The organism is Kitasatospora sp. MAA4 (genome assembly GCF_029893355.1).
Classification (GTDB): domain Bacteria; phylum Actinomycetota; class Actinomycetes; order Streptomycetales; family Streptomycetaceae; genus Kitasatospora.
Map to the genome: position 1 here is coordinate 168,486 of NZ_JARZAI010000012.1, position 57,487 is coordinate 225,972.

Here is a 57,487-nt window from a genome sequence, read left to right on the forward strand (position 1 = left end):
CCACACCCAGCCGCGGCAACCCGGACCGCCCACCGGTGAAGGCTCACGTTGACGGCGACAGGCGGTAGGTCTGGCCCGCGGCGGGCGAGCCCAGCGTCGCGAGTTCTATTGGCTTGGCGCTGAACGTTCATCCGGTATGCCGTTTGGTCATCGCGTTGAGTCGGGCCACGCGGGCGCTCAGGGACTCCAGGGCAGCTGTTGGGCGGACCTGCGACAGAGCCCGCGTCCACTCGGGGCCCCCGGCGGGCCGGCGCAGGTACAGGACCCCGGCGCGGTAGTCCATCACCTCGGCCACGCGATCCGATCGGAGGTCGACGACGTACGTCCCGATGGCGGGGACGGTGGGCTTGGCGCTCATGTCAGTTCCCCTCGGATGACGATCACTCCGTCGCCGGGCAGTGCCGGGGTCACGTCCATGTGTGCCATCAGTTCGCGCAGCAGGGAGGACGATTCGCCGCCGATCAGTTTCCCCGTGCACCGGGCGTACACCGTGAGCGCGTTGGCGATTTCGAGCGCCACCCGGGCCGAGCATCCACCCAGGTACACATGCGGGCCCTGTTCGATCCCCGTTGCGTGGAACGCCGGCCGCAGGCCGGGCAGTTGGGTCAGTTCGGCGACCTGGAACGCCGTTGCCAGTGTCTCTGCCGCGTCCTCCGCTTCCTGCTGGTGTCGTCTCAGAGTCTCGTTTGCGCGTTCCAGCTCTGCCATCGTTGCTCCCTGTAGTGGTTCCACTACCGAGGATCGGCATCAGGGCTTACGATTGCCAGGGTTTCCACCTTGACAAACCCGCCGTGTGAAGGGACGTCAGTGACCATGGCCGAACAGGATGTTGACCCTGCATCGTCTCCAATAGCCCGGTTTGGTGCAGAACTTCGCAGGTCACGGCGCGCACGCGGCTGGTCTCAGACGGAGCTGGCCAGGCGCATGGGCTACTCGAACACGCTGATCTCGTACATCGAAAGAGGTCAGCGGTCGCCCACACGAAAATTCGCTGTGAAGACCGACAGCGTGTTCGACACCGGCCAGACGTTCTATGACCTGTGGCGACGCATCGACCGCGCCAGCCTGCTGGAGGGCTTCCCGGAGTACGCAGACGCCGAAGCGCGATGCCGCCGGCTTCGCCTGTTTTCGCTCACGATGATCACTGGACTGTTTCAAACCCCCGGCTACGCGGCGGCGTTGTCGTCAGCGATCGTTCAGCGGGGGATCATCACCCAAGCCGAAGCTACCGAACGGCTGGAGTTCCTGGCCTCACGACAGCGGCGGCTTGATGGGAAGAACCCGCCAGCCGTTCACGCCGTCCTGGACGAGAGTTGCCTCACTCGAACAATCGGCGGGCCACTTGTGATGGGAGAGCAGCTGTACCACCTTGAGGCGCTTGCTGCCCGTCCCAACATCACGATCCAAGTAGCACCGATCAGCGTTGCAGAGCATCTGCCCTTCGCCCTGCCTGTCGTCCTACTGGGTATGCCGGATCGATCCGTTCTGGGATATTCCGAGTCCTACGCTCGGGGGCATCTTGAGCGAGATCAGCGGATCGTCGCGACATGGGACAGCGAGTACGATCAGCTCCAGATGGAGGCGCTGCCCAAGGCGCCATCCCTGGAGTTCATTCGCAAGGCCCGAGAGGAACTTTCATGAGCCCTGACCTGTCTGGCGCCTCTTGGCGCAAGTCGTCGTTCTCCACAAACGGGGGCGAGTGCATCGAGGTGGCCGACGGCTTCCCCGGGGTTATGCCCGTCCGTGACTCGAAGGACCCCCAGGGGCCCGCCCTGGTCTTCCCTGCCGTCTCGTTCGCTTCGTTCGTCGCTGCCGTCAAGTCGGGCGAGTTCGGAGCGGTCTGACCCTCCCTCACCGAGCGCATCATGACGGCGCCGTGACGATGATGACGTCCAACGTGCGGGGGCCGTGGACGCCTTCGACGCGGTTGAGTTCGATGTCGCTGGTGGCGGACGGTCCGGAGATGAAGGTGAGCGGGCGGGCGGGGTCGAGGCGGGCCAGGGCGTCGGGGACGTCGGGGACGATCTGGTCGGCGGTGACGACGCACAGGTGGTAGTCCGGGACGAGGGTCATGGCGCGTCGCCCCTGGCCGGGGCCGGTGTCCAGGACGATCGTGCCGGTGACGGCGATGCCGAGCGCGGCGGTGCTGATCGTGCCGTCCAGCTGGTCCAACTCGGCGACGGAGAGCGGTGGTTCGTCGTGCGCCCAGCTGCCGGACGGGAGCTGATCGGCGGGGAAGCCGGGCGGGACCGCGACGCGCACAGCCCCGCGGGCGGTGAGGGCGCGGCGGATCGTGTCCGGCAGTGCCTGGGGCGTGCTGCGGATGACGGTGGCGCGGTAGTCGGCGACGCGTTCGGCGAACAGCTCCACCACGTCGCCCTCGGCGTGGCTGCGCAGGTAGTCGCGCGGGACCGGGACGGACTCGGGCCTCTCGTCGTCGGGGACGTCGGCGAGGGCGGCGCGGATCCGGGCGAGGATCTGCTGACGTGTGCTCAAGACTGCTCCCTGTTCTTGCGCCACCAGCTGCGGAAGGATTCGGCGGGCGGCGCGGGGCTGTCGCGGGCGTCGGACCAGCCGTGCAGTGGTCCGGGCAGCCGGCCGATCCGGCCGTCGCGGGAGAGCACGCGGCCGCCGAGCGCGGCGGCCTTCTGGGCGGCGGCGAGCCGGCCGGGAGTGGCGAGGACGGCGGCGGCGGCCTTCATGGCGAGGGCTTCGGCGGTGGGCAGGTGGCGGCTGCGGCGCTGGGCGTCGACTACCTCGGCGCGCAGGTGGACCAGCACCTCCGGGATGTTGATCTTCACCGGGCAGGCGTCGTAGCAGGCCCCGCAGAGCGTGGAGGCGAACGGCAGCGAGGCCGCGTGCTGCACGCCCGCCAGCTGCGGGGTGAGGACGGCGCCGATCGGTCCGGGGTAGACCGAGCCGTAGGCGTGGCCGCCGGTGCGCTCGTAGACCGGGCAGACGTTCAGGCAGGCCGAGCAGCGGATGCAGGCCAGCGCCTGGCGGCCGACGGTGTCGGCCAGGGTGGCGGTGCGGCCGTTGTCGAGCAGCACCAGGTGGAAGTCCTGCGGCCCGTCGCCGGGGGTGGTGCCGGTCCACATCGAGGTGTAGGGGTTCATCCGCTCGCCGGTGGAGGAGCGCGGCAGCAACTGGAGGAACACCTCCAGATCGGCGAAGGTGGGCACGACCTTCTCGATACCCATCACGGTGATCAGCGTCTGCGGCAGGGTCAGGCACATCCGGCCGTTGCCCTCCGACTCCACCACCGCGACCGTGCCCGTCTCGGCCACGCCGAAGTTGGCCCCCGAGACGGCGACCTTCGCCCGCAGGAACCGCTCCCGCAGGTGCAGCCGGGCCGCCTCGGCCAGCGCGCGCGGCTCGTCGGTCAGGTCGGGGTCGGGGGCGGGGACCATCCGGTTCAGGAAGATCTCGCGGATCTCGGCGCGGTTGCGGTGGATGGCGGGCACCAGGATGTGCGAGGGCCGGTCCTCGCCGAGCTGGACGATCAGCTCCGCGAGATCGGTCTCGTAGGCCGTGATGCCTTCGAGAGCGAGCGCCTCGTTGAGCCCGATCTCCTGGGTGGCCATCGACTTGACCTTGACGACTTCGCGCTCACCCGTCGCCTGCACGAGAGCGGTGACGATCCGGTTGGCCTCCTCGGCGTCGGCCGCCCAGTGCACGGTGCCACCGGCCGCCGTCACCGAGCGCTCCAACTCCTCCAGGTACCGGTCCAGATGGCGCAGCGTGCGGCGCTTGAGCGCCTCCCCGGCCTCGCGCAGCTGCTCCCAGTCGCCCAACTCCCCGGTCACCGCGAGGCGTTTGTCGCGGATCGTGCCGGTGGCCCGGCGCAGGTTGCCGCGCAGCTGCGGGTCGGCCAGCGCGGTGCGCGCGGCCTTCGGGAAGGCGGGTGTGTCGAGCCAGACCAGGCCGTCCCCGGTGCCGTTCATCGCTGCACCCCCTCGGTGGCGGCCAGGATCTCGGCCAGGTGCATGGTCCGTACCCCGCTGCGCTGTCGGGACAGGCCGCCGCCGATGTGCATCAGGCAGGAGTTGTCGGCCGCGCAGAGCACCTCCGCGCCGCAGGCGTGCACGGCGCTCATCTTGTCCGCGAGCATCGCGGCGGAGGTGTCCGCGTTCTTCACCGCGAAGGTGCCGCCGAACCCGCAGCAGGACTCGCAACCCGGCAGGTCGACCAGCTCGATCCCGTCCACCGCGCGCAGCAGCCGGTAGGGGCGGTCGCCGAGGCGCAGGCCGCGCAGTGAGTGGCAGGTCGGGTGGTAGGCCACCTTGTGCGGGAAGTGCGCGCCGACGTCCTCGACCTTCAGGACGTCGGTCAGGAACTCGGTGAACTCGTGGACCCTGGGGACGAGTTCGGCGACCTCGCGGCGCAGCTGCTCGGAACCGTACTGCTCGGCCAGCACCGGGTGGCCCTCGCGCACCATCCCCGCGCAGGACGCGGACGGGGTCACCACCGCGTCGTAGTGCGCGAAGGTCTCGGCGAAGCGCCGCACCATCGGCATCGCCTCGGGCCGGTAGCCGGTGTTGAAGTGCATCTGGCCGCAGCAGGTCTGCTCCTGCGGGAACTCCACGGTGTGGCCGAGCCGTTCCAGCACGCTGAGCACGGCCCGGCCGGTGTCGGGGTAGAGCGTGTCGTTGAAACAGGTGATGAAGAGGGCGATACGCACCGCTCGACTCCCTTCTCTGGTGGGTGCCACCCTCTCAGATCTGCGGTGGGTCAGCGGGCGCTGCCGAGGTTCCGGTCGGCGTCGGCGCCCTGGAGCAGGAGGGTGGTCTCCTCGATCCGGCGGAACCGGCCGTCGGGGGCGAACTGGGCGAAGAGGTAGACCTCCATGCGCACGGTGGAGCCGTCGGTCTTGGTGACCTCGACGATGTGGCGGTCCGCGTAGCGGTCGCCCTGCACGAGCTCGTCCAGGATCTGGACCGACCCGTCGGCGACGACCGTGCGCAGGTGGGCGATGTGGGTCGTGAACGCGCTGCGGTCGTCCCAGCGGCCGTCGGTGCGCTGGCGGTAGTCGGGGGCGAAGTGCCGGTCGACGGCCTCCGACAGCTCCAGGCCGGGCGTCAGGAGCAGGTCCGTGAGGGCGGCGGTGATGGTGGTGCGGGTGGCGGTCATGGCGGGCTCCCTGAGTACGGTACAGATGCGTGCGTCGAGCACGTATCTGTACCGTACTACGAAATACGTGCGTCGCGCACGCATTGCCTTGAGGGGCAATCCTGTCGGAGTCAAAGGGGGGCAAACCATGAGTTTGGTCACAAGGGGGCGGTGAGCCCGGCCATGGTGGCTATAGTCTGACCGGCCTTTGCGCTTTCGGGCGCGGCGGGGATTGGCTCGGCTGTGTCGGCGGCGCGCCGTGCGTTCCCCAGGGCGGGGCCGCGTCGGCGTGTTGTCGTGCGGTCAGGTCCTGGGCGAAAGGGCTCTGGACATCGGACACTCTGGAAGACGGAAGATGACCCCCACCACCAGCCGCCGCTGCGGCGCCGTCACCGCTGTCGCCGTCGGCGCCGTCCTGCTGAGCGCCTGCGGCTCGGGCGCCCCCAAGGCGGCCTCCCTGCACGACCAGCTGCCCGCGGCGATCCGCAAGGCCGGCGTGATCCGGGTCGGCACGTCGCTCACCGCCGCCCCGGTGATCTTCAAGAACGCGCAGGGGCTGCCGGACGGCCTCGACCCCGACCTCGCCGCGGCGCTGTCGAAGGAGCTGGGCGTGAAGCTCGAGTTCCAGGACCAGGGGCCGTTCGCCAACGTGCTCCCCGGGCTGCTGTCCGCGAAGTACGACATCGCGATGTCCGGCATCACCGACACCCGCGAGCGCGAGAACGGCCTCGACGCGAACGGCAAGCAGGTCAACGACGGTGTCGACTTCGTCGACTACTTCATGGCCGGCATCGGGATAGTCGTCCACAAGGGCAACCCCGACAAGATCTCGGGGCTGGACGACATCTGCGGCAAGACCGTGGTGGTGAAGCAGGGCACCGTCCACGACACGCTGGCCCTCAGTCAGCAGAAGGCGTGCCAGCACCTCAACAGCCCGCTGAAGGTCCTGGAGGTGGACTCCGACTCGACCGCCCAGGACGATCTGCGCGCCGGCCAGGCGGCGGCCTACCTCACGGACTACCCGAAGGCGATGTACAACGCCCAGACCGTCGACGGCGGGCAGGCCTTCGACGTCACCGGCCCGCAGCTGCAGCCCCGCCCGTACGGGATCGCCCTGCGCAAGAGCGACACCGCGCTGCGGGACGTGCTGTCGAAGGCGGTCGAGAAGCTGCTGGTGGACGGCAGCTACGACACCCTGCTCGGCAATCTGAAGCTGACCACGGGTGCCATCCCCAGCGCCGTCGTGAACGGCAGCAGCTGAGGCATCCGTTCGTATGCAGGGTGGGACCTCATGTCGCGGAGGGTGAGGTCCGTACCCGATGGCGTACGGTGTTCGGATGCGATACGGCGTGTACGGCGGCCGCTGGGCGGACGGTCGGCACGGTCTCACGGGGGGCTTGTCGTGGGCGAACGGCCGACCGGTACCAGCTGCGGTGACGCGAAAGCGGAACACCGGAGTGAGATTTGGGGGATCTGATGACAACCCAGCTTCGTGCTGAGCAGACGCGTGCCACGATCATCGAAGCTGCCGCCGACCTGTTCGACCGCCAGGGCTACCGCGCCGCGAGCCTGAGCGGCATCGCGGGGCGGGCCGGGGTGACCAAGGGCGCCCTGTACTTCCACTTCACCTCGAAGGAGGAACTCGCCCTCGCCGTGATCGAGCGGCAGGACGAGCTCTCCAGGAGGGCGAGCGAGGAGCTGCTGGCGCTGAACCTTCCGGGGTTCGAGACGGTGGTTCGGATGACCTTCGAGTTCGCGGGGCGGGCGCTGTCGAACCCGGTGACCCGGGCCGGGGTTCGGCTGACCCTCGAACGGCTGGTGCCGGGAAGTGCTGCCCGTGACAGCTACGGGGGGTGGGTCGAGGTGGCCGGCCGGCAGCTGGAACGGGCCGTGGTCGAACTCGACGTGCGCCCCACCATCGATCCGCCGGCCTGCGCCGGGTTCATCATCCGGACGCTCACGGGAATGCAGTTGGTGAGTCAGGCGTCGCTGCCGGGCCGGACGCTCCCGCAACTGGTGGCCGAGATGTGGGACGTGATCATCCCGGGGCTGCTGCCGCCCCGGCGTACCCCGCACTACCTCGACCTGGTCAGAACGCTTGCGGCGGAAGTGGATGCGGCGGCGCAGCGGGAGGGGTAGCAGGACGGGCGCACCCCAGTCGTAACGTGCTGAGCGGCCTCAATTTTCACGGACGTAACCGGCCGAACAGTATAGTAATCATACGCTGTTCGTTCACCAGAGTTCAGCGCTTCCAGCCTGTCGTTCATCAGAGTTCGGCTCAACGCCGTTCATCTTCCAGGACCGTGCTCAGTCAACTGACTGCCGTTCAAACATGGCGCTGCGCCCCGCTGAACTCACGGCACAGGGCCCTGCCAGGCGGGTTGGCCAGTATCTGGGCGCCGCGTGTGATGTCTGCCACAAAGCGGAACCCCGGCCTGCACATTGGGCGTTGGAGGCCGCTCGTGAACCGGTCAACAGCTTGACCAAAGCAAGTCGGCCGGTATGTTGTTCGTCTGAACACCGTGTTGACTGTCATCGCCGGGGGATCACGTGACGATTGCATCTCAGCTCAAGCCGGTCGCGAGAGAGGACTTCATCGCAGGCAGTGTCCACAGCTCGCCGCTCTACGAGCGCGACAGTCAACTGTGGGCCCTGAAGCAGTTGTTCGGCGAAGTCGTCGGAGGCCGCAGCCGGTTCGCCGTGGTGAGCGGCGCGGTCGGCACCGGCAAGTCCGAACTGCTCTCCACCTTCGCCGACCAGGCCATCGGTGCCGGGGCGGTGTCCCTGTGCGCCACTGCCTCCCGCGCCGAACAGGCAGTGCCCTACGGCGTGTTGGCCCAACTGTTCCGTACCGCAGGGCTGTCGCCGGAGCGCAACAGCGAGGCCTGGCGGTTACTTCACCACGGCGTCACCGACCCGCTCACCAGCACGGCCGGCCGGCAGCGGTCGGCGCAGGTCTTCCACGGGCTCTGCGTGGCGCTGTCGGACGTCATCGACAGGATTCCGGCCCCGGTGCTGATCGGCGTGGATGACGCGCACTACGCGGACACGCCCTCCCTCCAGTGCCTGTCGAACGTCGTACGCCGCCTGCGCACTTCGCCGGTTCTGCTGATCTGCAACGAGTCCGGGCCCGTCGAGTCGGCGGACCTGCTGCTCCGCGCCGAGTTCCCGCTGGAGCCGCAGGGCCGCCGACTCACTCTCGACCTGCTCTCCCCTCGCGGGGTCGAGGCCCTGCTGGCCGGGCATCTCGGCGCCGCGACGGCCCGGCTGCTGGCCGCCGAGTGCTCCGCGGTCAGCGGCGGCAACCCGCTCCTGGTGCGGGGAATCATCGAGGACAACCGGGTGGCGAGAACCGCGGCGAGTTCCGCTCTGGTCGTCGACGCCGGGTTCGACCAGGCGGTGCTGGGCTGCCTCTACCGCTGCGGGAGTTCGGTGCTGCTGGTCGCCCGGCAGCTCGCGCTGCTGGACGAACCGGTCGGCGTCGAGCAGTTGGCCCGTTTCGTCGGCCTGGACACCGAGGTGGTCGCCCGGGCCCTGGGCGCCCTGGAGTCCACCGGACTGCTCGCGGCCGGCCGTTTCCGGCATCCGCGGGCGCGGCTGGCCGTGCTCGGTTCGATGGACGCCGAGGAGCGCATCCAGGCGCACAACCGGACCGCCCGGCTGCTCTACGAGGGCGGCGCACCGGCGCTGGTGGTGGCCCGCCAGTTACAGGCCGCCGGACGGTTCGTCTCGGACTGCTTCGTCCCCGTCCTGCACGAGGCGGCGGAGCAGGCGGTGGCCGAGGGCAAGGTGGACCAGGCGCTGGAGATCCTCCTGCTGGCCTACCGGTTCGCGGGCGACGAGCGGTTGAAGGCCGCCAGTGTGGCCCTGCTCGCGCGCATCGAGTGGCGCACCGACCCGCACACCGCCCACCGCCGCACGCCGTACCTCACCGCCGCCGCCGGAGCCGGCCTGCTGTCCGTGGAGGCCGCGCTGGACTGCGTCAGTCCGCTGCTGTGGTTCGGGCAGGTCGACTCCGCGCAGGGCATTCTGCGCCAGGTCGCCGACTCGGCCGCGGCCCAGAACCCGGAGGCCGCGGCGCGGGCGCACGGCCTCTGGACGTGGCTGGGTTCGCTCTACCCGGCCGTGGCCGAGCTGACCGGTCCACCGCGCCTGCCCGGTGCGCCGGACCCGGTACCGTCCGTGCGGGTCTGCCGGCAGACGGAGGCCGCCGGACTGCTGGCCACCCTGCTGTCGGACGGGCCGACCTCCGACTCGGCGGCCGAGGCCGAGCACATCCTGCTCAGCTACCTGCTGGACGAGCGGTCGCTGCCCGTGCTGACCAGCGCGCTGATCGCGCTGGTCATCGGGGACCAGCTGGCGGCGGCGGAGCGCTGGGTCGACTCCCTGGAGCAGCGGAGCAGGGCGCTCTCGGCGCCGGTCTGGTGCGGGCTGCTCAGCGTGGTCCGGGCGGAGATCGCGCTGCGCCGCGGTTGCCCCGGCGAGGCCGACAGCGCGGCGCGGGCGGCGCTGGCCCTGGTCCCGGGCAAGAGCTGGGGACTGGCGCTCGGCGTGCCGCTGAGCATCCTGATCCGGGCGAACACCGCGATGGGCAGGTACGACGAGGCGGTTCGCCACCTCCAGACGCCGGTGCCGGGCGCGCTCTTCCAGACGCCGCTGGGCATGTACTACCTGCAGGCCCGCGGGCGTTACCACCTGGCCACCGGACGGCCGCAGGCCGCGCTCCAGGACTTTCTCACCGTCGGCGACCGGTTGCGGCGCTGGAGACAGGACAGCCCGGCGCTGATGCCGTGGCGCAGCGATGCGGCGTGGGCACTGCTCCGGGAAGGAAACACGGTCAGAGCACGGGAGTTGGCCGAGGAGCAGCTCACCCTGTGCGGTCCGGACCAGGCCCGGGCCCGGGCCGCCTCGCTGCGGGTGCTGGCGGCCTGCGGTGAGCGCGCTGCCCGGCCCGAGGTGCTGGAGCAGGCGCTGGAGGAGCTGCAGCGCATCGACGCCCGGCTGGAGCAGGCCCACGTACTGAACGACCTGGGCGTCGCGCGCCAGGAGCTCGGCCAGCTCGTCAAGGGCCGGCTGCTGATGCACCGGGCCCAGCAGCTCGCGGAGGAGTGCGGTGCCGCGCTCCCCGCCCCGGCGGCCGCCGCGACGTCCGCCGCCGTGTCGGGCCGGCCGGCCGCGACGCTCAGCGACGCCGAGCTGCGGGTGGCCACGCTCGCCGCCGACGGGCACAGCAACCGCCAGATCGCGAACAAGCTCTTCGTCACCGTGAGCACGGTGGAACAGCATCTCACCAAGGTCTACCGGAAGTTGAACGTCACGCGCCGCACGGACATCGCGCGCGAACTGCACGCCGCATGACGAGTGGGCCGCGCCGGAGTACCGGCGCGGCCCACGGGTGTCAGGGCGGGAAAGCGGTCAGAGGACCGGCGGTTCGGGGGCCTCGCCCTCGACGAACACCTGGGCGGCATCGTCGTAGAAGCTCAGGTACCCGGCGATGTCGGCGGCCGAGTCCAGCGGGCGCGGGTAGGCCCAGACCACGTCGGGCCAGCCCTCGGCGGTGCCGTCCGGGCCCCGGTAGGACCAGTAGGAGGCCTCGCCCTTGAGCGGGCAGCTGGTGTGCGTGCCGGTGGGCTGGAAGAGCGTCAACTCCACGTCGCTCGGCGGCAGGTAGTAGCGGACCGGCAGTCCGGTCTCGAACAGTGCCACCGGGCGGCTCGACCTGGCCACCACCCTGCCGTCGATCTGCACCGTCACGGTCTGCGTGCTCTGCACGGTCACCACGCGGTGCCGCTGGTCGGAGGTTGTCATCAGGATCTCCTCGTAGTCAGGTCAGACGGCGGCGCTGATCGCCTCGTACTCCTCGTCCGACAGGGTGATCAGGGCGCTCGCCGTGTTCTCCTCCAGGTGCTCGACCGAGGTCGTGCCCGGGATCGGCAGCAGCACGGGCGAGTGGCGCAGCAGCCAGGCCAGCGCGAGCTGGGCGGCGGTGGCCGAGTGGGCCACCCGGACGGAGGCCAGCCGGCTGCCGGGCTCGGCCAACTGGCCCATGGCGATCGGGAACCAGGGAATGAAGACCAGGTTGTGCTGCTCGCAGTAGTGCAGCACCTCCTCGTACTTGCGGTCGGCCAGGTTGTAGAGGTTCTGCACCGACACGATCTCGGCGACCTGGCGGGCCCGCTCGATCTCCTCGACCGTCACCTCGGACAGTCCGATGTGGCGGATCTTCCCCTCCTCCTGGAGCAGCTTCAGCTCGCCGACCTGGTCCTCCAGCGGCACGGCCGGGTCGATCCGGTGCAGCTGGAAGAGGTCGATGCGCTCGAGCCCGAGGTGTCGCAGGCTCAACTCGGCCTGCTGGCGCAGGTATTCCGGACGACCGAGCGGGCGCCAGTCGTTCGGCCCGGGACGGCTGAGTCCGGCCTTGGTCGCGATGACCAGGTCGTCGGTGTAGGGGTGCAGGGCCCGGCGGATCGTCTGCTCCGCGGTGAAGGGGCCGTAGGAGTCGGCGGTGTCGATGAGGTTCACGCCGAGCTCCACGGCCCGGCGCAGGACCTTTACGGCCTGCTCGGGGTCGGTGGGCTCGCCCCAGATGCCGGGGCCGGTGAGGCGCATCGAGCCGTAGCCCAGGCGGTTGACGGTCAGATCGCCGCCCAGTTGCACGGTTCCCGCGGCTGCGGCGGGGCGGGCGATCGATTCGGTGGTCATGGTGTTCTGTCCTTCGGCTGGTCCGGCTGACTGTGCAGAGAGCGAGGCGGAGCCGCCAGGGTCGGGGGTGGCCCCTGGCGGCTCCGCCGGTCTTGGTGGACCCTCAGCCGACCGTGACCGGAGTCTCGGTGGCGTCGACCGTACTGACGGCGGCCGGCGAGTCCTTCTTGATGAGCAGGGCGAAGAAGGCGCCGACGACGGTGGCGGCACCGCCGATCACACCCGCCAGGCGCAGGCCGTCCACGATGTGCGCCGCGCTGGCCGTGGCCACCGAGGTGGTGTGCAGGGTGGAGTTGGCGACCGCGACCAGGACCGCCAGGCCCATGGCGCCGCCGGCCTGCTGCGAGGTGCTGGCGAGCGCCGAGGCCACGCCCTGCTGCTCCGGGGCCACGCCGGTACCGGCGGCCACGAACATCGTCACGAAGGTGACACCGCCCGCCAGGCCGAAGAAGGCGATACCCGGCAGGACGGTCCAGAACGAGCCGCCGACCGTCATGCCGGCCACCATCGCGGCCAGGCCGATGCCGGTGCCGATCATGCCGACGAAGAGCGTCATCCGGGCGCCGTACTTGCCGATCATGCGGGGACCGACCTGGCCGAGGGCCAGCACGCTGATCACGGTCAGCGGGAGGAAGGCGAGTCCGGCCTCGATCGCGCTGAAGCCCAGAACCGGCTGCAGGAACGTGGTGAGCAGGTAGTACGCGGCGCCCAGGCAGGCCTGGTAGACCAGGATGACGGCCATCGAGGGGGAGAGGCTGCGGTTGCTGAAGGTGCTCAGCGGGACCAGCGGGTCCTTGGTGGCCTTCTCGACGAGCAGGAAGCCGATCAGCAGGACCAGGCCGAGGACGATCGAGCCGGCGCCCTGCAGTGAGCCCCAGCCCGCCTGCGGTCCGCTGACCAGGCCGAAGACCAGGAGCGAGCAGCCGGCGGTGGCGAGGATCGCCCCGGGGATGTCGAAGCTGCCCGTGCGGCCGGTGCGGGGGGCGTCGGCGGGAAGCACCTTGAGGCCGGCGATCAGCGCGATGATGGCGAGCGGGACGTTGATGAAGAAGACCCAGGTCCAGCCGGTGTACTCGGTGAACACGCCGCCGAGCAGCGCGCCGGCGGACAGGCCGGCACCACCGGCCGAGCCCCAGGCGCCCATCGCCTTGGTGCGCGCGGGGCCCTCCTCGAAGGTGGTCATGATCAGCGAGAGTGTGGCCGGGAAGAGCAGCGCGCCGCCGAAGCCCTGCACGGCGCGGGCCGCGACCAGCATGCCGGCGCCGGTCGCCAGACCGCCGGCCAGCGAGGCGACGGCGTAGACGCCCAGGGCCAGCAGCCAGATCCGGCGCTGGCCGAGGCGGTCGACGGCGCGGCCGCCGAAGAGCAGCAGCCCGCCGAAGCCGACGGCGTAGGCACTGACCACCCACTGCAGCGACTGGGCGTTGAAGTCCAGCGCCTTGCCGATGTCGGGCAGTGCTACGTAAACGATGTTGTAGTCCACCGCGATGATGAACTGCGCGAATGCCAGCAGCCACAGCCGGAGACCGGCTCGCTGCTGTGACGGGGCGGCAGAGGTAACCACGATCTGGCTCTTTCCTTTGCGACGACTTGACGGGCCGTGAGTGAGTTCGGCTCGGAGCGAAGGACACACAGATGACGGGAGCTCAGGTCCCTCGGGACGCACGAGGGGCATCGACGTTGCCGGCTGAACCGAGCGCCGTGTTGTTCTCTGCATAGTGTTCAGAGTTTGCATGGGGTATGTCAACTGACAGTCGTTCAGCGATGGAACGTTGAAGAACAACTCAACGTTGCTAGGCTGTTGGACATGGGACGACCTACTCGGAGCCGGCGGGAACGCCTTCGGGAGGCCACTGCTGCGGAGATCAAGAAGACTGCTCTCCAGCTCATGGCCGCCAACGGAACCGCCTGTGTCTCGCTGCGAGCCGTCGCACGGGACATGGGGATGACCCCTGGGGCCATCTACAGCTACTTCGACGCCCGTGACGACCTGATCAGTGCGCTGATCGCGGACGTCTACACCGACCTGGCCGACACGCTGGAGGCGGCCCGCGCCAGCCGCCCGGCCCACGACCCGGCCGGGCGGGTGATGGCCTACGGCCGGGCCTACCGCCGGTGGGCGATCACCCATCCGGAGGAGTTCAGGCTGGTGTACGGGGACCCGGTACCGGACTACCAGCCGTCGCCGAGCGGCGCCGCGGCCGAGGCCGAGCACCGCGCCTGCGCGCTGCTCACCGGCATCGTCGCCGACGCCTGGCCCAAGGCGCAGCACCTGCACATGGGCGGCACCCACGCCTGGTCCGACTACGCGCCGGACTTCGCCGCCCTGGTCCGCGCCAGCTTCCCCGAACTCCCGGCGGAGGGCGTTGGGTTGTCGCTGCGGGTCTGGGGGCGGATGCACGGCCTGGTGGCCCTGGAGGTCTACGGACACCTGCGCCCGTGGGTGCTGGACCCGGAGCAGCTGTACCTGCGGGAGATCGCCGATCTCACCAGGTCCCTCGGGCTGACCAGGCCGGAGGAGGCCGGGACATGACGAGGGTGCCCCGGTCGGCGCGGGCCGACCGGGGCACCCGTGGGCGGGGCGAGCGCCCGGCTGTCAGACCGGCTTCACGGTGGCCGGCAGCTCGCCGAGCGTGCGCAGCACGATGCCCGGGAAGCGCTCCGGCTCGTCGACCGCCAACTCCACGTCGTACTTCACCAGTTCGGCCAGTGCCGCCTGGGTGGTGAGCTTGGCGATCGGTGCGGCCACGCAGAAGTGGATGCCATGGCCGAAGCCGAGGTTGCGGCCGGTCGGGCGTGAGAGGTCCAGGGTGTCCGCATGCGAGTAGTACTCCGGGTCGTGGTTGGCGGCGCCGAGCACCGCGGCCACGTGCTCACCGGGCTGCATCAGGATTCCGCCCACCTCGACCTCGGCCAGCGCGGTGCGCGGGACCATCTGCAGCGGGGCGTCGTAGCGCAGCAACTCCTCGGTGGCGCTGACGATCTGGTCCGGGTGCTCGCGCAGCCAGCGGAACTGGTCGGGGTGGCGCAGCAGGGCCAGCGAGGCGTTGCCGATCAGCGCGCGGGTCGCGTTGAAGCCGGCCGCCAGCAGGTTCATCAGCGTCATGCCCAGCTCCAGCTCGCTCAACTGGTCGCCGTCCGCCTGGGCGAGGGCCAGCTGGCTGATCAGGTCGGCACCGGGATCGGCGCGGCGCTGGGCCGCCATCTCCAGGCCGGCCTTGACGAAGCCGTCCCGCGCCTCGTCGCGCTGCCGCTTCTCCTCGGACGACAGGATGAAGCCCGGGTCCAGGCCGCGGCCGCTGACGTTGGCCAGCCCCAGGAAGAGCTCGTGGTACTGCTGGGGCACGTCGATCAGCGCGTCCAGGACCAGGGCCGGCAGCTGCCCGGCGAGGCCGGACATCAGGTCGACCGGGCCGTCGGCGCCGCGCGCCGCCACGTCCCGCATCAGCTGCGCGGCGAACTGGGCGGTCCGCTCGCGCAGGCCCTCCACCATCCGGGGCGTGAAGGCCTTGGAGACCAGGGCGCGAATGCGGGTGTGGTCCGGCGGGTCCATGAAGATCAGCGGACGTCCGGGCGGGCCGTCCGGGTTCGGGACGAACTGGTCGGCCACGATCGGGTCGTCGCCGTAGCCGAGCCGGGGGTCGCTCATCACGGTGGCCGCCGCCTCGTGGCTGAGGACGGTGACCAGCCCGCCGGGCGTGCGGAAGACCTGCCCCGACTCCTCGCGGATCCGGCGGTAGACCGAGTACGGGTCGCGGTAGTAGTCGGGGTCGAAGGCGTCGAAGGGGAGTATCAGAGCTGCGAGTTCGTGGTCGACGTCGGGTGCCGTGGTCATGTCTCAGATCCTGTTCTGGTGGACTGGTGTGTGCTGGTCGGCCGACCGGCGGCTGATCGCCGCGTGGTCGGGCTCGGAACCGTTGCTGTGGGCGAGTTGGCGCCAGTGGTCGGCGAGGCGGTGCCGGGCCGCCGTGCAGTAGACGTCCGCCAGCGCCTGCTGGTCGTCGCCGTCGAAGGCCTGGCCGGCCCGCGACAAGGTGGCGGTGGCGGCGAAGAGTTCGGCGGCGATCCGGCCGAGCAGGATCAACCTGCGTTCCTGTGAGAAGAGTTCACTGCGCTGCGGAAAGCGGCGGACCAGGTCCAGGCAGGTCCGCCGGAACTCCCCGACCTGGTCCGCCACGGCGCGCAGGTGGGCCCGGTTGGCGGGGGAGAGGCCGGCGGGTTCCACGCTCGGCTGGACCTGCGGCTGCGGCTGCGGCTGCGCGTGGGCGGCCTGGTAGCAGCGGGCGAGCAGGCCCTGGGCGGCCTGGCTGTCCAGCTGGAAGTCGACGTTGCCGGCGATCCGCAGGCCGCGCGCGTCGCGCATCGCGCGCTCCAGGGGAACCGCGGGAACCCCTCGGCGGAGCTTGCTGGGCACCGTCTCGATGCCCTCGGCGCCGTGCAGCGAAACGGTCCGGTCCACGATCCGCCAGGCGGTCCTGACCAGCAGGTTCTTGGCGGCCAGTCGCTCGAACCAGCGGTCGCCGGGCCGGGAGTCCAGCAGGCTCCACCGGGCGACGCTCTCCATGGCGTACACCTCGGCGAGGGTGGCCGCCACCATCCGCTGGATCTCGTCGTACGCGCCCAGCGGAAGGCCGTTGATGCGGCGCCGGGCCACGAACTCGCCGGTCCAGCGCCGGCACAGCTTGGCGATCGCCATCGCGGGGGCACCGGTGAAGTACAGCTGGCCGGCCATCACCGCGGTGCGCATCAGCTCGGGGAACCTCGGGTCCTCCAGCTCGCCGCGCACCACGTGCTCCACGGGCACCCAGACCTCGTGGAAGCGCAGCGCGCCGTTCGGCAGGCCGCGGCTGCCGGTGAACTCGATCGGGGAGGTGACCTCGAAGCCGGGAGCGCTGGTGTCGACGAAGCAGATGCAGAGCCTGCGGCCGTCCCGGCGGTGCTCGGTGGCGGCCACCGGCAGCAGGTCGGCCACCGGCCCGTGGCCGGTGAAGACCTTCGAACCGCGCAGCACGTAGTGGGCGCCGTCCGCGGAGAGCGTCGCGGTCATCCCCGGCCAGGTGTTGTTCTGGCCGGTGGGTTCGGTCAGCCCGAACCCGGAGATCGCGCCGCCGCCGATCCGCTCGTTGACGAAGTCCAGCAGCGGCCCCGGCTCCAGCGCCGGGATCAGCGCGGGCGCGCCGACCCCCGCCTGGACGGCCAGCATCTGGCCGGCCGGCATGCAGTAGCTCGCGGCCTGCTCGATGACCCGGAAGCAGTCAAACGCAGACAGCTCCAGGCCGCCGATCCTCGCGCTGTTGCGCAGCTTCAGGTAGCCGCTGGCGCGCAGGTCGTCGAGGTACCCGTCCGGCAGCCGACCGGTCAGGTCGACCTCGTCCGGGTCCAGCCGCTCCCGCAGGAAGCGCTCGACGTCGGCCACCGCCGCGTCGCCCGCCTTCCGGTCGGCCGGCGGCTGTTCGGGGAAGTGCCGGAAGAGCTCCCAGTCGAGCCGGCCGGACTCCAGTGCGGACAGGAAGGTCAGAGCCGGCGCTTGCGCTTCGGTCGGACGCGGATGCATGAGTGCCGCCTTATCTTCACAATGCGATCTTCACGGTGCCGGAACGAGTTCCACCGGCACGTCCAGCAGGACGGTGTGCTTGTTGTTGGGCGCCCAGACCTCCGGGCCGGCCGGCCGGATCTCCTCGACCCGGTCCAGCAGGGCCTCCAGGGCGAGCCGGATCTCCAGGCGCCCGAACGCGTCGCCCAGGCAGTAGTGGGTGCCGGCGCCGAAGGACAGGTGCGGATTGGGATCGCGCCGGATGTCGAAGTGCTCCGGGTCGGCGAAGACCGTCTCGTCCCGGTTGGCGGACGGCCACCAGAGGGTGACCTTGTCACCGGCCCGCATCTGCCGGTCGTGCAGTTCGACGTCCCGGGTGAGCGTGCGCCGGTTGTACGGGTTCGCGGGCAGCCAGCGCAGCACCTCCTCGACGGCCGTCGGCAGCAGGCTCCGGTCGGCGCGCAACTCCCGCCACTGGTCCGGGTTCTGGGCGAAGGCCAGCAGCCCCCCGGCGATGGTGTTGCGCGGCTGCTCGAAGCCGCTCACCAGCATCACGCTGGTGTTGGCCTCCCGCTCGACCTCGGTCAGCGGCGGCTGGCCCGAGCCCTCGGGAAGCTCGGCCAGCGCGAGCACCGAACCGAGGTCGTCGGCCGGGTCCAGGCGCTTGGCCGCGAGCAGGCCGGAGAAGTAGCCGCGCAGGTCGGTGTAGGTCTGCCGGGAGTGCTCGGTGGCCCGGCCGGTCCTGCGGTCGGTGAATCCCAGCACCTCGTGCACCCAGCTGGTGAGCTGGGGCCAGTCCGCGGCCGGGATGCCCAGCAGCAGGGCGACCGACTGGAGGGAGAAGGGCTCGGAGTAGTCGTCGACCAGGTCGGCCTTGCCGCCGGCGACGGCTCGGTCGGCGAGCGCCTCGGCCCGCGCCCGCAGCTCGGGCTCCATCGCCGCGATGACGCGTCCGGTGACGGCCGGCGCCAGCAGGTCCTTGAACACGTCGTGCCGGGGACTGTCCATCATGGCCAGGACGGTGCCGGTGAGCCCGCCGCCGACCGGCAGGTCCTCCAGGTGGGAGCCGCCGCCGGCCCGGCCGCCGCCGCCCTGCGAGGAGAACACCGGATCGGCCGAGGCCGCCGCGATGTCCGCGTGCCGGGTCAGCACCCAGAAGCCCTCGCCGTCCGGCATCTGCCCCGCGGGGTGCCGGAGCAGCGGCGCCTCGCGGCGCAGCCGGGCGAACAGCTCGTACGGGATGCCGTCGGCGAATCCCGCATGGTCGGTCAGGTCGAAGCCGCCCAGAACCAACGGGAGAGCGGTCTTCGCAGCGGAATGGTTCTCGGTGGTCAACGGGACCTCAACTCAAGTCTGCGGAAAGGGACATGGGCGATGGGTGGCAGGGCCGGGGTCGGGGTCGACGCTAATCACGGCCGACCCCTACCGCCAACCCCAGATGCCCTGCTGGGACCCCTAGTCGGAGGTCGGTTGGCAGTGCGGACCGGGGCGAGGCGGAAGATCTCCCGGACCAGGTCGAAGCCCGAGGACTCCTCGGTCACCCGGTCCGCGGCCGGCGGGGCCGCCTTCCCCGCCTCGTCCGCCGGGTCCGGGACATGTCGTTGCGCCATGGCGGAACTCCTCTCCAGCCTCAGGCCCTCAGGCCCCCAGGCGGCTCAGGCGGTGATCCGGGCGAGCAGCCGCTGGGCCTGCTCGAACTCGGCCGGGGTGGTGCCGCTGGCCGCCACATAGCCGTCCGGGCGCACCAGGACGAACCCCACACCGGGCTGCTGAATATGGCGATGCGTCAGCAGATCGGAGTGCAGGACACCCAGGTCCCGGCCGCGCTGCACCACGCCGTGGTTCGCGGGGCCCAGCGTCAGCAGCCGGAACTCCGCGGCGGCGAGAGCCTCGGCGAGCCGGCGCGGCGGGCGCGTCCCCGGCGCGGGGAGGCCCTGAGCCGAGCGCCGGGCGACCTGCGGCTCGGACAGCACGTCGGGATAGCGGACCCGCCAGCCGGCCAGCAGCGGCACGAACCACCGGCGCAGGACCCCGGTCGCCTCCAGCGCGCTCCAGGCCGAGTTCCGCAGCCGGGCCGCGGCCGGTCCGAGGGTGAAGACCCGCAGGAACCGGTGGGTGGTGCGGACGATCTGCGCGGCGGCCTGGAGCCGTTCCGGCTCGTAGCTGTCCAGGATCGCCGGGCGCAGCGTCCCGTTGACCACGCCGGCCAGCTTCCAGGACAGGTTGTGGGCGTCCTGAAGGCCCAGGTTCAGGCCCTGGCCGCCGAGCGGCGAGTGCGTGTGCGCGGCGTCCCCGATCAGGAAGCAGCGGCCGCTGCGCAGGGTGGCGGCGATCCGCTCCTGGCTGCTGAACTCGTTGACCGTGTCGAGTTCGAGGATCCGCAGGTGCCCAGGGCCGCGCTCGTCGAGCAGCTGTTGGACGCCCTCTGCGGTCAGCGGGTAGCCGGGCGGGACGGCGCCGGAGATCCGCACCCGGCCCTGCGGCATCGCCGCGAACACGATCGATCCGGTGTGGCCGAGGAAGTAGTGCACCGCCTCGGGTTCGAAGTCGCCGCTGATCCGGCCCTCCGCGAGCAGGAAGTGGGCCGGCACCTGCTCGCCGACGAACTCGATGCCCAGCCGGCTGCGCACGTGGCTGCGCACACCGTCGGCCGCGATCAGCCAGTCGGCCGTGATCAGCTCGGTGCCCTCGGGGCTCTCGACCTTGACGCTCACCCGGCCGTCCGACTCCGAGACGTCGACGACCCGCACCGAGCGCTCCACCCGGCCGCCGAGCCGTTCCAGGGCCTCCTCCAGCAGGCGGCTGGTCTGCTCCTGCGGGAGCATCAACGGCTCGTTCTCCGAACCGAGTTCCACTCGCAGTCGGCGTCCGCTCGCCAGGTGGTAGTTGGTCGCGCGGACTTTCAGCCCCAGCTTCTCGGCCTCGTCGAGCACGCCGAGCTCACGGAAGATCTGAAGGGTCGGCGGATGCAGCTGCACCGCGCGGGAGCCGCGGTTCGGTTCGGCCGCGGCCTCCACGATCCGGGCTGGGACCCCGCGCCGGTGCAGGGCGCAGGCCGCGGCGAGGCCGACCGGCCCGGCGCCCACGATCAGGACGGGGACGACCTGCTGCGCGGGCCGGTCCGGGTCTTCTGCGTGCGTCATGCGTTCTCCCCGATGAGAGCCGAGTCGAGCCAGTCCTGCACGCGGCGCGCGGTCTGCGCGGCGTGTTCCTCGATCATCGAGAAGTGGTCGCCGGGAACGTCGACGACCGTGTGCGGCTGCGGCCAGGTCGACCGCCAGGCCTGCGCCGCGTCCTCGGGCGTGCCGGGCACCGGGTCGACGGGCCGCACGAGCAGGACGGGGGCCTTGATGGGCGTGGGCTCCCAGCCGTCCAGCAGCCCCAGGTAGCGGGCCATCGCGGTGAGTCGGGTGTCGTCCAGCGGGGCGAAGTCGCCCAGCCGCGCACCCATGCCGCCCATCAGCGCGGAACTGATCCGCCGCAGCGCCTCGTCACCCGGCAGGTAGCTGTCCAGCAGGACCACCGCCTCGGGGTAGAGGCCCTCCCGTTCGAGGACCGCGGCCGCCGCGTGCGCCAGCAGCCCGCCCGAGGAGTAGCCGACCAGGGCGATCGGCAGGCCGTCGGCCTGCCGGGCCGCGGCCTCGGCCGCCGCCGCGGCCATCGCGTCCAGGTTCGCGGGCAGCCGCTCGCCCTCCCGGAAGCCCGGCAGGGCGAAGGCCGAGACGTTCCGTCGGCCGGTGAACCCGGTGGCGAACCTGGCGAACTGGTGCGGTCCCGAAGTGGCCAGCACGGTCGGGAAGCAGGTCAGCACGGGCTTGCGGGTGCCCTCGGCGAGCAGGACGACGGCGGGCAGGTCGGCGTCCTGCGGAGTCCCGAAGGCCGGCCGCTGCCCGGCCGCCACGCGCAGCTGCTCGCTGAGGTCCTCCGACCGCCCCTCCCGCAGGGCCCGCAGGTAGCGGGCGGACAACTCGGGCGACTCGTCGATGAGTTCCGACGGCTCGCCGGAGCCCGTGCCGGTCAGCTCCTCGCGCAGGAAGCGGGCCAGCGCCTCGGGAGTGCGCCGCTCCAGGATCACCCGGGGAGGCAGTCGACGGCCGAGCACGGCGTCCAGCCGCACCCGCAGCGTCACGCTGGTGACCGAGTCCATCCCGAGCTCCAGGAAGTCGCGCCGCGGCTCCACCGACCGGCCACTGGCGTGGCCGAGCAGGGCGGCGATCTCGGCGCGCACCAGGTCGAGCAGGACGTCGAGCTGTTCGGCGGGGGAGAGCGAGGGCAGGCGGCCGAGTACCCCCGCGCCGAGCTGCGCGCCGGTGGCCGCGGCGGCCGCCCGGACCTCGGGCAGCTCACGCAGCAGCGGACTGGGCCGGTCGGCCGCGAAGACCCGCAGGTAGCTCTGCCAGTCCAGCTCGGCCAGGACCAGGTTGCCGGCCCGCTCGTCCAGCGCCTGCTGGAAGGCGGCGAGCGCGGCGTCGGGCGCCAGGACGGGCAGGCCGCGCTTGGCCAGCCGCTCCTTGCGCAGCGGGTCGGTGGGCTGTTCGTCCCCGCTCTGCTCGTCCCAGCTCTGATCGTCCCAGACGCCCCAGGCCAGCGCGGAGGCGGGCAGGCCCAGGGTGCGCCGGTGCTCGGCCAGTGCGTCCAGGTACGCCCCGGCGGCCGCGTGGGCACCCAGGCCGACGCCGGCGCCGAGCGAGGCGGTGACCGTGGAGAACAGCACGAAGGCGGTCAACTCCATGGCGAGGGTGGCTTCGTGGAGGTTGCGCGCGGTCAGGGTCCGGGCGTGCAGTACCTCCTCGAGACCCTCGACCGTCAGCGTGCCGAGCGCCTCCTCGGTCAGCACGCCGGCGGTGTGCACCACCGCGGTGAGCGGCAGGTCGGCGGGTATCGCGGCGAGCAGGGCGGCCAGTTCCTCCCGGTCGGCCGGGTCGCCCGACGCGAGCGTCACCCGGCTGCCGATGGCGGTCAGTTCCGCTGACAGCGCGTCGGCCCGCTGCCGGTCCGCCTGCGGCTCGGCGGTCAGCAGCAGGTGCTCCGCCCCGGCCAGCGCCAGGTGGCGCGCGACCTGGGCTCCCACACCCGAGGTGCCGCCGGTGACCAGGACGGTCCCGCGCGGGCGCCACGGCGCGGCGGGCGCGGCGGCGGCGGACCGCGGCGAGCGGACCAGGCGACGGGCGAAGGTCCCGTACGGGCGCAGGGCGAGCTGGTTCTCGCCGCCGTCGGCCAGCAGGCTCACCAGGCGTTCCAGGGTCCGCTCGTCCGCGTCCTGCGGCAGGTCCAGCAGGCCGGCCCACAGGTGCGGGATCTCCAGCTCGGCCACCTGGGCCAGGCCCCAGAGCTGCGCCTGCTCCAGCTGTTCGAGCCGGTCCGGGTCGCTGACCAGGACGGCGCCGCCGGTCAGCGACCAGACGCGTGCGTCCAGGCCCGCGTCGGACACCGCCTGGAGCAGCAGCAGGGTGTCGGACAGCCCGGCGGGGACGGCGGGCCGGTGCCGCTGCCCGTCCTCGCGCAGGGCGAGCAGCGAGAGCACACCGCTGACGCCGGTCTGCGCGGTGGCGGCGCGCAGCTGCTCGGCCAGCGCCGCGCGGTCCGTGTCGGCCGGTACCTCGACGGTCAGCAGGGTGGCGCCGCGGCGCTTCAGGGTGTCGAGCAGCTCGGTCCGCAGCCCGGGCGCGCCGCCGGCCGGCTCGGCCACCAGCCAGGTGCCCGTCAGCTGGGCGGCGGGCGGCTCGGTGACGGGCCGCCAGACCAGCTGGTACCGCCAGGAGTCCAGTGCCCTGCGCTGCCGCACGGCCTGCCGCCTGGCGGACAGCGCGGGCAGCACCTCGCTCAGCGCGATGCTGTCGGCCAGCCCCAGGGTCGCGGCGAGTGCGCCCGGGTCGCCGCGTTCGACGACCTCCCAGAACTCGGCGTCGAGGTTGTCGGAGTGCTCGGCGGCCCGGTCCTGGACCGGCTCCGCCCAGTACCGCTGCCGCTGGAACGGGTAGGTCGGCAGGTCGACCCGACGGGCCGCGGTACCGGCGAACACCGCCGCCCAGTCCACCGCGGCACCGGTCACGTAGGCATCGGCCAGTCCGGTGTAGAACTGCTCGAGGCCACCGCGCCCGCGGCGCAGCGTGCCCACCGCGGCCGCCTCGCCGCCGGCGTCCCCGACGGTCTCCGCCACGCTCGGCATCAGCACCGGGTGGGCGCTGGACTCGACGAACAGGTTGAAGCCGTCGGCCAGCAGGGAGCGCACCGCCGGCTCGAAGCTCACCGGACGGCGGCAGTTCTCGTACCAGTACTCGGTGGTCAGCTCCGAGCCGTCGAGGACCTCGCCGGTCACCGTCGAGTAGATCGGCACCCGGCCGGCCCGCGGCCGGACGAAGGAGAGCAGGTCGAGCAGCCGCTCCCGCAGCGGCTCCACCTGGGCGCAGTGCGAGGCGACCGTCGCCGCGATGACCCGGGCCCGGACGCCGGCGTCCGTCAGCGTGGCCACCAGCTCCTCCAGGGCCTGGGGTTCGCCCGCCACGGTGACCAGGCTCGGGCTGTTGAGGCCGGCGATCGACAGCCGGTCCCCGTAGGGCGCCATCAGCGGCTCCAGCTCCGTGCTGCCGAGCCCGACCGAGGCCACCGCGCCGTGCCCGACCAGCTCCTCGGCGAAGATCCGGGAGCGCAGCACCACCAGCCGGGCGGCGTCCTCCAGGCTCAGCGCGCCCGACACGCAGGCCGCCGCGATCTCGCCCTGCGAGTGTCCGACCACCGCGTCCGGCTCGATCCCGTGGGAGCGCCAGAGTTCGGCCAGCGCGACCATCACCGAGAAGAGCACCGGCTGGACCACCTGGATGTCGTCCAGCGAGGGGGCGCCGTCCAGCTGGCGCAGCACCGCTTCGACGGACCAGTCCACGTGCTCCTCGACGGCCGCCGCGCACTCCCGCAGCCGGCTCGCGAACACCGGTGCGGTGTCGAGCAGTTCGGCGCCCATGCCGGCCCACTGGGCACCCTGGCCGGGGAAGACGAACACGACCCGGTCGCGTTCCCCGGCGGCGCCCTGGACCAGGTTCGCGGCCGCCTCCCCGCCCGCGAGGCCCGCCAGGGCCGCGTCGACGGTGTCCCGGTCGGTGCCCACCAGCACGGCCCGCTGGTCCAGGGCGGTGCGCGAGGTGGCCAGCGACAGCCCCAGGTCGGCGAGCGGGACGTCCGGGTGCTCCGCCAGGTGGCTGCGCAACTGCTGCGCCCGGGCCCGCAGCGCGGAGGCGTTCCGGGCGGAGAGCAGCAGCGGTACGACGGCCGGTACGGGAGCGGTGTCCGCCGAGGACGGCGCCTCGGCGGGGGCCTGCTCCAGGATCAGGTGGGCGTTGGTGCCGCTCATCCCGAACGCCGAGATCCCGGCCCGGCGGGGGCGGTCGTTCTCGGGCCATTCCCGTTCCGTGGTGAGGAGTTGGACGGCGCCGGACTGCCAGTCGACGAACGGCGACGGCTCGTCGACGTGCAGGGTGCGGGGCAGCACGCCGTGCTGCATGGCCATCGCCATCTTGATCACCCCGGCCACACCCGCCGCGGCGAGCGTGTGGCCGATGTTGGACTTGACCGAGCCCAGCCACAGCGGCTGGTCGGCGGGGCGGTGCTGGCCGTAGGTGGCGAGCAGGGCCTGCGCCTCGATGGGGTCGCCGAGGCGCGTGCCCGTGCCGTGGGCCTCGACCACGTCGACGTCCCGGGCGGTGAGCTTGGCGGCGGCCAGCGCCTGCTGGATCACCCGCTGCTGGGAGGGGCCGCTCGGGGCGGTGAGGCCGTTGCTGGCGCCGTCCTGGTTGACGGCGGTGCCGCGGATCAGGGCGAGGACGCGGTGCCCGTTGCGGCGCGCGTCCGAGAGCTTCTCCAGGGCGAGCACGCCGATGCCCTCGGCGAAGCCCGTACCGTCGGCGGCGGCGGCGAAGGATCTGCACCGCCCGTCCGGCGAGAACCCGTTCTGCTGGCTGAAGTTGACGAACTCGACCGGCGTCGCCAGGACGGTCACCCCGCCCGCGAGGGCCAGCGAGCACTCACCGCGCCGCAGCGCCTGGGCCGCCAGGTCCAGCGCCACCAGCGAGGAGGAGCAGGCCGAGTCCACGGTGACGGCCGGCCCCTCCAGCCCGAGGGTGTAGGAGACGCGGCCGGACAGCACGCTGCGCGCCGCACCGGTCATCCGGTAGGGCTGGAGCTCGGCGGCGGCCGCCAGCAGGGTCACCTGGTAGTCGTCGGTGACGCAGCCGGCGTAGACGCCCGTCCGGCTGCCGCGCAGGGACGCCGCGTCGATGCCGGCCCGCTCCAGCGCCTCCCACGCGGTCTCCAGGAAGAGCCGCTGCTGGGGGTCCATGGCCAGTGCCTCGCGCGGTGAGATGCCGAAGAACTCCGCGTCGAACTCGGCCGCGTCGTACAGGAATCCGCCCTGCCGGGTGTAGCTCCGGCCCGGTGTTCCCGGCTCCGGGTGGTAGATCTCCTCGACGTCCCAGCCCCGGTCGCCGGGGAAGCCGGACACGGCGTCGGCGCCGGACTCCACCAGCTGCCACAGATCCTCGGGGGAGCGCACCCCGCCGGGGAAGCGGCAGCTCATGCCGACGATCGCGATCGGCTCGTAGCCGGCCTCCTCGGCCTCCTTGAGGCGGCGGCGGGACTCGGACAGCTCGACGGTCACCCGCTTCAGATAGTCCCGGAGTTTCTTCTCGTCAGATGTCGCGTTCATGGGGTTCCCTTACTGATCAGGTCAGAGAGTGCCGAGCTCGCTGTCGATGAAGGCGAAGATGTCCTCGTCGCTCGCCTCCTCCAGCTGGGCGGCGACGTCGGCCGTCTGGCCGGCACCGTTCAGCTCGCTCAGGAGCGACTGGAGGCGCAGCGTGATCCGCTCGCGGACCGCGTCCTGGGCGGCGGCCGTCAGGAGCGTGGCCGCCAGCCGGTCCAGTTCCTCGTCCAGGGAGACCACCGGCTCCTCGGGGACCATCGCGTCCCGGAGGTGGGCCGCGATGGCGGCCGGCGTCGGGTGGTCGAAGACCAGGGTCGCGGAGAGCTTCAGGCCGCTGGCGGCGCCGAGGCGGTTGCGCAGGGACACGGCGGCCAGCGAGTCGACGCCGAGGTCCTTGAGCGACCTGCGCGCCGGCACCGCCTCGATGCCGGAGTGGCCGAGTACGGCGGCGATCTCGGTGCGGACCAGTTCGAGCAGCCGGCGTTCCTGCTCCGCCGGGGAGAGGCCGGCCAGGCGCTGGACCAGGCCCGCCGCCTCGGGCGAGGCGGGCCGGCCGTCCTCGTCCCGCGCGGCGGCCAGCACCCGTGCCGCCTCCGGCAGTTCGCCGATCAGCGGGCTCGGGCGCACCGCCGTCAGCGCGGGGGTCAACCGCTCCCAGTCCAGGTCCGCCACCATCAGGGTGGCGTCCGAGCCGCGCAGCGCCTGCGACAGCACCCGAGCGCCGACTCCGGCGCCAACTCGCCCAGCCCGCGGCGGTGCAGCTGCTCCCGGCGGGCCGCCTCGGCGGCCGGGTCCAGGGCGTCCGCCGGGGTGGAGGGGCTGTCCGCCCACAGGCCCCAGGCCACCGACAGGGCGCTCCGGCCGCGTCCCCTGCGGTACTCGGCGAGCGCGTCGAGATAGGCGTTGGCCGCGCTGTAGGCGCCCTGGCCGGCACTGCCCCAGACGCCCGCGACCGAGGAGAACAGCACGAAGGCGTCCAGGGACAGGTGGTCCACCAGGTCGTGCAGGTGGGCGGCGCCCAGCGCCTTGACGGCGAGCGTCGCGGCGAACTCCGCGGGGTCGGCGTCGGCGAGCGCGGCGCCCCGCAGTTCGCCCGCCGTGTGGACGACCGCGGTCAGCGGCAGCTCCTCGGGTATGCCGCCCAGCAGAGCGGCCACCGCGTCCCGGTCGGCAAGGTCGCAGCCGGCCGTGGTCACCCGCACACCGAGTTCGCGCAGCTCCGCCAGGAGTTCGTCCGCGCCGGGCGCCTGGACGCCGGGCGAGCCGGTCAGGAGCAGGTGCTCGGCGCCGTTGCGGGCCAGCCAGCGGGAGACGTGAGCGCCCATGCCCCAGGCGCCGTCGGTGACCAGCACGGTGGCCCGGGGGGACCAGGTTCCGCTGTCGGCCCCGAGGCCGGGAGCGCGCACCAGGCGGCGCACCAGGACTCCGGACGGCCGGACGGCCCTCTGGTCCTCCTCGCCCGCCTCGGCGATCACGGCGGTCAGGCGTTCCAGCGCCCGGGCGTCGGGGGTGGCCGGAAGGTCGACCAGGCCGCCCCAGAACCGGGGGTGCTCCTGGGCGGCGGTGCGGCCCAGCGCCCAGACCTGCGCCTGGAGCGGGTGCGCCAGCGGGTCCGAACCCCCGGTCGACACCGCGCCCTGGGTCACCAGCCAGAGTGCGGCGTCGAGGGATTCGGCGGCCATCGCCTGGATCAGCTGGAGGGTGGCGGTGGTGCCGAGCGGGACGGCGGGGTGCTCCGGATGCGGGGTCGCGTCCAGACCGAGCAGCGAGACGACGCCCGCCAGCGGCTCGCCGGCTGTGGCCGCGTCCAGTCGGCCGGCGAACCAGGAGCGATCGGCCGTCGCGGCGTCCACGGGGACGATCAGGGTCTGCGCGCCCCGCTCGGCCAGCCCGGCCGCGACGTCGGCGGCCAGCGCGGACCCGGGCACGTCGGCGGGCACCAGGACCAGCCAGCTGCCGGTGAGCGCGGCGGATTCGGGCTCACCGGTCGGCTGCCAGACGACGCGGTACCGCCAGGCGTCGGAGGCGGAGGACTCCAGTCGCCGGCGCCGCCAGGAGGCCAGCGAGGGCAGCGCGGCACCGAGCGCCTCGGAGCCCTCGACGCCCAGGGTGCCGACCAGCGTCTGAAGGTCCTCGCGCTCGACGGCCTCCCAGAACCTGGCGCTCACCTGGTCCTCGCCCGGCGCGGCGGCGGGCGCGGCGGGCTCCCGCAGCCAGTAGTGCGTGCGCTGGAACGGGTAGGTGGGCAGATCCACCGGCCGCGCGGCGGGCCGGCCGAGGACGGCGGTCCAGTCGGCCCGGACCGCGCCGTTCAGCTCGGCCTCGGCCACGGCCGCGAGCAGCGTCCGACCCTGGGCGCGGCCGCGGCGCTGAAGGGGGATCAGTACCGCCTCACCGGCCGCCTCGTCCTCCAGGCAGTCCTGCACCATGGCGGTGAGGACGGCGTCGGGGCCGAGTTCGAGGTAGTTGGTGACGCCTGCGGCGTGCAGGGCCTGGATGCCGTCGTGGAAGCGGACGGCTTGGCGGACGTGGCGGACCCAGTGGTCGGGGGTGCGGAGTTCGTCGGGGGTGGCTGTCCTGCCGGTGGTGTTGGTGATGATCGGGATGGTGGGCGGGTGGTAGGTCAAACCCTCTGCCAGGGTGTGGAATTCGGCCAGCATGGGGTCCATGTGGGGGGAGTGGAAGGCGTGGCTGACCTGGAGTTGGCGGGTTTTGCGGCCGCGGGCTTTGAGTGTTTCGGCGATGTCGAGGACGGCGGTGAGGTCGCCTGAAATCACCACGGAGGTGGGGCCGTTGACGGCGGCGATGGACACCCTGGTGTGGCCGTCCAGGAGTTCGGCGACCTCCTCCTCGGGGGCGAGGACGGAGACCATCGCGCCGTCCTGGGGGAGCGCCTGCATGAGGCGGCCGCGGGCGGCCACCAGGGTGCAGGCGTCATCGAGGGTGAGGACTCCGGCGATGTGTGCGGCGGCCAGTTCGCCGATGGAGTGGCCCATCAGGTAGTCGGGGCGCAGGCCCCAGGACTCCACCAGCCGGTAGAGGGCGACCTCCAGGGCGAACAGGCCGGTCTGGGTGTAGAGGGTCTGGTCGAGCAGTTCCGACTCGGGGCTGCCTTCGGTGGCGAAGAGCAGCTCGCGCAGTGACCGGCCGAGGTGCTTGTCGAGGAGGGCGCAGGTCTCGTCCAGGGCCTGGGCGAAGACGGGGTGGGCCTGGTAGAGCTCGCGGCCCATGCCGGGGCGCTGGCTGCCCTGGCCGGTGAAGAGGAACGCGGACTTCCCGGTGCCGTCGCCGCTGCCGCGCACCACCGTCGGCGCCGGCCGGCCCTCGGTGAGTGCGGCGAGGCCGGCGAGCAGGTCCTCCCGGTCGGTGGCGAGGACGATGGCGCGGTGCTGGTGGGTGGCGCGTTGGGTGGCCAGTGAGTAGGCGGTGTCGAGGAGTTCGGTGGGGGTGTGGGTGAGGAGGCGGTGTGCCTGCTGGCGCAGGGCGTCCTCGGTCTTGGCGGAGAGGAGGAAGGGGAGGGTGCCGGGGGTGGCGGTGTCGGGGGTCAACTCGGGTTGGGTGGGGGCTTGTTCGAGGATGACGTGGGCGTTGGTGCCGCTGATGCCGAAGGAGGAGACGGCGGCTCGGCGGGGGTGGTCGTTCTTTGGCCATTTCCGTTCTGTGGTGAGGAGTTGGACGGCGCCGGTGTCCCAGTCGACGTAGGGGGTGGGTTCGTCGACGTGGAGGGTGCGGGGGAGGGTGCCGTGGTGCATGGCCATGGCCATCTTGATGATGCCGGCGACGCCGGCGGCGGCCTGGGTGTGGCCGATGTTGGACTTGATCGAGCCCAGCCACAGTGGCTGGTCGGTGGGGCGGTGCTGGCCGTAGGTGGCGAGCAGGGCTTGGGCTTCGATGGGGTCGCCGAGGCGGGTGCCGGTGCCGTGGGCTTCGACGGCGTCGATGTCCTGGGCGGTGAGCTTGGCGGCGGCCAGTGCCTGCTGGATGACCCGCTGTTGGGAGGGGCCGTTGGGGGCGGTGAGGCCGTTGCTGGCGCCGTCCTGGTTGACGGCGGTGCCGCGGATGAGGGCGAGGACGCGGTGTCCGTTGCGTTGGGCGTCGGAGAGGCGTTCCAGGGCGAGCATGCCGGCGCCCTCGGCCCAGCCGGTGCCGTCGGCGGAGGCGGCGAAGGCCTTGCAGCGGCCGTCGGCGGACAGTCCGCGCTGGCGGCTGAACTCCACGAACGTGCCGGGGGTGGACATCACGGTGACTCCGCCGGCCAGGGCGAGTGAGCATTCGCCCTGGCGCAGGCTCTGGACGGCCAGGTGGAGGGCGACCAGCGAGGACGAGCACGCGGTGTCCAGGGTGACGGCCGGGCCCTCCAGGCCGAGGGTGTAGGACACCCGGCCGGAGAGCACGCTCCCCAGTCCGCCGGTCAACCGGTACCCCTCGACCCCCTCGACGGGCTTGTGCAGGTGCGGGCCGTAGTCGTGGTACATCAGGCCGGCGTAGACGCCGGTGCGCGAGCCGCGCAGGGTGGTCGGGTCGATGCCCGCTCGCTCGAAGGCCTCCCAGGAGGTCTCCAGTAGCAGTCGCTGCTGGGGGTCCATGGCCAGTGCCTCGCGCGGTGAGATGCCGAAGAACTCGGCGTCGAACTCACCTGCGTCGTGCAGGAATCCGCCCTCGCGGGTGTAGGAGGTGCCCGGGTGTTCGGGATCGGGGTGGAACAGCTCCGCCAGGTCCCAGTCGCGGTCCACCGGGAAGCCGGACACGGCGTCGGTGCCGGACTGCACCAGCTGCCACAGCTCCTCGGGCGTGCGCACCCCTCCGGGGTAGCGGCAGCTCATTCCGATGATCGCGATCGGCTCGTGCGCGCTCGCCAGCAACTGCTGGTTCTGCTGGCGCAGTCGGGCGCTCTCCTTGAGCGAGTCCCGCAGGGCCTCGACGACCGCTTCGGAGGATGTGTTCGTCATCGTCTTCCTTCTCCAGAACTCGTCAGGACTCGGCGGTGTCGCGTGCCATGCGGATCAGGGCCTCGATGTCCAGGTCGTCGATGGCCTGGACGTCCACTTCGGCGGCGGCCGGCACGGCGAGGGGCGCGCCGGACGGAGCCAGGTCCGATTCCGGCTCGGGCACCAGCTCGGTGTGGAGGTACTGGGCGAGCTGGGCGGGCGTCGGGTAGTCGAAGACCAGCGTGGCGGGCAGCCGCCTGCCAGTGGCCTTGTTCAACCGGTTGCGCAGCTCGACTCCGGTGAGCGAGTCGATGCCCAACTCCTTGAAGCCGCGCCGGACATCCACGGCGTCCGCGGTGTAGTCCAGGACCGCCGCGACCTCGGCGCGGACCAGGTCGAGCAGGGCTTCGTCCCGCTCGGCCGCAGGCAGCCCGGCCAGCCGGTCGGCGATCGACTGCACGGGTGCGGTGTGCTCGGTGCCCGAGGCGGCACGCCGCGGCGGGGTGCGGACGAGCCCGCGCAGCAGATGCGGAAGGTCGGCGCCGCGGGCGCGCAGCGCGGCGGCGTCCAGTGGCAGGGGCACGGTCGCGGCCAGGTCCAGCGCCAGGCTCGCGTCGAACAGCGCCATGCCCTGCTCCGGTGCGATCGGCACCATGCCCGTCCTGGCGAACCGGTTGCGGTCGGCCTCGGTGAGCGCGGCGGCCATCCCGCCCTGGGCCCACGGACCCCAGGCCATCGAGGTGGCCGCCAGCCCCTGGGCCCGGCGGTGCGCGGCCAGTGCGTCCAGGAAGCTGTTCGCCGCCGCGTAGTTGGCCTGCCCGGCCCCGCCGACCAGGCCCTGGATGGAGGAGAACAGCACGAACGCGGTGAGGTCCAGGTCGCGGGTGGCCTCGTGCAGGTTCCACGCGGCGTCGGCCTTCGGCCGCAGCACGGTGTCGATCCGCTCGGGCGTCAGTGCCCCGAGCACGCCGTCGTCCAGCACGCCCGCGGCGTGCACCACCCCGGTCAGCGGCCGGTCGGCCGGGATCGCGTCCAGCAGGACGCGCAGCGCCGCCCGGTCGGCCGCGTCGCACGCCTCGATGCTCACCTCGGCGCCCAGCGCGGTCAGTTCGGCCGCGAGCTCGGCCGCGCCCGGCGCCGCGGCGCCCCGGCGGCTGGTCAGCAGCAGGTGCCGGACGCCGTGCTCGCTCACCAGGTGGCGGGCCAGCAGGCCGCCGAGTGCTCCGGTGGCACCGGTGACCAGCACCGTGCCGTCGGTCCGCCACGGCGCGCGGGCGCCCTCGGCGACGCCGGTGCGCGCCAGACGCGGCGCGAACAGCCCTCCGGAGCGGACGGCGAGCTGCGGCTCGTCGGAGCCGGCCGCCTGCCGGACCGCCCGGGTGACCTCCGCCCAGTCCGCCCAGTCCGCCAGGTCGACCAGCAGCAGTCGATCCGGGTTCTCGGTCTGGGCCGAGCGCAGCAGGCCCAGCGCTGCGGCGTTCGCCAGGTCCCGGACCTCCTCGTCCGGGTTCACCGCGACTGCGCCGGAGGTGACCAGCACCAGTCGGGAGCCGGCGAAGCGCTCGTCCGTGACCCAGGCCTGGGCCAGCGCCAGTGCTCGGTGAATCGCCCCTCTCGCCGCGGCGGGGACCTGCTGGCCGGGATCGCCGGTCAGCGGTGCCACCACGAGTTCGGGCGCCGGGCCGGCTGCCGCCAGCGCGGCGAGATCCGCGAAGCGCTCGGCGTCGGCCGGTGCGGGGCCTTCGCCGGCTCCGCCCCCGAGCACGGCCAGGCGCTGCGAGGTGTCGGCCGTCGCGGGCACCGGCACCCACTCGACCCGCAGGAGTGCGTCATGGCCGCGACCGGTGGCGGCGCCCAACTGCTGGGCAGAGACCGCCCGCACGGCCAGCGCCTGCACCGAGGCGACCGGGCCGCCGGCGGCGTCCGTCACCTCGATGGCCACCGCGTCGGGACCGGCCGGAGCCAGCCGCACGCGGGCCGCGGACGCGCCGGTGCCGTACAGCCGCACTCCGCTCCAGACGACGGCAGTCGCGGCTCACCGGTGCCCGGGAGGACACCCAGCTCGATCGCGTGCAGCGCCGAGTCGAGCAGCGCCGGGTGCAGGCCGAACCGCTCGGCCGTCGCCTGCTGGTCCTGCGGCAGGGCGAGCTCGGCGAAGACCTCGGTGCCGCGCTGCCAGACGGACCGCAGCCCCTGGAAGGCCGGCCCGTAGTCGAAACCCTGGTCGAGGAGCGCCTGGTAGCGCTCCGAGAGGTCGAGCCGCCGGGCGCCCTGGGGCGGCCAGACGGTGCTACCGAAGGCGGCCGGCGTGTCGTCGCCGGTGAGGACACCGCCGGCATGGCGGACCCAGGTCTCCTCGAACTCCCCGCCGACCGGGCGCGAGTGGACGGTGAACGATCGGCCGCCGGTCTCGTCCGGCGCGCCCACGGCTACCTGGAACTGCGTGCTGCCGCGCTCGGTGAGGATCAGCGGCGCTTCCAGGGTGAGCTCCTCCAGGTGTGCCGCGCCCGCCTCGGCGCCGGCCTGCAGAGCGAGCTCCACGAAGGCCGTCCCGGGCAGCAGCACCCGGCCCAGCACCTTGTGGTCGGCCAGCCACGGATGGGTCCGCAGCGACAGCCGGCCGGTCAGGAGGAGTTCCTCGGAATCGGCCTGGCGGACGACGGCTCCCAGCAGTGGGTGGTCGATCCGGTCCAGGCCCGCCGCGCCCACGTCCCCACCGGGCCCGCCCGCGGGCTTCGGCCAGTAGTGCCTGCGCTGGAACGGGTAGGTGGGCAGGTCGGTGGGCCGCGCCCCCGTGCCCTGGAAGACGGTCTCCCAGTCCACGCCGATCCCTCGCACGTGCAGCTGGGCGAGCGCGTTCAGCGCGCTGACCGGCTCGGGTCGATCCTTGCGCAGCAGGGGGATGAACTCCGGTGCGGGTGAGTCCGGTTCCAGTTCCGGGACACAGTCGCGACCCATCGCGGTGAGGACGGCGTCGGGGCCGAGTTCGAGGTAGCTGGTGACGCCTGCGGCGTGCAGGGTTTGGATGCCGTCGTGGAAGCGGACGGCTTGGCGGACGTGGCGGACCCAGTGGTCGGGGGTGCGGAGTTCGTCGGGGGTGGCTGTCCTGCCGGTGGTGTTGGTGATGATCGGGATGGTGGGCGGGTGGAAGGTCAAACCCTCTGCCAGGGCCTGGAATTCGGCCAGCATGGGGTCCATGTGGGGGGAGTGGAAGGCGTGGCTGACCTGGAGTTGGCGGGTTTTGCGGCCGCGGGCTTTGAGTGTTTCGGTGATGTCGAGGACGGCGGTGAGGTCGCCTGAAATCACCACGGAGGTGGGGCCGTTGACGGCGGCGATGGACACCCGGGCGTGGCCGTCCAGGAGTTCGGCGACCTCCTCCTCGGGGGCGAGGACGGAGACCATCGCGCCGTCCTGGGGGAGCGCCTGCATGAGACGGCCGCGGGCGGCCACCAGGGCGCAGGCGTCGTCCAGTGAGAGGACTCCGGCGATGTGGGCGGCGGTCAGTTCGCCGATGGAGTGGCCCATCAGGTAGTCGGGGCGCAGGCCCCAGGACTCCACCAGCCGGTAGAGGGCGACCTCCAGGGCGAACAGGCCGGTCTGGGTGAAGACCGTCTGGTGCAGCAGCTCCGATTCCCAGCTGCCGTCGGCGGCGAAGAGAACCTCGCGCAGTGACCGGCCGAGGTGCTTGTCGAGGAGGGCGCAGGTCTCGTCCAGGGCCTGGGCGAAGACGGGGTGGGCCTGGTAGAGCTCCCGGCCCATGCCGAGGCGCTGGCTGCCCTGGCCGGTGAACAGGAAGGCGGTGAGACCGTGCGCCGACTCGCCCCTGACCACGCGCGTGGCCGGCTGCCCGTCGGCCAGGGCCGTCAGGCTCTGGGCCAACTCGTCCGCATCGGTGGCGAGGACGACGGCGCGGTGCTGATGGGCGGCGCGTCGGGTGGCCAGTGAGTAGGCGGTGTCGAGGAGTTCGGTCGTGCTGTGGGTGAGGAGGCGGTGTGCCTGCTGGCGCAGGGCGTCCTCGGTCTTGGCGGAGAGGAGGAAGGGGAGGGTGCCGGGGGTGGTGATCTCGCGGGTCAACTCGGGTTGGGTGGGGGCTTGTTCGAGGATGACGTGGGCGTTGGTGCCGCTGATGCCGAAGGAGGAGACGGCGGCTCGGCGGGGGCGGTCGTTCTTTGGCCATTCCCGTTCTGTGGTGAGGAGTTGGACGGCGCCGGACTGCCAGTCGACGAACGGCGAGGGCTCGTCGACGTGCAGGGTGCGGGGCAGGGTGCCGTGGCGCATGGCCATGGCCATCTTGATGATGCCGGCGACGCCGGCGGCGGCCTGGGTGTGGCCGATGTTGGACTTGATCGAGCCCAGCCACAGCGGCTGGTCGGCGGGGCGGTGCTGGCCGTAGGTGGCGAGCAGGGCCTGCGCCTCGATGGGGTCGCCGAGGCGCGTGCCCGTGCCGTGGGCTTCGACGGCGTCGATGTCCTGGGCGGTGAGCTTGGCGGCGGCCAGTGCCTGCTGGATGACCCGCTGCTGGGACGGGCCGTTGGGGGCGGTGAGGCCGTTGCTGGCGCCGTCCTGGTTGACGGCGGTGCCGCGGACGAGCGCGAGGACCCGGTGCCCGTGGCGGCGCGCGTCGGAGAGGCGTTCCAGGGCGAGCATGCCGGCGCCTTCGGCCCAGCCGGTGCCGTCGGCGGAGGCGGCGAAGGCCTTGCAGCGGCCGTCGGCGGACAGTCCGCGCTGGCGGCTGAACTCCACGAACGTGTCCGGGGTGGACATCACGGTGACTCCACCGGCCAGGGCGAGTGAGCATTCGCCCTGGCGCAGGCTCTGGACGGCCAGGTGCAGGGCGACCAGCGAGGACGAGCACGCGGTGTCCAGGGTGACGGCCGGGCCCTCCAGGCCCAGGGCGTACGACACCCGGCCGGAGAGCACGCTCGCCGCGCCACCGGTCATCCGCTGTCCCTCCGGCCCGGCCGTCAGCCCGCCGGTGCCGCCGGCGTAGTCGCGGAACAGGAAGGTGCCCGCGTAGACGCCGGTGCGCGAGCCGCGCAGGGTGGTCGGGTCGATGCCCGCTCGCTCGAAGGCCTCCCAGGAGGTCTCCAGCAGCAGTCGCTGCTGGGGGTCCATGGCCAGTGCCTCGCGCGGTGAGATGCCGAAGAACTCGGCGTCGAACTCGGCTGCGTCGTGCAGGAATCCGCCCTCGCGGGTGTAGGAGGTGCCCGGGTGATCGGGATCGGGGTGGAACAGCTCCTCCAGGTCCCAGCCGCGGTCCACCGGGAAGCCCGTGATCGCGTCCCGGCCGGAGGCCACCAGGTCCCAGAGCGCCTCCGGCGAGTGCACCTCGCCCGGCAGGCGGCAGCTCATGCCGATGATCGCGATCGGGTCCTCGTCCTCGGCCGACAGGGCCGGGGCCTGGGCGCCGGGGGCTTCCTGTGGACCGTGGTCCAACTCGGCCCGCAGGTAGGCGATCACCTCGGCCGTCGTCGGGTGGTCGAAGACCAGCGTGGCCGGCACCCGCAGGCCGGTGGCGGTGCCGAGCCGATCGCACAGCTCGACGCCGCTCAGTGAGTCGAACCCGAGGGCCTTGAAGGGCCGTTGCACGTCGACGCGGTCCGCCGAGGGCAGGCCGAGCACAGTGGCCACCTGGGTGCGGACCAGCTCCGAGAGCACCCGGTCGCGCTCGCCCTCGGTCAGCCCGGCCAGCCGTCGCTCCAGGGCGGAGGCCGCCGGCGGCTCGGCCGGCCGGGGCGCGGGCACGGCGGCGGGCCGCGGCGACGGGCCGACGGGGGCGAACAACTGGCCCGAGCGCAGCGCGAGTTCTGGCTCCCCGGAGGCGACCGCCGCCGGTACGGCCTGCAGCGAGGTCTGCTCCACGTCGAGGTCGAGCAGGGCGAACCGGCCGGGGTGCTCGGCCTGGGCCGAGCGCACCAGCCCCCAGGCGGCGGCGTGGACGGGATCCGGCGCCGCGTCGGCGGGCGAAGTGGCGACCGCGCCGCGGGTCACCAGGAGCAGCCGGGAGTCGGCAAAGGCCTCCTCGTCGAGCCACGACCGGAGCAGCGCGAGCGTGGCCTGCGCCAACTCGTCCGACGAGCCGTCCGCCGCCGGTGCGAGCAGTGTGGCCAGCGGGACCAGCACGGTGTCCGGCAGGGCCCGGGCGGTGCGCAGGGCAGCAAGGCTGGGGTAGACCTCGACCCCGGAGGTGCCGGTGGTCAGCGCGAAGGCCAGCCCGGGCTCGCCGTCTCCGGCGACGGCCCACCGGCTGCCCGGCAGTTCGGCGCCGCTGTGCGCAAGGGCGGTCCAGCCCGGCCGGACCAGGTCCCCGCGGCGCTCCGGCACGTCCAGCCAGTAGCTCTCGCGCTGGAAGGCGTAGGTCGGCAGCGGGGTGCGCCGGGCGCCCTCGGTGGGCAGCGCCGTCCGCCACGCCACGGCGGTTCCGCGCACGTGCAGGTGGGCGAGGGCGGTCGTCAGGGCGGCCGGCTCCGGGCGGCCGGCGCGCGCCGTCGCCAGGAAGGCGGTGCCCTCCGCGCCGACGCAGTCCTTGCCCATCGCGGCCAGCACCGCGTCGGGGCCTATCTCCAGGTACGTCGTGACGCCCTGCTCCGCGAGGGCGCGCATCCCGTCCAGGAACCGGACCGACGCGCGCGCGTGCCGCACCCAGTGGTCAGGGGTGCGGATCTCGTCCGGGTCGACCAGGCGGCCCGTCAGGTTGGACACCACGGCGATGCGCGGGGCGTGGTAGGTCAGGCCGGCGGCCACCTCGCGGAAGGCCTCCAGCATGCCGTCCATGAGCGGGGAGTGGAAGGCATGGCTGACCTTCAGCCGCTTTGTCCGCCGCCCGAGCTCGCTCCAGCGCCGGGACACCGCGAGGACGGCCTCCTCCTCGCCGGCCAGCACGGTCGAGCGCGGCCCGTTGGCGGCGGCGACCTCGACCCGCCCCGCCAGCTCCGCCAGTTCCTCCGAGAGTTCGGCCACCGACGCCTCGACGGACACCATGGCGCCGCCCGGCGGCAGCTCCTGCATCAGGCGGGCCCGGGCGGCCACCAGGGCGCAGGCGTCGGCCAGCGAGAGCACACCGGCGACGTGCGCGGCGGCCAGCTCGCCGACCGAGTGGCCCATCACGAGGTCCGGTGCGACCCCGTAGTGCTCCAACAGCCGGTAGAGGGCCACCTCGTAGGCGAACAGCGCGGGTTGGGTGTACCGGGTCCGGTTGAGCAACTGCGCCTGTGCCGAGCCCTCGTCGCAGAACATCAGCGTCCGCAGCGGCTGGTCCAACCACGGGTCGAGCGCCGCGCAGACCTCGTCCAGGGCCTGCGCGAACCGCGGCTGCGCGGCGTACAACTCCCGTCCCATGCCCGGCCGCTGGCTGCCCTGGCCGGTGAAGAGGAAGGCCAGCGGGCCGGACTGCGCCCGCTCGACCACGGTGTTCGCCGCCTGCGCGCCGTCGGCCAGCGCGGCCAGCGCGTCGGTCAGGCCCGCGCGGTCCTCGGCGAGTACCACCGCGCGGTGCTCGAAGTGCGTCCGGGCGGTGGCCAACGCCCCGGCGGTCCGGCTGAGTTCGGTCAACGGATGGCCGGTCAGGTGGTCGAGCAGCGCGCGCGCCTGGGCGCGCAGCGCCTGCGGGGTGCGACCGGAGACCAGCACCGGCACCGGTCCCGCCCACGGCCGCTCGGCCGCCGCCGGCTCGACGGCCTGCGGGGCGTCGGAGAGCACCAGATGGGCGTTGGTGCCGCCCATGCCGAAGGAGCTGACCCCGGCGAAGAGGGTCCCGTCCTCGGGCGGGCCGAGCGGCCGCAGGCTGTCGTTGACCTCGAGGCGCAGCTCCTCCAGCGCGATGGCGGGGTTCGGGCTGCGGAAGTTCAGGCTGGGGGCGAGCCGGCGCTCCCGCAGGCAGAGCGCCGCCTTGATCAGGCCGGCGATACCGGCCGCGCCCTCCAGGTGGCCGATGTTGGTCTTGACCGAACCGACCAGGAGCGGGGAGTCCTCGCTGCGGCCGGCGCCGAGTACCGAGCCGAGCGCGGCGGCCTCGATCGGGTCCCCCACGGGGGTGCCCGTCCCGTGCAGCTCGACGAAGCGGACGGCGGCCGGGTCGACCCCGCTCTGTGCGTAGGCCCGGCGCAGCACGTCCTGCTGGGCCGCGCCGTTGGGCGAGGTCAGGTTGGCGCCGCCGCCGTCGTTGTTGACCGCGCCGCCGCGGATCAGGCAGTGGATGACGTCGTTGTCGGCGAGCGCCTGGCGCAGGGTCTTGAGCACCACGAGGCCGCCGCCCTCGCCGCGGACGTAGCCGTCGGCCCGCGCGTCGAAGGTGTAGGTGCGGCCCTCGGGCGAGAGGGCGCCGAACCTGTTGGCCAGCGCGAAGCCCTCGGGGATCAGGTTCAGGCTCACCCCGCCCGCCAGCGCGGTGGTGGACTCGCCCGCCAGCAGGCTCTGGCAGGCGAGGTGGACGGCGACCAGCGAGGAGGACTGGGCCGAATCCACCACCAGGCTGGGCCCCTTGAGGCCGAGCGCGTAGGAGACCCGGTTGGCGATGATGCTGCGGCTCACCCCGGTGATGGTCTGGTTGGTGAGCGCTTCGCCGCCGTACTCGTGGACGAGTTTGGCGTAGTCGTCCCAGATCGCGCCGACGAACACGCCGACCCGGTCCTCGGCCAGGGTGCCCGGGACGATACCGGCGTTCTCCAGCGCCTCCCAGGCCAGTTCGAGGACCAGCCGCTGCTGCGGGTCCATGGTGACCGCCTCGCGCGGCGCGATGCCGAAGAACTCCGGGTCGAACCCGTCGACCTGGTCGAGGAACCCGCCGGGGCGGATCCCCTCGCCGGTCGGCCGTCCGGGCCTGCCCGGCCGGCCGGCGTCGGTCACCGCCTCCTCGCCGTCGCGCAGCAGGCGCCAGAACGCGTCCGGGCTCGCGGCGCCCGGGAACCGGCAGGAGAGGCCGACGACCGCGATGGCGCCGTCCAGTCCCGCCCGGCTCTCCGGCGGTATCCGCTGACCCTCGGGAAAGTCGGATCCGGGTTCGATGACCATGACTACCTGTACTTCCTCTCGGCGGCCGCGCGCGACGGATCCCTCCGCGCGCGCACGAATGTCCTTGGCGCTCTTACTCGTACGTGTAGAAGCCCTGTCCGCTCTTGCGGCCCAGCAGCCCGCCCTCGACCATCCGCAGTAGCATCGGCGGCGGCGCGTACAGCGGTTCCCTGAACTCCTGGTACATGGCCTCGGCGATCGAGACGGTGGTGTCGAGGCCGATCAGGTCGGCGAGCTTGAGCGGTCCCATCGGGTGGGAGCAGCCCAGCACCATGCCCTGGTCGATGACCTCGGCGGTGGCGACTCCCGCCTCCACCATCCGGATGGCGGAGAGCAGGTAGGGGAACAGCAGGGCGTTGACCAGGAAGCCGGCCCGGTCGGGTGAGACGACCGCCGTCTTTCCGAGCGCGCTGGTGACGAACTCCTGGGCGCGCTCAGTTGTCTGATGGTCCGTCAGGACCGAGGGGATCAGCTCCACCAGGGGGAGTGCGGGCACCGGGTTGAAGAAGTGCACCCCGACGACCTGGTGCGGGCGGGTGGTGGCGCGGGCCAGCCGGACGATCGGGATCGAGGAGGTGTTGGACGCCAGGATCGCGTCGGGGTCCTCGACGATCTTGTCGAGCGCCGCGAACAGCTCCAGCTTCAGCGGCTCGTGCTCCTTCACCGCCTCCACCACGAACTGCCGGTCGGCGAGGTCCGTGAGCTCCCGGGTGAAGGCGACCCGCCCGAACGCGGCGTCGCGCAGTTCCGGGGTGACCTTCCCCTTGCTGACGCCCCGGTCCAGTGAGCGGGCCAGCCGCTTGGGTCCCTCGACCAGGGAGGCGGTCGAGGAGACCGCCACGGTCACGTCGAGTCCGGCCTTCGCGCACAGCTCGGCGATGCCGATCCCCATGATTCCGCTGCCGACCACGCCGACGCGGTGGATCGGGGGTGTGCTCAGGGCGTTCATGTGTTCCTCCAGCGGAGCAGTGCGGAACCGATCGCCATGCCGCCGCCGAAGCCGGCGAGCAGGACCAGGTCACCGTCGGACAGGGCGCCCGTCCGGTTGGCCTCGTCGAGGGCGACGGGTACGGAGGCGCTGCCGACGTTGCCGTAGTCGCGCAGCGTGCGGTGGGTGAGCGCACCGGTCAGTCCGGCCCGCTCGACCACCTCGGTCAGCATCACGCCGTTGGCCTGGTGGGGCACGAAGTGGTCGACCCGGTCGAGCGGGACGCCGACCCGCTCGGAGAAGCGCACCAGGGCCGGGGGCACCTGGTCCGCCACGAAGTCGCGGACCCCGCGCCCGTCCATCCGGAAGAAGTGCCCGCCCTCCGCCAGCGTCTGCGCGGAGGTCGGCAGCCGGCTGCCGCCGGCCTCGACCCGGATCAGCCCGTGGGCGTCCCCGCGGCTGACGAGGTCGATGCCGAGGACCCCGTAGGGCTCGGGCACCGCCGCGACCACGGCCGCTCCGGCGCCGTCCGCGAACAGCACGGCGGTGCGGTGGTCGGTGAAGTCGAGGATCCGCGAGTACAGGTCCGCGCCGATCACCAGGGCCCGCGCGTCCGGGTTGACCGTGACCAGGCTGTGGGCCAGCGCCAGCGCGTAGACGAAGCCGCTGCACACGACGTTGACGTCGAAGCAGGCGGCCCGGCGCGCGCCCAGCAGGTCCTGCACGAGGTAGGAGGTCGGCGGCTGGGGCGAGTCGCCGGTCGAGGTGGACACGATGAGGTAGTCGATCTGGTCCGCGCTCAGACCGGCCTGGGCGAGTGCCTCGGTGGCGGCGTGCGCGGCGAGGTCGGAGGTCGCCTCGTCGGGGGCGGCGTAGCGGCGGGAGCGGATCTGTGTCTTGCGCTCGATCCACTCGGCGGTGACGCCGACCCTGGCCGCCACCTCCTCGTTGCCGACCTCCTCCTTGGGCAGGTAGGAGCCGGTGGAGAGAATGCCGATGTGCCTCATCCGCTGACCGCGCTCAGCTCGCGGAGCGGGTTCAGCCGCTCTTCGCCGATCCGGGCCCGCAGCTCGGGATCGGTGACGCCCAGTCCGGGCTCGGGCGCGAGGCAGAGCACGCCGACCTTTCCGGTGTGGCGGTTCTCCTGCACCAGCCGCGCGGCCTCGGCGACGTCCTCCAGGCGGTGGACCGAGGAGAGGATCGGGGACAGGTGGCCGAGCTGGAAGAGGCGGTTGCACTCCGCCTGCTCCTGGAGGTTCGCCGCGTGGCTGCCGATGATGCGCTTCAGGTTCATCCAGAGGTAGCGGTTGTCGAACTGGTGCTGGTAGCCGGTGCTTGAGCCGCAGGTGACCACCACTCCGCCGCGCCGGACCACGAAGACGGAGAGACCGAAGGTGGCCTGGCCGATGTAGTCGAAGACCACGTGCGGGTCCTCGCCGACCTCGGCCCGGATGGCGCGCCCGAGGCGCTTGCCCAGTTCGACGGTCCGTTCCGGGGTGAGCGGGGCGTCGCCGCCCAGGCCGATCGCGTTGCGGTCGATCACCACGTCGCAGCCGAGCCTGCGCAGCAGTTCGGCCTTGCGCTCCGAACTGACCACGCCCACGGGGATGCCGCCGGCGTTCTTCACCAGCTGGACGGCGTAGGCACCCAGTCCGCCGGTGGCTCCCCAGATCAGCACGACGTCGCCCTGCTTGATCCGGGCTCCGTGCTCACCGACCAGCATCCGGTAGGAGGTTGCCGCGGTGAGCAGTACGCAGGCGGCCTCCTCCCAGGTCAGGTGGGCGGGCTTGGGCAGGAGTTGGCTGGCGCGGACGAGGGTGTAGTGCGCCAGTCCGCCGAAGTTGGTCTCGTAGCCCCAGATGCGCTGTTCGGCGCCCAGCATGGCGTCGTTGTGGGTGGCCGGCTCCTGGTCGTCGACCTGGACGCAGCTCACCACGACGTGGTCGCCGGCCCGCCAGCGCCGCACCCCGGCGCCGACCCGGACGACGACCCCGGCCGCGTCCGAGCCGAGCACCTGGTGGGGGAGGTCGTGCCGGGCCGCGAAGCCGTCCTGGCGTCCGTACCGCTCAAGGAAGTTGAAGGTGGGGACCGGCTCGAAGGTGGCCGACCAGACGGTGTTGTAGTTGATGGAGCTCGCCATCACCGCGACCACGACCTCGTCCGGTGCCGGCTCCGGCATCGGTACGTGGCCCACGCGCAGTGACTTTCGTACGTCCTTGTCGGCGACGCCGTCGAACATGCCGACGTCCTGCGCCCGGATGTGGGCGGCCAGGTACTCGCGGGGGAGATCCAGTGTTTCGAGGTGGTCCGGAGCGGCTCCGGCCAGAACAGCTTCCGCTAACAGGTCCATGCCGTCCCTTCTGTTCGATGACCGATGGGCGGCCTCGTCAGAGGCTCGGAAACGTGGGGGGTGCTTTCACCGTACGCAGTGCTTCGGGTGCCCCCAATCCCTGTCGCCCCTTAGCGGACCCCTAGTCACCGACCCCCTGGAGGGGCGGACATGCAGGGGCCGCCGCAGGGGTCACCCCTAATCGGTGCGGCAATTGTTCACGCCGATCTGGGTCTGCACGCCGCCCAGTCTCTGTGCTCTTGCTAGACTTCGTCGGTGGCAGACCCGAAGTTGAGTAGACGAGAGCGACTGCGCGCCGAGACCGCGCAGGAGATCAAGACCATCGCGCTCGCCCATATGGCGGAGAACGGCACCGCGGCCGTGTCGCTGCGCGCCATCGCGCGCGACATGGGGATGACCGCGGGTGCGATCTACAGCTACTACGACACGCGTGACAAGCTGATCACCGCACTCATCGCGGACGTCTACCACAGCCTCACGGACACCCTGGAAGCCGCGCTGGCGGCGTGCCCCGGGGGCCCGGCGGCGCGGGTGCTCGCCTACGCGCAGGCGTACCGGTGGTGGGCGGTGGCCAACCCCCACCAGTTCCAGCTGATCTTCGGAGACCCGGTCCCCGAGTACCAGGCGCCCGAGGGCGGGCCGGTGGCCGAGGCGGAGCACCGCGCCTGCGTGCTGCTGACCGGCCTGGTCGTCGACGCCTGGCCCTGGGCGGCCCACCTGCACACCGGCGACCAGCACGACTGGGCCGACTACGACCCGGTGTTCGCGCGGCTGATCTGCGAGGCGTTCCCCGGCCTCCAGCCGGCTGCGGCGTCGCTCGCACTGCGGCTCTGGGGCAGGCTGCACGGCCTGGTCTCGCTGGAGGTGCACGGACATCTCGGCCCGCAGATCCAGGACTCCGAGAAGCTCTACAACTGCGAGATCGTCGACCTGATCCACAACCTGGGTCTGGCCGTGCCCGCCGAACTCGCGCCCGCGTAACGGGCTTTCAGATGGGCCGGCTGACGGTGGTCGCGGTGGCGAGCAGGCCGCCGCGCGCCGTCCAGCGGCCGTCGAACCCCGCGATCCGCCGATCACCGACCACCGGCCCCGGCACCAGCAGCGTGGCGTGGAAGGTGCCGCCGGGGTCGATCACGATGTCGGCCTCGGGGAAGTCCAGGTATCGGCCGGTGAGTGGGAACCAGGCCTTGTAGACCGCCTCCTTCGCACTGAACAGCAGGCGGTCCCAGGCGAGTCGAGGGCGGCCGGCGAGCAGGGCGAGCACCCGCGCGTGCTCGCCGGGCAGCGCGACCCTCTCCAGCACCCCGTGCGGGAGAGGCTCGTCGGGTTCGGCGTCGATGCCGAGCGAGGCGAGGTTGCGGGTCAGGTCCACCGCGGCGCCGCGGAAGCCCGCGCAGTGCGTCATGCTGCCCACCACGCCGTCGGGCCAGCTCGGCGCTCCTCCCGTGCCCGCCAGCAGCGGCCGGTACGGCACGCCGAGCCGGCCGAGTGCGGTTCGCGCGCAGTGCCGCACGGTTGTGTACTCCCGGCGGCGGGACTCCGTGGCCTGCGCGATCGCGGCCTCCTCCGCCGGCTCCAGTCGGGCCTGCGGCAGGTCCTCGTACGAGATCTCCACCACCGTTGTGGCGGGCAGCAGTTCGCCGATCACCGATCCCCCTCCGAGCGGCCCCGCAGGCCGCCGATCGCGCACCGAACCAGGAGCCTAACCCTTTTCCGTTATCCGGCTCCTCGCGGTGGCTCTCCTGTCCATGTCGGCAGCGTTCCCCTCATCTGCCGACCGGGAGAGTGAACATGACTGGCAAGCGAGCGGCGCACGGACGTCGCAAGGGTCGTCGCATACCGGCGCTGGCGGCCGCGGCGGTGGCCGCCGCGCACGGCGGCAACCTCCACTTCGCCATCGCCGCCCGAACCGACGGCCGCACCCAGGCCACGGCCAGCTACGACGACGGCGACCCGGTGGACGAACCGGTCGTCGCCACCCTCAGCGCGCTCTCCTCCGACGGACGCAGCCTCGGCCCGTGGCCCCTGTGAGCTCTCGAAGATGGATCAGTCCCTCGATCCCGTCGGCAACCTGAACGAAGACGCCGAACGGGACCACGCTGCGGTCTTGAAAAGGTGTTGGCGGTCGATCACCGAGCCGGGATACTTCGGGTCTCCAGAGGTGGGGGGAGGACGGATGGCCGTGTTCGCGTGTGCGCGTTGTGGCGCCGCACTGACCGCCGCCGTGTCGCAGATTGCGCTTCCCGTCCATGCCCACCAGACGTACGGACATGAACTGCTTCCCGCGCTGATGGAACCGGGGACGTACGCCGTTGACCCGGAGCCGTCCGGGCCCCCATGGCGACTGTGGAGCGAGATCGGGGTGCAGGAAGCCGAAGCTCGCGGCGTGTTCGCGCCGGTCGGCGCCCTGCCCTTCGGGGCACCCGGAGCGATCGTCCTCGCGCCGGGTGACACCTGCGGTACCGTCCTGATCCCGGAGCGATGCGATGGCTATTGCATGGGGCTGGACGGGAGGGACGGCCCGAACCTGGCCTGCGCGAACTGCGGTCAGGCGGTGGCGACCCGCATCGACGACTGCTCGTACTGGCAGGCGGTGCGGCTCGCCCCGGATGCCGTGCGCCGCCTTCCCACCGCTGATCCCGCCCGCCGGACAGTCACCTGGGAGGCACTGGCGGAGGAACGACAAGGCACACCGCCGGTCGAGCCGCCCGGAGTGTGGAGCCCATGGTGGGAGGCAGCGGTCGGGTCAGCCCTGGCGCACCTGCTGGTGGCCTCGGCCGGCGCCCCGGTGGCCGTCCCTGACGGCCTCGCCGCGAACACCTTCGGCCGCGTGCTCGACGCGTTGCTCCCGCAGGGGCTGCCGGCGAAGAGAGTGGCCTTGGCCGGGCCGGGCCTGCCGGCTCCCGACCCCGCCCTCGACATCGCTCTGGTTCCACAGCATCCGCAGACGGGGAGGGCGTGGCAACCGTCCGGCACCGCAGTTGCCGTGCCGTTGGCCGCCGACGTGTGGATGCATCTGGCTTTCCACAACGAACGGTCGCTGGTTCCTGTGACGGGTGGAACACCCGAGGGTGTTCTTCGCGACGATCCGCTGCCGATGCATCCATGGCGGCTGTTCCGGCCCGACTCGGGAGTGTTCCTGCACACGCTGGCACGAGTGCCCGCCGTCCGTCAGCCGTGGCTACGCGGGATCTACGACCAGGTGAGGGCTCAGCCGTACGCTCGTCCGTTCTAGTTCGGACAAGCCACGGCACCGACCTGGGACCAGATCGCCCCGGCAGTGCACGCCGACCTCGCGGCGCGCTGGCACCGCACAGCGATGCCCCTGCCGTCGGTCGGGCAGGTCCCCGGCGCGGAAGTGGCGTACCTCGGCCGTCATGGTCGGCTCCATTCGGTGCGGAAGCGGTCGGCCCGCTCTCGCGCAATCGGCGAGCCGGACGCCAGAGCGGTCAGGCCGCGTTGGAAGTCGCCGAGGATCGTGCGCATCCGCGCGGGCAGCGGGTCACGGCGGGTCACCCCGGTGGCATGCGCGGCGTGGGGACGGCCAGCGAGTCACGACCGCCCCGCGTCGCCAACTGGACTGCGGGGCGGTCGTGTTCGTGCCACCCACCCGGTGCGGGTACCTTCGCCGGTACAGCGACGAACCGGGAAGGGAACCCAGCATGGACCAGCCATCTCACACAAGCACGCCCCCGGATGGACCGTATCGCGGACTGATCTTCGACTTCGTGGGCGTGCTGACCGCCGACGCGCTGGCCGTGCACCGCCAGTGGTGCGTCAGCGAGGGACTGGACGAGCAGGCATGGCGGCGCACACTCAACACGGATCCGGTGGTCCGCGGCCTGTACGCCGACCTCGAACGCGGGACGCTGACCCAGCAGGAGTGGAATCGACGGACCGCTCCGATCCTCGGCGTCGCCGACCACGTGAACCTGATGGGACGGGCGTGGGCCGGTGTTCGGCCGGCCGGGGGCATGGTCGAGCTGGCGAGGGCCGCGCGGGCTGCCGGGTACACGGTCGCTCTGCTGTCGAACTCCTTCGGCCTGGACCCCTATGACCCGTACGAGGCGTGCGGGGTCTGGGAGCTGTTCGACGTGGCGGTGGTCTCCGAACGCGAGGGGATCGCCAAGCCGGACCCGGCGATCTACCGGCTGACGTTGGAGCGGATGGGCCTTCGCGGCGAGGAGTGCGTCTTCGTGGACGATCACCCGGTCAACCTTCCGCCCGCCCAGGCGCTCGGCATCACGACTGTCCTCGCCACGGACGAGACCAGCACGGTCGCTCGGTTGGAAGCGCTGCTCGGGGTGTGCGCCGTGCCCGCGTAGCTTCCCCCAGGACCGTCACCGCCCCGCCTGCCAACTGGAAGGCGGGGCGGTTCCGTTCTCTCGTAACCCTCACGCTGACGGGAGTACCGTCCCAAGGAGGACGCCACCTGAGACGGAGTCAGTATGACGCAGTGGTCCGATTACTCCACCGGCCAGCGCATCAAGATGCTACGAGCCGGCCTGACACAGGAACAGCTCGCCGAAGCCGCCGGGGTCTCCCTGGCGACCGTCCGCAAGGCCGAGAAGTCCAGAGGCGGCGGTATCGGGCTGCCCTCCCTCCTCAAGCTGTCCGCCGCGCTGCACGCCGACGTGTCGGTCGTCCTCGGCCAGCAGGCCCCGCGCCGATCCGCGTTGATCAGCGACCGCGCGATGCTGCGGGAGCTGTCCCGTACCGTCCATGACACCGCCGCAGGCGTCGGCACCGACGTGGAGCCGCCCATCGCCGCCGACCTGCAAGCAGACCTCGAGAACGCCTGGTCGGACTACCGGGCCGGGGACTACACCCGTGCCGGTGCGCTCGCCGCCCCCGCCATCGCCCAGGCCGCCGCCCTCCTCAAGTCCGTCCCGGACGAACAGCGGTGCGCGGCCCACGGCCTACTCGCCGACGCCTACCGACTCGCCTCCTACACCGCCCAGTTCCACGGCGCTCGGGACCTCGCCTATGCGGCAATCGGCCACGCCCATCACCACGTCGGCAAGGCATCCGACCCGTTGCGGTCCGCGATGGTGGACTGCGGCCGGTCCTGGATCTACATGCGAGACGCCCGCCTCGCGAAGGCCACCAGCGCCGCTGAGACGGCCTTCGCCGCGATCGAACCGCGCTACGGGGAACGGGACCTCGAAGTGCTGGCCACCTACGGGTGGCACGTCACCTTCGCCGCCGTCGTCGCCTCCCGCGACGGCAACGCCGACCGCGCCCGCGACCTCCTCTCCCAGGGGCACGCGGTCGCCGCCCGCATGGGACGGGATGTGATGATCAACGGCACGAGCTACGGGCCGACCACCGTCACTGCGCAGGCCATCGGCGTCCACACCGTCATGGGCGAGCCCGGCAAGGCTCTCGCCCTGGCCCGGTCGCTGGGGGACCTGTCGCCGCTCCCGCAGGCTGCCCGCAACCGCCTCGCCCTGGACATCGCCCTCGCCCAGGCCGACACCCGCCAGCACGACGCCGCCCTCGACACCCTCCTCGACGTGTGCAGCCGCCACCCTGACTGGGCCCGCCACCAGGCGCTACCCGGCGCGATCATGCAGCGCTCCGGACACGCCAGCACCACCCGCGTCCGCAAGCTGGGCGGCATCCTCGGTATCAGTCTCTTCACTCAGTGATGCCGAATTGATACGGGGCGTATCAATCCGGGCCGATATGACTTCCGGAAGTGATACGCCCCGCGCGTTCACGACAACTCAATTCGCGGGCAGCCTGGGCACCATGACGACCCATCCTCCCAGCTGGCACCTCGTGGGCCGCGTTCCCGTCGCCCTCTACAGCTGCACCGCCGACACCTTCGACCAGGTGCCCGCCGAACTGGGCCGGCACGGCGCGTTCCTGATCGCCGCCGCCCGCACCACCGCGTACACGGCCACCGCATCGCTCCAGCGCCGCAGCCCGGCCGACCGCGCGCGCCGCCACGACCTCCTACAGGCCGCCTCCGGCTTCGCCCCGTTCAGCCCCGCGGCCGCCGCGCACGTCCCCGAGTCCCGTGCCCGCCGTCGAAAGCGGTTCCTGGCCCAGCTTGCCGAGGGATGCCGCCGCCGCGCCGCGAGGCGGGACGAGCGGTGACCGCCAACGCCCAGACCCCGGCCCTGCAAGAGGTGTCCTGGACGATCGAGCCGCAAGCGGTCAGCGTCGGCGACGCCCGCCGCCGCGCGGTCGCCGCCGTCGCCGACTGGTGCCCCGGTGATCTGCCCGCTGAGTACGCGGACACGATCCGCCGAGTCGTCAGCGAGCTGGTCACCAACGCCATCAGGCACGCGGGGCAGGCCGGCCCGATCACCATCGCCGTATGGGTGACCCCGAACAACAACCTCGCCATCGTGGTCCACGACAGCTCGCCCAACCCGCCGCAGCAGCGTGAGCCCTATGACGACGGCCGGTCGGGACACGGCCTGACCGTGGTCGCCGCCGAGACCATCACCTGGAACTGGCGGCCGGAGGGGAAAGGCAAGTCGGTGTGCGCCACCGTGGCGCTGCCGCACTCGTTGACCCGCCCCCGACGCGCCGCAGCCCTGGCCGCCCGCGTCCGCGACGCCATACCCAGGCCGCCCGTCCACAGCATCACCCCCTGCCAGGCCGCCGCGCTGAGCGCCGCCTGAGCCCCTGATCTCCGCCCGGCGAACTCCCGTCGGCACACGCCGGGCGGACCCGGTGCCGGCCGCCCACATCCGCCGAGGAGTGGCCGGCACCACCCCAGCACCTCACCGAGCAAGCCCGCGCTGATCTCACAGGAGGCCATATGCTCGCTCCACTCGCATTCCCATCATTCGAGCAGGCGTACGCCGCGATCCTGCGACACGTCAGCGATAACCACCAGTACGCCAATGCCCCGCGCGGCAACGACAGTCGCGAGTGCATCGGCGTCAGCTTCCAGCTGACCGACCCCCGGCAGCGGACTCCGTTCCTGGTAGCCCGGCCGATCAACCCCGTCTACCACTTCGCCGAAGCCCTCTGGTACCTCGGCGGACGGCGCGACCTCGACATGATCGCCCACTACGCGCCGCGCCGCCGCGCAGACTCCCGCGACGGGTCCACCATCGACGGCTCCGCCTACGGCGCGCGGATCTTCGCCCCCACCGACGGCGGAACCTCGCCGTTCGCGCGGGTCCTCGACCTGCTGCGGTCCGAGAAGGACAGCAAGCGCGCCTTCCTGCCGGTGTTCCGGCCCGGTGAGCTGGACGACCCCGACAGCCCCGACGTGCCGTGCCTGCTCGGCCTTCACCTCCTGGTCCGCGAAGACCACCTGCACATGGTCACCTACATGCGGGCCAACGACGCCGACCGTGGCCTGATCGCCGACGCGTTCTCCTTCAGCCTCATCCAGGAGTTCACCACCGCCCTCCTCGGCCTCCAGCTGGGCACCTACACCCACCACGTCGGGTCGATGCACCTGGGCACCAGCAGCCTGCCGCGCGTCCAGCTGGTCCTGACCGAGGCCGCCGCCGCACCGGACGGCCGGCCGCGCTTCACCGTCCCGGCGATGCCCGCCGAGACCATCTGGGTGCACATCCGCACCGTGCTGGAACACGAACAGCTCCTGCGGACCAACCAGGTCCGGTACGGCCCGCGCGACGTGGCCGGCCTCGACCTCCCGGCGTACTGGCAGCGGGTGCTGTTGCTGTTCGAGGCCCATCGACAGCTCACGTACCGCGCGGCCGACCCGGTGGAAACCCGCGTCCTGGACGCGTTGGAGCCGGGCGCGCGTTGGCAACTGGAACACCGTTGGCCCACCCGCGTGCAGACCAGGAGCGTGGCCAGGTGAAGCAGCGAGTGGACAAGCCCGGCGGGGTGCTGGGCGGCGTGGACTGGTCCCGGTGGAGCGTGGTCCTCCTCAAACCGGACTGTGTCCGCCGGGACCTCACCAAGACCGTTCTCGACCGGATCTCCCCGGCCGCCGACATCGTCCACCAGCAGCAGATCACCGTCGAGGACTGGCAGGTCTTCGTCCACTACTGGGATCTGCTGGTCGATCGGGACTGGTTCGACGTGGACGTGCCCGCCTGCCTGCGGCAGACCTACGTCGGTCGGCCCGTCGTGGTCGCGCTCGCCTACGGGCCGCCTGGCACCCCGGAGCGGCTGCGCGGCCTGCTCGGGCACTTCGACCCCGCCCAGGCCGCACCGGGCACCATCCGCGCCGACCTGGGCACCGACAGCCTGGACGCCGCTCGCGCGGATCGCCGCCTGGTCGAGAACCTGATCCACACCTCCGACGACTCCCAGGCGGCCTGCCGCGACTTCGGGACCTGGTTCGGAGCGAACCAGCACCAGCTGCTGACGCCCGCTGCCTGACCACCCCGGCACCTCACCGACCCCCGGCCACCCGGCCGGCACGGACCGCAGGAGACCGCTGACCATGACCGTCACCACCAAGCCCCGCCGCACGCTCCCGCTGCTGATGCCCAGTCAGATCGCCTCGCTCAAGCCGGAACTCGCCGAAGTCATCGAGTACCGCAAGTCCGGCCTGTCCCTCAACCACATCATCGGCTGCCCGCTGGACTGCGGCTACTGTGTGCGCCACCTGTTCGACAACTTCGAGCTGAAGACCCCGCGAGCGCTGATGAGCGACGAGGCCGCCGTCACCCTCCTCACCGGCCACCGCTACTTCCGGACGCACAGGACACCGATCCAGCTGTTCAACCGGGCCACCGACCCCATGCTCCCGGTGGTCAAGCCCCACACGTTCAACGTGCTGCGGCTCCTGGACGACCGCGGCCTGACCAACCACGTCCTGGTCATCACCCGCTGGCGTGTCACCGAAGAGGACTGCCAGATCCTCAACAGCTTTCGCAACATCAAGCTGACCGTGCTGGTCACCCACTCCGGGATCGATCACCCCGGGATTGAACCGGTGGACTCCGCCATCGCCGCTGCCAGCCTCAAGACCCTCCACGAGAACGCCGAGCGGTACCGCACCATCCTGTACTGGCGTCCGATCGTGCCCGGCCTCAACGACACCGACCAGCACATCGCCTGCGCCGTGGAGCTGTCGAAGCACGCGCACGCCACGGTGTTCACCGGCCTGTTCTTCCGCGACGAGATCGCCAACTACTACTCCGGCCACGGCCTGCCGATGCCTTACGAGGACACCGCGCGGCGGAAGATCATGCCGGAGGAGTCCGAACAGCGCATCCTCGCCGCGTTCCATCGAACCGCCGATGCCGACCAGCCGTGGGGGCCGCTGTTCCGCAAGACCAGCTGCGGCGTCGCCTATGCCCACGGCGAGGCCGACTACAACGGTCACTTCGGCATCCGGGAACTGTGTGACATCTGCCCCCTCGCACAGCTCAAGCTGTGCGCCGACGCCTGGCAGGCCCCCGACCTCGAGGCGGTCACCGCCGAGGCGCGCGCGCTCGGCGCGATCGGCGACGTGGAGGTCACCGAACGCGCCATCATCGTCAAGGGCCTGAACGAGCCGCCGCGCTACTACCTCCAGCACGGCCACGGCTACCAGGTCCACGACCGCGACAAGCCGCACCACTACCGGCGCCACGGCCGAGCCGACATCGGCTGGCCCACCGCCTAGGAGACAGCTCATGGACTTCGGCACCTGGCCGCGCCTGTTCGTCGTCGATGTGGAAGGCAACGGGGCCACCCCGCCCGACCTGGTGGAAGTCGCCGCCATCCCAATCGACCACGGCCGGCCGGTGCCGACCTCCGCCCGCGCCAGCCTCATCCGGCCCCCGCAGCCGATCACCCGATTCGCCACCGGCGTTCACCACATCACCAACCAGGACGTGGCCACGGCACCGACCTGGGACCAGATCGCCCCAGCGGTGCACGCCGACCTCGACGGCTGCTGGATCGCCGCGCACAACGCCCACGTGGACTACAACGTCCTCAAGCGCCACCTGCCGACCTGGCAACCCGCCGGAGTGATCGACACGCTCCGCCTTGCCCGCGCCACCTACCCCGACGCGCCCAAGTACGGCTTGGACGCGCTCATCGCCCACACCGGCATCGACCTCGCGGACATGCCCGGCCAGCGCCACCGCGCCGGATACGACGCCCACGCCACCGCGCTTCTCCTGCTCGACCTCGCCGCCCATCACCCGACGTGGGAAGCGCTGATCGCCGCCGCAGTACCGGCCGGGATGCCCGGCGCTCCTGCCCCCGACCACGAGGACCAAGCCCTATGGTGACCCCGCTTCACATCCGCATCGCCGGAACCCACTCCACCGGCAAGACCACGCTTGCCCGCCGCATCGAGATGGAACTCCGGGCCACCGGCCTGACTGTCACGCGCACCGGCGGCCTGGCCAAGCGCGCCGCAGCCCTCGGATTCCCCAAGATGACCCGCCACACCATCGCCTCCACCGAGTGGATCATCGCCGCCGGGGCCGCCGCCGTCCGGGAAGCCGAGCTGACGGCGGAGGTCGTCATCATCGACCGCACCGCGCACGACGCCATCGCCTACTTGCAGGCCGCCAACCAGCACCGCCACGAGACGATCCTGACGAACGATCTCGCACGGCTGATGGCCTTGGCCGACCTGCACAGCCACCGCCCAGCTGGCTACCTGGCCACCGTCCTCGACCCGGCGATGCCGCTTGCCGCCCCCATCGGCAAGGACCCCGACTGGACGGAGACCGGTTTCCGCACGGCGGTGGACGAGTACCTCCACCAGCTCCTCGCCGAGCGGAACATCGACCACCTTGCGGTGCCCAGCGACAGCCACGCCACCGCGGTCCGCGCAGCTGTCGAAGCGGTCCATGACGCGATGGCCACCGCGTGAGCGCCGCCGGCGTGCCCGGCGGCACCATCACCGTCGCGGGCAAGACCGTCTCGCGCCTGGGTCTTGGCACCATGCGCCTGACCGGCCCCGGCACCTGGGGCAACCCCGCCGACACCACCACCGCGCTGCGGCTGCTTCGCACCGCCGCCGGAGACCTGGGCATCAGCCACATCGACACCGCCGACGCCTACGGCCCCCACACCGTCGAAGACCTCATCCGCAGGGCCCTGCAGCCCTACCCGCCGGAACTGCTGCTGGCCACCAAGGCCGGCATGATCCGCCCGGCACCGAACCTGTGGCGGCCCCTCGGGCGGCCGGACTATCTGCGGGCCGCCGTCGAAGGCTCCCTGCGACGCCTGGCCACTGACCGGATCGACCTGTGCTACCTCCACCGCGTCGATCCCGCCGTGCCGCTGACCGACCAGGTCGGGGCGCTCTCCGACCTGGTGGCCGAAGGGAAGATCGCCGCGGTCGGCCTGTCCAAGGTCACGCCCGAGCAGATCAAGGAAGCCGCGACCGTCACCCGGATCGCAGCCGTGCAGAACTGCCTCAACCTGGACGAGCCCGACGATCCCGCCCTCGACCACTGTGCGGCGGCCGGTATCCCGTACGTGCCGTACCGACCGCTGAATGCCGGGCACCTCACTGCGCGCGGGATCGGCGAGCCGCTGCGGTGGTTACTCGGGCTCGGCGGGCACGTCGCGCCGATCCCCGGCATCGGCAGCATCGAGCACCTGCGTGCCCTCGTGGCCGCCACCAACTCGTGCTCCTCCAGGACAGCCAAGTCGGCGACACCATCACCCGCCTGAGCACGGCGACTGCCGACCTACGCGCCGGACTCCTCGCCGACTGCTTGGCCCGGCTCGACCCCTTCCGGCTCTCCCGCCAGGTCCACACCATCGACGCCCTGCTACCGCACCCGTAGCAACGACACGGGCGCCCGTATCGCCACCATGCGTCCCGATCGCGGTCCAGCGCGCGCTCGCCGCCGCCGGCCGCAATCCTGGCAGGGACGCGTGACCACCGCCGTGACGCCCCGAGCACCAGGAGCACGACCATGTCCGAGATCGCCATCCAGGTCGACATCGCGGCCGGCCGTACTGCCGTGTACGAGGCGCTGAACACGCACGGCGGTCTCGTCGGCTGGTGGACCACCGGCGTGGACCGCGAGGAGGAGACCCTGCTCTTCGACTTCCCCGGCGTGCCGGAGCCCTTCCGGCTCCGGCGGGACGAGGCCACCGCGGACCGGGTCGCCTGGACGTCCGTGGGCGCGTTCCCGCCGCACTGGGCCGCCACCACGATGGTCTGGGAGCTCTCCGACAGCCCGGAGGTCGAGCACGGGACGCGGGTGCTCTTCCGCCACGCCGGATGGCAGCCGGGCGACCCGGGGCTTCCCCCGGCCGCGTACACCTGGGGCCAGCTGTTGACGCGGCTCAAGGACTTCGCCGAGACCGGCACCCCGCAGCCGCTCTTCACCGTCTGAGGTGCCGCCATGGCGATCGACGAAGGACTGGCCCAGCGGATCCGCGAGCAGCTGGCCGGCGAGCCCGGCATCAGCGAGAAGCGGATGTTCGGAGGGCTGGCCTTCCTCCTGAACGGGAACACGGCGGTCGGCGTCCACGGCGAGGAGATGATCGTCCGCCTCGATCCCGCGGCGACCGAGGCGGCGCTGGCCCGCCCGGGCGTGCGCAGCCCTCGCCAACTAGCCCCGAGAAAGGCTCACCCCATGCCGGACCCCGCGACCTCGTACACCGACCTGCGCGCCTTGATCGTCAACTGCACGCTCAAGCGCTCACCCGAACGCAGCCACACCCAGGGCCTGATCGACGTCAGCCGCGGCATCCTGGAGCGCCAGGGCGTCGCGGTCGACGTCGTCCGCGCCGTCGACCACGACATCGCCACCGGTGTCTGGCCCGACATGACGGAGCACGGCTGGGAGAGCGACGAGTGGCCGGTCCTCTACAGCCAGGTGATGGCCGCCGACATCCTGGTGCTGGCCGGCCCGATCTGGCTGGGCGACAACTCCTCCGTGATGAAGCGGGTCATCGAGCGCCTCTACTCCTGCTCGTCGCTGCTCAACGAGGCCGGCCAGTACGCCTACTACGGCCGGGTGGGCGGCTGCCTGATCACGGGGAACGAGGACGGCGTGAAGCACTGTGCGATGAACGTCCTCTACAGCCTCCAGCACCTCGGCTACACGATCCCGCCGCAGGCCGACGCGGGCTGGATCGGCGAGGCCGGCCCCGGGCCGTCCTATCTCGACGAGGGTTCCGGCGGGCCGGAGAACGAGTTCACCAACCGCAACACCACCTTCATGACCTGGAACCTGCTCCACCTCGCCCGCCTGCTCAAGGACGCCGGCGGCATCCCGGCCCACGGCAACCAGCGCTCCGAGTGGGACGCCGGCTGCCGCTTCGACTTCGAGAACCCCGAGCACCGCTGACCGCCGGGGAAAGTTCGTGTGAGCTGCCAGCCCGCTTCCTGTGAAAGGAAAAGGCGCGTCGGTAACGTCTTTCTCACCGAGCGGCGACAACGAAAGTCGCCCCGGGTCGAGGAAGGTGTGGAAATGGCATTCACGAAGAAGCGAATCGGTGCACTGCTGGCGACCGCGATGATCGGTGCGGGCCTTTCGATGGCCGTGCCGGCCTCGGCCAACGCGGCGACGGCTTCGCCGAACCTGTGCAGCGGATCGCCGTTGGTCCTCATCACCAGCGGCGGCTCCGATTCATTCGGCTGCGGTACGCACTTCGGCAACTGGTGGGGTACCAGCTCGATCTACTCCGGCGGCCATGACTATGCGTCCGTCATGCTCAACGACAACGGCAGCGACTACAACATCAGCATCAACCAGATGAACACCTGGTTCTCGCCGCGGAGTTCCTCGGACGACGCCGTCGAGGTGTGGATCGGGCGCTGACCGCCCAGCGAACTTCTCTGCTGTTTCGCCGCGGAGGGCGTGTCCGGGTACGAATTTTACCGCGGGCACGCCCTCCCGAAAATCGCTCGGAAAAGTCGGAAATGTCGGAAATGTCGGAAAAGAAAGTCGGAAAAGGGAGAGTCTGACCATGGTGTTCACGAAGCGAATCGGGGCACTGGCGGCCACCGCGCTGCTCGGCGCGGGCCTGTCGGTGGCCGCCCCGGCCGCGGCCAACGCGAGTGGCTGCGGGCCCGAGCAGGAGACGCTCAACATCGTCCACAACGGCAGCATGTCCAGCTTCGGATGCGGTACGCAGTTCGGCAACTGGTACGGCACCTCGGACATCTACTCCGGCAGTCACAACTACGGTGCCGTGATGCTCAACCACAACGGCAGCTACTACAACATCAGCATCAACTACGCGAACCGGCACTACTACCCGCAGAGCACCTCCGACGACGCGGTCGAGGTCTGGATCGGCGCCTGACCCGCGCGCCCGGCTCCCGCGGAGCCACAGCAGACCACCAAATGACAACAAGGAGAGTGTG

46 protein-coding genes (1 of these 46 running past the window's edge) are annotated in these 57,487 nt (G+C 72.0%); 24 read left to right on the forward strand and 22 right to left on the reverse strand.

The window, feature by feature from the left end; genetic code table 11:
• Nucleotides 1-52 carry the 3' portion of a hypothetical protein gene (locus P3T37_RS18025; protein ID WP_280724708.1) on the forward strand. The gene continues 332 nt to the left of window position 1, outside the view, so the window shows 52 of its 384 coding nt (coding positions 333-384); the start codon falls outside the window, past its left edge; it ends in the stop codon at nt 50-52.
• A 75-nt stretch (nt 53-127) separates the two neighbouring features.
• Here P3T37_RS18025 and P3T37_RS18030 read toward each other — a convergent pair whose 3' ends face one another.
• Both P3T37_RS18030 and P3T37_RS18035 read right to left on the reverse strand, forming a co-directional pair.
• Nucleotides 128-358 carry a hypothetical protein gene (locus tag P3T37_RS18030; protein ID WP_280724709.1) on the reverse strand — a complete coding sequence of 77 codons (231 nt, stop codon included), beginning with the start codon at nt 356-358 and terminating at the stop codon, nt 128-130.
• The gene (locus tag P3T37_RS18035; RefSeq protein WP_280724710.1) at nt 355-708 is read right to left on the reverse strand and encodes a hypothetical protein; all 354 of its coding nucleotides are present in this window, start codon (nt 706-708) and stop codon (nt 355-357) included. Before P3T37_RS18035 ends, P3T37_RS18030 begins: the two co-directional genes overlap by 4 nt.
• 105 nt (nt 709-813) lie before the next feature.
• On the opposite strand from P3T37_RS18035, the gene P3T37_RS18040 reads away from it, so the two are divergent.
• A complete protein-coding gene (locus tag P3T37_RS18040; RefSeq protein WP_280724711.1) occupies nt 814-1,641 on the forward strand; it encodes a helix-turn-helix transcriptional regulator in 828 nt (275 codons plus the stop codon).
• Nucleotides 1,638-1,844, forward strand: a complete 207-nt coding sequence (locus P3T37_RS18045; protein WP_280724712.1) for a DUF397 domain-containing protein — start codon at nt 1,638-1,640, stop codon at nt 1,842-1,844. The genes P3T37_RS18040 and P3T37_RS18045 overlap by 4 nt, the downstream gene beginning before the upstream one ends.
• Nucleotides 1,845-1,863: 19 nt before the next feature.
• Here the strand turns inward: P3T37_RS18045 and P3T37_RS18050 are convergent, their stop codons facing one another.
• The 4 genes from P3T37_RS18050 to P3T37_RS18065 are packed head-to-tail and all read right to left on the reverse strand — an operon-like array spanning nt 1,864 to nt 5,130.
• Nucleotides 1,864-2,496, reverse strand: coding sequence for a lactate utilization protein C (locus tag P3T37_RS18050; protein WP_280724713.1), 633 nt, complete (start codon nt 2,494-2,496; stop codon nt 1,864-1,866).
• A complete protein-coding gene (locus tag P3T37_RS18055; protein ID WP_280724714.1) occupies nt 2,493-3,944 on the reverse strand; it encodes a LutB/LldF family L-lactate oxidation iron-sulfur protein in 1,452 nt (483 codons plus the stop codon). The genes P3T37_RS18050 and P3T37_RS18055 overlap by 4 nt, the downstream gene beginning before the upstream one ends.
• Nucleotides 3,941-4,681: a (Fe-S)-binding protein gene (locus P3T37_RS18060; RefSeq protein WP_280724715.1), complete on the reverse strand. Its 741-nt coding sequence runs from the start codon at nt 4,679-4,681 to the stop codon at nt 3,941-3,943. The genes P3T37_RS18055 and P3T37_RS18060 overlap by 4 nt, the downstream gene beginning before the upstream one ends.
• Nucleotides 4,682-4,731: 50 nt before the next feature.
• Nucleotides 4,732-5,130 carry a nuclear transport factor 2 family protein gene (locus P3T37_RS18065; RefSeq protein ID WP_280724716.1) on the reverse strand — a complete coding sequence of 133 codons (399 nt, stop codon included), beginning with the start codon at nt 5,128-5,130 and terminating at the stop codon, nt 4,732-4,734.
• A gap of 334 nt (nt 5,131-5,464) precedes the next feature.
• Between P3T37_RS18065 and P3T37_RS18070 the strand changes: the two genes are divergently transcribed.
• From P3T37_RS18070 to P3T37_RS18080, 3 genes are all read left to right on the forward strand, one after another.
• Complete coding sequence (locus P3T37_RS18070; protein ID WP_280724717.1) at nt 5,465-6,370, forward strand: ABC transporter substrate-binding protein; 906 nt, start codon at nt 5,465-5,467, stop codon at nt 6,368-6,370.
• A gap of 215 nt (nt 6,371-6,585) precedes the next feature.
• On the forward strand, nt 6,586-7,248 hold the full coding sequence (locus tag P3T37_RS18075; protein WP_280724718.1) for a ScbR family autoregulator-binding transcription factor: 663 nt from the start codon (nt 6,586-6,588) through the stop codon (nt 7,246-7,248).
• Nucleotides 7,249-7,659: 411 nt separating this feature from the next.
• Complete coding sequence (locus P3T37_RS18080; RefSeq protein WP_280724719.1) at nt 7,660-10,467, forward strand: LuxR family transcriptional regulator; 2,808 nt, start codon at nt 7,660-7,662, stop codon at nt 10,465-10,467.
• 57 nt (nt 10,468-10,524) lie between these two features.
• On the opposite strand, the gene P3T37_RS18085 is transcribed toward P3T37_RS18080, so the two are convergent.
• The 3 genes from P3T37_RS18085 to P3T37_RS18095 form a co-directional block, all read right to left on the reverse strand.
• Nucleotides 10,525-10,917 (reverse strand): DUF427 domain-containing protein, encoded by a 393-nt coding sequence (locus tag P3T37_RS18085; protein WP_280724720.1) that lies wholly within the window; start codon nt 10,915-10,917, stop codon nt 10,525-10,527.
• A gap of 21 nt (nt 10,918-10,938) precedes the next feature.
• A complete protein-coding gene (locus P3T37_RS18090) occupies nt 10,939-11,811 on the reverse strand; it encodes an aldo/keto reductase (RefSeq protein ID WP_280724721.1) in 873 nt (290 codons plus the stop codon).
• 103 nt (nt 11,812-11,914) lie between these two features.
• On the reverse strand, nt 11,915-13,375 hold the full coding sequence (locus P3T37_RS18095; protein ID WP_280724722.1) for an MFS transporter: 1,461 nt from the start codon (nt 13,373-13,375) through the stop codon (nt 11,915-11,917).
• A gap of 243 nt (nt 13,376-13,618) precedes the next feature.
• On the opposite strand from P3T37_RS18095, the gene P3T37_RS18100 reads away from it, so the two are divergent.
• Nucleotides 13,619-14,344 carry a TetR/AcrR family transcriptional regulator gene (locus tag P3T37_RS18100; protein ID WP_280724723.1) on the forward strand — a complete coding sequence of 242 codons (726 nt, stop codon included), beginning with the start codon at nt 13,619-13,621 and terminating at the stop codon, nt 14,342-14,344.
• A gap of 63 nt (nt 14,345-14,407) precedes the next feature.
• Here the strand turns inward: P3T37_RS18100 and P3T37_RS18105 are convergent, their stop codons facing one another.
• The 12 genes from P3T37_RS18105 to ccrA all read right to left on the reverse strand — a co-directional run bounded on the left by P3T37_RS18105 (nt 14,408) and on the right by ccrA (nt 43,251).
• A complete protein-coding gene (locus tag P3T37_RS18105; RefSeq protein ID WP_280724724.1) occupies nt 14,408-15,646 on the reverse strand; it encodes a cytochrome P450 in 1,239 nt (412 codons plus the stop codon).
• Nucleotides 15,647-15,649: 3 nt separating this feature from the next.
• Nucleotides 15,650-17,365 (reverse strand): acyl-CoA dehydrogenase family protein, encoded by a 1,716-nt coding sequence (locus P3T37_RS18110; protein ID WP_280724725.1) that lies wholly within the window; start codon nt 17,363-17,365, stop codon nt 15,650-15,652.
• A gap of 30 nt (nt 17,366-17,395) precedes the next feature.
• Entirely contained in the window at nt 17,396-18,679 is a 1,284-nt protein-coding gene (locus P3T37_RS18115) for a cytochrome P450 (RefSeq protein ID WP_280724726.1), read from the reverse strand.
• Nucleotides 18,680-18,999: 320 nt separating this feature from the next.
• A complete protein-coding gene (locus tag P3T37_RS18120) occupies nt 19,000-20,487 on the reverse strand; it encodes an FAD-dependent monooxygenase (RefSeq protein WP_280724727.1) in 1,488 nt (495 codons plus the stop codon).
• Entirely contained in the window at nt 20,484-26,039 is a 5,556-nt protein-coding gene (locus P3T37_RS18125; RefSeq protein ID WP_280724728.1) for a type I polyketide synthase, read from the reverse strand. The genes P3T37_RS18120 and P3T37_RS18125 overlap by 4 nt, the downstream gene beginning before the upstream one ends.
• A 21-nt stretch (nt 26,040-26,060) precedes the next feature.
• Nucleotides 26,061-26,750, reverse strand: coding sequence for a phosphopantetheine-binding protein (locus P3T37_RS37070; RefSeq protein ID WP_348533252.1), 690 nt, complete (start codon nt 26,748-26,750; stop codon nt 26,061-26,063).
• Nucleotides 26,711-30,985, reverse strand: a complete 4,275-nt coding sequence (locus P3T37_RS18130) for a type I polyketide synthase (RefSeq protein WP_348533253.1) — start codon at nt 30,983-30,985, stop codon at nt 26,711-26,713. Before P3T37_RS18130 ends, P3T37_RS37070 begins: the two co-directional genes overlap by 40 nt.
• Before the next feature lie 22 nt (nt 30,986-31,007).
• Complete coding sequence (locus P3T37_RS18135; protein WP_280724729.1) at nt 31,008-32,972, reverse strand: beta-ketoacyl reductase; 1,965 nt, start codon at nt 32,970-32,972, stop codon at nt 31,008-31,010.
• A complete protein-coding gene (locus P3T37_RS18140; RefSeq protein ID WP_280724730.1) occupies nt 32,891-39,973 on the reverse strand; it encodes a type I polyketide synthase in 7,083 nt (2,360 codons plus the stop codon). The genes P3T37_RS18135 and P3T37_RS18140 overlap by 82 nt, the downstream gene beginning before the upstream one ends.
• Nucleotides 39,974-40,046: 73 nt before the next feature.
• Complete coding sequence (locus P3T37_RS18145) at nt 40,047-40,922, reverse strand: 3-hydroxybutyryl-CoA dehydrogenase (RefSeq protein WP_280724731.1); 876 nt, start codon at nt 40,920-40,922, stop codon at nt 40,047-40,049.
• The gene (locus P3T37_RS18150) at nt 40,919-41,908 is read right to left on the reverse strand and encodes a ketoacyl-ACP synthase III (protein ID WP_280724732.1); all 990 of its coding nucleotides are present in this window, start codon (nt 41,906-41,908) and stop codon (nt 40,919-40,921) included. Before P3T37_RS18150 ends, P3T37_RS18145 begins: the two co-directional genes overlap by 4 nt.
• The gene (gene ccrA / locus P3T37_RS18155) at nt 41,905-43,251 is read right to left on the reverse strand and encodes a crotonyl-CoA carboxylase/reductase (protein WP_280724733.1); all 1,347 of its coding nucleotides are present in this window, start codon (nt 43,249-43,251) and stop codon (nt 41,905-41,907) included. Before ccrA ends, P3T37_RS18150 begins: the two co-directional genes overlap by 4 nt.
• 255 nt (nt 43,252-43,506) lie before the next feature.
• On the opposite strand from ccrA, the gene P3T37_RS18160 reads away from it, so the two are divergent.
• Entirely contained in the window at nt 43,507-44,232 is a 726-nt protein-coding gene (locus P3T37_RS18160) for a TetR/AcrR family transcriptional regulator (protein WP_280724734.1), read from the forward strand.
• A gap of 7 nt (nt 44,233-44,239) precedes the next feature.
• On the opposite strand, the gene P3T37_RS18165 is transcribed toward P3T37_RS18160, so the two are convergent.
• A complete protein-coding gene (locus P3T37_RS18165) occupies nt 44,240-44,899 on the reverse strand; it encodes a 4'-phosphopantetheinyl transferase superfamily protein (RefSeq protein WP_280724735.1) in 660 nt (219 codons plus the stop codon).
• A 143-nt stretch (nt 44,900-45,042) separates the two neighbouring features.
• Between P3T37_RS18165 and P3T37_RS18170 the strand changes: the two genes are divergently transcribed.
• From P3T37_RS18170 to P3T37_RS18245, 16 genes are all read left to right on the forward strand, one after another.
• Complete coding sequence (locus P3T37_RS18170; RefSeq protein ID WP_280724736.1) at nt 45,043-45,282, forward strand: hypothetical protein; 240 nt, start codon at nt 45,043-45,045, stop codon at nt 45,280-45,282.
• 145 nt (nt 45,283-45,427) lie between these two features.
• Nucleotides 45,428-46,486 (forward strand): hypothetical protein, encoded by a 1,059-nt coding sequence (locus P3T37_RS18175; protein WP_280724784.1) that lies wholly within the window; start codon nt 45,428-45,430, stop codon nt 46,484-46,486.
• A 427-nt stretch (nt 46,487-46,913) separates the two neighbouring features.
• Nucleotides 46,914-47,576 (forward strand): HAD family phosphatase, encoded by a 663-nt coding sequence (locus P3T37_RS18180; protein ID WP_280724737.1) that lies wholly within the window; start codon nt 46,914-46,916, stop codon nt 47,574-47,576.
• A gap of 123 nt (nt 47,577-47,699) precedes the next feature.
• Entirely contained in the window at nt 47,700-48,902 is a 1,203-nt protein-coding gene (locus P3T37_RS18185; RefSeq protein ID WP_280724738.1) for a helix-turn-helix domain-containing protein, read from the forward strand.
• Nucleotides 48,903-49,005: 103 nt separating this feature from the next.
• A complete protein-coding gene (locus P3T37_RS18190) occupies nt 49,006-49,356 on the forward strand; it encodes a hypothetical protein (RefSeq protein ID WP_280724739.1) in 351 nt (116 codons plus the stop codon).
• Nucleotides 49,353-49,889, forward strand: coding sequence for an ATP-binding protein (locus P3T37_RS18195; protein ID WP_280724740.1), 537 nt, complete (start codon nt 49,353-49,355; stop codon nt 49,887-49,889). The genes P3T37_RS18190 and P3T37_RS18195 overlap by 4 nt, the downstream gene beginning before the upstream one ends.
• A 140-nt stretch (nt 49,890-50,029) precedes the next feature.
• Complete coding sequence (locus P3T37_RS18200; RefSeq protein WP_280724741.1) at nt 50,030-51,052, forward strand: thymidylate synthase; 1,023 nt, start codon at nt 50,030-50,032, stop codon at nt 51,050-51,052.
• Complete coding sequence (locus tag P3T37_RS18205) at nt 51,049-51,579, forward strand: nucleoside-diphosphate kinase (protein WP_280724742.1); 531 nt, start codon at nt 51,049-51,051, stop codon at nt 51,577-51,579. The genes P3T37_RS18200 and P3T37_RS18205 overlap by 4 nt, the downstream gene beginning before the upstream one ends.
• Before the next feature lie 64 nt (nt 51,580-51,643).
• Nucleotides 51,644-52,813, forward strand: a complete 1,170-nt coding sequence (locus P3T37_RS18210; RefSeq protein WP_280724743.1) for a radical SAM protein — start codon at nt 51,644-51,646, stop codon at nt 52,811-52,813.
• Between the two features lie 10 nt (nt 52,814-52,823).
• Entirely contained in the window at nt 52,824-53,429 is a 606-nt protein-coding gene (locus tag P3T37_RS18215) for a 3'-5' exonuclease (protein ID WP_280724744.1), read from the forward strand.
• Nucleotides 53,423-54,022, forward strand: a complete 600-nt coding sequence (locus tag P3T37_RS18220; RefSeq protein WP_280724745.1) for an AAA family ATPase — start codon at nt 53,423-53,425, stop codon at nt 54,020-54,022. The genes P3T37_RS18215 and P3T37_RS18220 overlap by 7 nt, the downstream gene beginning before the upstream one ends.
• Entirely contained in the window at nt 54,019-54,831 is an 813-nt protein-coding gene (locus P3T37_RS18225; RefSeq protein WP_280724746.1) for an aldo/keto reductase, read from the forward strand. The genes P3T37_RS18220 and P3T37_RS18225 overlap by 4 nt, the downstream gene beginning before the upstream one ends.
• Nucleotides 54,832-55,079: 248 nt before the next feature.
• Nucleotides 55,080-55,505 carry an SRPBCC domain-containing protein gene (locus tag P3T37_RS18230; RefSeq protein WP_280724747.1) on the forward strand — a complete coding sequence of 142 codons (426 nt, stop codon included), beginning with the start codon at nt 55,080-55,082 and terminating at the stop codon, nt 55,503-55,505.
• A 9-nt stretch (nt 55,506-55,514) separates the two neighbouring features.
• The gene (locus P3T37_RS18235; protein WP_280724748.1) at nt 55,515-56,465 is read left to right on the forward strand and encodes an NAD(P)H-dependent oxidoreductase; all 951 of its coding nucleotides are present in this window, start codon (nt 55,515-55,517) and stop codon (nt 56,463-56,465) included.
• A 123-nt stretch (nt 56,466-56,588) separates the two neighbouring features.
• A complete protein-coding gene (locus P3T37_RS18240; RefSeq protein ID WP_280724749.1) occupies nt 56,589-56,939 on the forward strand; it encodes a hypothetical protein in 351 nt (116 codons plus the stop codon).
• A gap of 148 nt (nt 56,940-57,087) precedes the next feature.
• Nucleotides 57,088-57,426, forward strand: a complete 339-nt coding sequence (locus P3T37_RS18245) for a hypothetical protein (RefSeq protein WP_280724750.1) — start codon at nt 57,088-57,090, stop codon at nt 57,424-57,426.
• Nucleotides 57,427-57,487 lie beyond the last annotated feature (61 nt).

Excerpts from the sequence above, each read along its gene's own strand:
- P3T37_RS18235 (WP_280724748.1), top strand. The coding sequence starts at position 55,515 with ATGGCGATCGACGAAGGACTGGCCCAGCGGATCCGCGAGCAGCTGGCC.
- P3T37_RS18030 (WP_280724709.1), bottom strand. The coding sequence starts at position 358 with ATGAGCGCCAAGCCCACCGTCCCCGCCATCGGGACGTACGTCGTCGAC.
- P3T37_RS18190 (WP_280724739.1), top strand. The coding sequence starts at position 49,006 with ATGACGACCCATCCTCCCAGCTGGCACCTCGTGGGCCGCGTTCCCGTC.
- P3T37_RS18065 (WP_280724716.1), bottom strand. The coding sequence starts at position 5,130 with ATGACCGCCACCCGCACCACCATCACCGCCGCCCTCACGGACCTGCTC.
- P3T37_RS18140 (WP_280724730.1), bottom strand. The coding sequence starts at position 39,973 with ATGGTCATCGAACCCGGATCCGACTTTCCCGAGGGTCAGCGGATACCG.
- P3T37_RS18175 (WP_280724784.1), top strand. The coding sequence starts at position 45,428 with ATGGCCGTGTTCGCGTGTGCGCGTTGTGGCGCCGCACTGACCGCCGCC.
- P3T37_RS18130 (WP_348533253.1), bottom strand. The coding sequence starts at position 30,985 with ATGACGAACACATCCTCCGAAGCGGTCGTCGAGGCCCTGCGGGACTCG.
- P3T37_RS18085 (WP_280724720.1), bottom strand. The coding sequence starts at position 10,917 with ATGACAACCTCCGACCAGCGGCACCGCGTGGTGACCGTGCAGAGCACG.
- P3T37_RS18170 (WP_280724736.1), top strand. The coding sequence starts at position 45,043 with ATGACTGGCAAGCGAGCGGCGCACGGACGTCGCAAGGGTCGTCGCATA.
- ccrA (WP_280724733.1), bottom strand. The coding sequence starts at position 43,251 with ATGGACCTGTTAGCGGAAGCTGTTCTGGCCGGAGCCGCTCCGGACCAC.
- P3T37_RS18150 (WP_280724732.1), bottom strand. The coding sequence starts at position 41,908 with ATGAGGCACATCGGCATTCTCTCCACCGGCTCCTACCTGCCCAAGGAG.
- P3T37_RS18120 (WP_280724727.1), bottom strand. The coding sequence starts at position 20,487 with ATGACGCACGCAGAAGACCCGGACCGGCCCGCGCAGCAGGTCGTCCCC.
- P3T37_RS18240 (WP_280724749.1), top strand. The coding sequence starts at position 56,589 with ATGGCATTCACGAAGAAGCGAATCGGTGCACTGCTGGCGACCGCGATG.
- P3T37_RS18245 (WP_280724750.1), top strand. The coding sequence starts at position 57,088 with ATGGTGTTCACGAAGCGAATCGGGGCACTGGCGGCCACCGCGCTGCTC.
- P3T37_RS18200 (WP_280724741.1), top strand. The coding sequence starts at position 50,030 with ATGCTCGCTCCACTCGCATTCCCATCATTCGAGCAGGCGTACGCCGCG.
- P3T37_RS18220 (WP_280724745.1), top strand. The coding sequence starts at position 53,423 with ATGGTGACCCCGCTTCACATCCGCATCGCCGGAACCCACTCCACCGGC.
- P3T37_RS18210 (WP_280724743.1), top strand. The coding sequence starts at position 51,644 with ATGACCGTCACCACCAAGCCCCGCCGCACGCTCCCGCTGCTGATGCCC.
- P3T37_RS18070 (WP_280724717.1), top strand. The coding sequence starts at position 5,465 with ATGACCCCCACCACCAGCCGCCGCTGCGGCGCCGTCACCGCTGTCGCC.
- P3T37_RS18180 (WP_280724737.1), top strand. The coding sequence starts at position 46,914 with ATGGACCAGCCATCTCACACAAGCACGCCCCCGGATGGACCGTATCGC.
- P3T37_RS18110 (WP_280724725.1), bottom strand. The coding sequence starts at position 17,365 with ATGCATCCGCGTCCGACCGAAGCGCAAGCGCCGGCTCTGACCTTCCTG.
- P3T37_RS18035 (WP_280724710.1), bottom strand. The coding sequence starts at position 708 with ATGGCAGAGCTGGAACGCGCAAACGAGACTCTGAGACGACACCAGCAG.
- P3T37_RS18185 (WP_280724738.1), top strand. The coding sequence starts at position 47,700 with ATGACGCAGTGGTCCGATTACTCCACCGGCCAGCGCATCAAGATGCTA.
- P3T37_RS18145 (WP_280724731.1), bottom strand. The coding sequence starts at position 40,922 with ATGAACGCCCTGAGCACACCCCCGATCCACCGCGTCGGCGTGGTCGGC.
- P3T37_RS18075 (WP_280724718.1), top strand. The coding sequence starts at position 6,586 with ATGACAACCCAGCTTCGTGCTGAGCAGACGCGTGCCACGATCATCGAA.
- P3T37_RS18125 (WP_280724728.1), bottom strand. The coding sequence starts at position 26,039 with ATGAACGCGACATCTGACGAGAAGAAACTCCGGGACTATCTGAAGCGG.
- P3T37_RS18090 (WP_280724721.1), bottom strand. The coding sequence starts at position 11,811 with ATGACCACCGAATCGATCGCCCGCCCCGCCGCAGCCGCGGGAACCGTG.
- P3T37_RS18105 (WP_280724724.1), bottom strand. The coding sequence starts at position 15,646 with ATGACCACGGCACCCGACGTCGACCACGAACTCGCAGCTCTGATACTC.
- P3T37_RS18100 (WP_280724723.1), top strand. The coding sequence starts at position 13,619 with ATGGGACGACCTACTCGGAGCCGGCGGGAACGCCTTCGGGAGGCCACT.
- P3T37_RS18055 (WP_280724714.1), bottom strand. The coding sequence starts at position 3,944 with ATGAACGGCACCGGGGACGGCCTGGTCTGGCTCGACACACCCGCCTTC.
- P3T37_RS18215 (WP_280724744.1), top strand. The coding sequence starts at position 52,824 with ATGGACTTCGGCACCTGGCCGCGCCTGTTCGTCGTCGATGTGGAAGGC.
- P3T37_RS18045 (WP_280724712.1), top strand. The coding sequence starts at position 1,638 with ATGAGCCCTGACCTGTCTGGCGCCTCTTGGCGCAAGTCGTCGTTCTCC.
- P3T37_RS18040 (WP_280724711.1), top strand. The coding sequence starts at position 814 with ATGGCCGAACAGGATGTTGACCCTGCATCGTCTCCAATAGCCCGGTTT.
- P3T37_RS18230 (WP_280724747.1), top strand. The coding sequence starts at position 55,080 with ATGTCCGAGATCGCCATCCAGGTCGACATCGCGGCCGGCCGTACTGCC.